This window comes from Bacillus sp. B25(2016b) (genome assembly GCF_001679765.1).
GTDB lineage: Bacteria > Bacillota > Bacilli > Bacillales > Bacillaceae_G > Bacillus_A > Bacillus_A thuringiensis_K.
Map to the genome: position 1 here is coordinate 2764788 of NZ_CP016285.1, position 57671 is coordinate 2822458.

Here is a 57671-nt window from a genome sequence, read left to right on the forward strand (position 1 = left end):
TTTCAATTTCATACACCAACTTTTCTTTTATATTCCTCCCTCTATGTACATTCTCGTTGTTAATTATCTATTCAAAAACATATCTAATTCTTTCGCTAACGACTGTACTGCTTTCTTTCTTAATACATATTTCCCGTCATGTATATCTACTAACTTCGCTACACGTAACAATTTCAAATGATGGTGTACAGTCGATTTACCGAGTTGCAGTCTTTCTGTAATTTCCTGCAATGTTCTTTCTTTTTCAAACAACATTTTTACAATGCGTAACCTTGCTTCATCCCCAAGCGCCTTATGTTTTTGAACTAAAAAATAATTCGGTTCATATAGATCTTCAGGATGGATGCTTTCGTTTGCAACTGGGTAATGAAATACTTTCGTATCTTCAATATCCGCCTCAATATTCCACGGTCTGTACGTCATTTGCGGGATAAGAAGTACATTATGAACACTTGGTTCTGGGATATAGTTCACACCGCCAGTCGCCCACTCGACGAACTCTTCCGGTTTCATCTTTTTATTCATCTCATTTTTCGCTTCATAGTCTCTTTGTAATATAGAAAGTATTTTCTCTTCCTCTTTCTGAATAACACTCTCATACCAACCTGTCATTACAGCGATTAAATGAGGTTTCAGCACTTGTACATCCACATTACATATAAAACGAATATACGTAGAGAAAAACTGATGATCCTGCGTTAGTTCCTCTAGTTCATGTATTGCAGTTACGTCTCCACTCGCTGCTAAATGTCTTTTCTTTTCATGCTTCTCGCCTAAAAACGGTAAACATATATATTTCAAATCTACTTCTGAAAGCGCATTGATTTTAGTATGAAACTGTGATATTTCCTGAAACTCCCCTTTATACAACAACTGAAGTAACGCTTTCCACGTATTATGTTCCTCTACAAACTGTAAGTGCTCTCTCATTTCTTCTGTTAATGATTTCTTAATTTCTTCCCATTCATTTTGACTCTTTTCAAGAGTATCAATTAACCGCTTATGAGTAATCGCAGCAATGCCAAGTGCACATTCGAAAAGTATCGAATATTTCACTTGAACGTTATAAGTTTCTCTCTTTCTACTCGTTATGTGATAGACCTCCATTTTTATCCCTCCTTGTTTGCTATATATTAATTCTATTTTTATCGAATTATACCTTCTATATTTTTAGAATTATATTACAACTTTAAAAATATTCTAATCAATGAGCAAATAGAAAAGATTTATACTCTTTTTTATTCTGACTCAATTAAAACCTTGATTATTAAAAATGAAAGTTTTTAATGCCTCTTTTATACATTGCATTTCCTTCTCTTGATCAGCTATAAAGAAGGTTTATTGAAGAGAAAAGAGAATTGATTTTATTAAGAAAAATGAATAGGAGGCTATACGAATGGGGAGAAAAGAAATGTTGCAAAATGGAGTTCAACAAGTTTTTTACGAAGAAGAATGGTACCCACCAATATCAGAAGCGTTAAAAAATCTTACTGCTGAACAAGCATGTTGGCAACCAGAAGGTGCTGCCAGTAATACGATTTGGGAAAATGTGAACCATTTATTAATCTTTAAAGAACGCCTACTTTCCCGCTTACATGAAGACAACACATTTGTTGCTCCACAAAATAATGATGAAACCTTTATCCAAGGTGAGCCTAATGATGATAACGCTTGGCAACAAACAGTAAAGCGAACGCTTCAAGTACATGATGCCTTACAATCTTCATTAACCTCCCTTCAAGAAGCAGAACTAGATCAACTAAGTCCTTCTCTACCAGTTTGGCAACAATATATGAATATCCTTTTGCATGATGCTTATCATACAGGACAAATTATACAGCTTCGGAAACTTCAAGGTTCATGGCCAACTCACCGTTCTTATTTATAAAGTGAAATTTTAATCAGCTCTTACCAATCGGGATTTTGCGGCAGCCCATCCCCACCTCACTTCTTTGCTTTCCCTGAATTTTGAGGTGGAAGTCTTACTGCCCGTTAATCCGAGATAAACGATGTTTAAAATCGCATACGTTTAATATCCAACAAAGCAATTGAAAATAGCTACTTGTTTTGTAATTACTGCGATTGCTCAAAATAAAGCAAATTAAAATACGTGAATCCCAAACATCATTTACCTTCTTCATAACTTCTGATCATAATCCAAATTTGGAAGAATAGAGGCTTTTTTATATACAAATAATAAGCCTCAAGGAGTTGTTGACATGTATTTCATATTGAATATGTTAGGGATTTTCGTTGTCATATTAATCGTTTTCTTATGTTCGCCTAATAAAAAACATATAAAATGGAGACCAATTGTAATTCTCATCCTATTGGAGCTTTTTATTACGTGGTTTATGTTAGGCACAAAGCTCGGCAGTATTATCATTAATAAAATTGCGTCATTTTTCAGTTGGCTACTAGCATGTGCGAATGAAGGTATTCGATTTGCATTTCCTTCAGCTATGGAAAGTCAGCACATTGATTTCTTCTTTAGTGCGTTACTTCCTATCATTTTTGTTATTACTTTTTTCGATATTCTTTCTTATTTCGGAATCTTAACTTGGATTATTGATAAAGTAGGTGCAGTTATTTCAAAGATTTCTCGTTTACCAAAGTTAGAAAGTTTCTTTTCGATTCAAATGATGTTTTTAGGAAACACCGAAGCACTTGCGGTTGTTCGTGATCAATTATCTGTTTTAAAAGAAAATCGATTATTAACTTTTGGAATTATGAGTATGAGTAGCGTTAGCGGATCCATTCTTGGTGCTTATTTATCAATGGTTCCAGCAACATATATTTTCAGCGCAATCCCATTAAACTGTATTAACGCATTAATTTTAGCCAATGTATTAAATCCTGTGGAAGTTTCGAAAGAAGAAGACGTTGTTTACACACCTTCAAAACATGAAAAAAAGGATTTCTTTTCTACTATTTCAAACAGTATGTTAGTTGGGATGAATATGGTTATCGTTATTTTAGCTATGGTAATTGGTTATGTAGCTTTAACAGCATGTTTAAATGGGATTTTAGGATTTTTTGTAACAGGGTTAACAATTCAAAAAATCTTCTCCATTATCTTTAGTCCTTTTGCATTTTTACTCGGTTTATCAGGCAGTGATGCTATGTATGTAGCTGAATTAATGGGGATCAAAATAACGACGAATGAATTTGTTGCAATGATGTATTTAAAATCAAACTTAAAGTCGCTACAACCACATACGATTGCGGTTGCAACAACATTTCTAGCTTCTTTTGCTAACTTTAGTACAGTAGGTATGATTTACGGAACTTACAATTCATTATTTGGCGGAGAAAAATCATCAGTCATCGGTAAAAATGTTTGGAAGCTTCTTGTTAGCGGAATGGCGGTTTCTTTATTAAGCGCTATGCTTGTTGGACTATTTGTATGGTAAACATTCTTTAAAACGAAAGACACCCAATCGAATTGAGTGTCTTCTATTTTTATTTTCGAATTTGACCATTTCCACGAATCACATATTTTGTAGAAGTTAATGCAGGAAGCCCCATTGGTCCCCTTACGTGTAGCTTTTGTGTACTGATGCCAATTTCTGCGCCGAATCCGAATTCAGATCCATCAGTAAAACGAGTTGACGCATTATGATACAGTGCAGCCGCATCTACAGCTGTGAAGAATTTGCTGACGTTTTCCTCGTTTTCTGAAATAATCGCTTCGGAATGCATAGATCCATACGTATTTATGTGATGAATCGCTTCTTCTATAGAAGAAACTACCTTCACTGCCAGCATGAGTGATAAAAATTCTGTACCCCAGTCTTCTTCTGAAGCAAGTACTATTGAAGAATCAATTACCAATGCTTTCTGATCACCACGTAACTCCACGCCGCTTTCCTTCAAAGTAGAAAACAACTCGCTACCATATCGCCGCGCCCACTTCTCATGAAGTACAATCGTTTCAATGGCATTACATACAGATGGACGCTGCGTTTTTGCATTTATAATAATATCAATTGCCATTTGTTTATTCGCTGTTTCATCAATGAAAATATGACAATTTCCTGCACCCGTTTCAAGTACTGGAACAGATGCTTCTCTCACTACCGTATCAATTAATTGTTTGCCACCTCTTGGAATAAGAACGTCTAAGTAATCATTCATTGTAAACAACTGCTTTGCGCTATCCCGTGTTGTGTCTTCTATGAGCTGTACACTTTCTGGAGGCAAGCTTGTTTGTTTAAGCGCCCGGTGAATAACGTCAACAATAGCTTTGTTAGAATTGATAGCAGAAGAACTACCACGTAATATAACTGCGTTTCCTGTCTTTAAACAAATTGTAGCAGCATCTACTGTTACATTTGGCCTTGCCTCATAAATCATACCAACAACACCAAGTGGTACACGCATCTCCTGAATAAATAGTCCATTTGGTCGCTCCCATTTGCTTACACATTCTCCAACAGGATCACGTAATTCAATTAATTGCTTAATTCCCTCTGCCATATCAATAATACGCTGTTCATTCAGCATTAGACGATCAAGGAGTGAATCAGAAAATCCTTTTGCCTTACCTTCTTCGATATCTCGTTTGTTTTCCTCTAAAATATAAGCTGCTTCTACTATTAACTGATCAGCAATGGCAGCAAGTGCTTCGTTTTTTTGACTTGTAGATTTTAGTACAAGTTCTCTAGCAATTTCTTTGGCTTTTTTTCCCTTTGCCAACACTTCATTCATTTTTGTTTCCTCCTTTTTAACATCACTATTCTTAAAGTGAAACCCAATAATCTCTATGAATGACTTCATAATTATGTCTTTCGCCTCTTGCTTGAATATGTTGGCTTTGCATACCTTTTATCTCTCTTAATTCCTCTGCGCCATATGTGCATTGTCCTTTTCCAATTACGCGCCCTTGTTGCGTCATTACTTCTACGACATCACCAACTTTGAAAAATCCTGACACATTTGTAACGCCGGCAGGAAGAAGACTCTTACCATGCTGAATGATAGCAATAGCTGCTCCGGCGTCTACTTCAATTTGTCCGCTAACGAGCGAATGCAACGCGATCCATTGCTTGTTCATCTTCATTTCTTTTTGAGGAGCATTTCCGATATATGTTCCATCACCTTTGCCCTTTAAAACATCTACAAATTTCTCTTGTCCACGTCCTGTTCCGATAAATACACTCACACCAAGAGAGAGTGCTGTCTTTGCAGCATCGATTTTTGATTTCATTCCGCCAGTCCCAAGTTTTGAGCCAGCATCTCCTGCAAGAGAAGCGATTTCTTCTGTAACTTCAGGAAGGAAATAATATTTTTTTGCATCCTCATTTTTCTGAGGATTTTTGTCATATAAACCGTTCACATCTGTAAAAATCATCAGCATATCCGCCGAAACAAGTCCGCTTACTAAAGCTGACAGCATATCATTATCACCGAACGTTAGCTCTTCTAAAGAAATGGAATCATTTTCATTAATGATTGGAAGAGCAGAACGGTTTAATAACTCTCCTAAAGTAGCGTAAGCGTTACTATATTGTTCTTTTCTAGAAAAGTCACTTCTCGTCAGCAATAATTGCGCAGTTACAATACCATATTTACGGAATTCCTCCGTGTACGCCTGCATTAACAAGCTTTGTCCGACAGCTGCAGCAGCCTGTTTTCCTTTAATTGTCACAGGTCTACTTGGATATCCTAGAGCAGAAAAACCTGCAGCAACGGCTCCAGATGTAATTAACAAAACTTCATGTCCTTCCTCTTTCAATCGAGCCAATGCGGCAACATGATCTGAAAGTTGTTCTTTAGAAATGCCTCCGTGACTATCTGCCAAGGAGCTGCTCCCAATCTTAACGACAACTCGTTGTTTTTTCACTTTTGTATCCCCCAAATCTAAAATCAAAGTTTTTTATACATTACACTTTTATTCATACAGCTTTCAGTCATTTCTATTCTCATTATTGCTGCACCTAGCCTATTCAAGAGCAAAATAAAAATGACCGCTTCGCCCTTAATAAAATAAAAAGGACGAAACGGTCATTGTTCCGCGGTACCACCTTAATTGATATACATAGATATCCACTTGGCGCCTATAACGCAGGCGAACGCCTAAACTTTCATTTAAGACTCAGGGATAGGTTCGATATATTCTATACGAGGAATCTTTCAGCCGGTGAATTCCACTCTCTTTCGCAAGAAGACATATGTACTATTTCCCTTCAACGATTTTCGGTTTAATTTTTTTATATTATGCGATATAGTTTGATTTGGTGTCAAGAGGTATTTTAAAAAATAAATAGAGCGACAAGTTCTTGTATGAAATGATTGCCCTACTGAATGGAAATACAAATTGATATAACTGCAACTCATATTCATAAACATAATACCTTACATTATAGTGTATATATTTACAGAATGTCGAATATAATTCATTTTTATCTTTTACTGTTGCAAAAAGGAATATATTCTCTTAGAATGTTTCTTTATATTGCATGGAGATGTTATTGTTATTTTAAGATAACAATTTCGAAATAATATAATTTATTAAAAAGGAGCAAGATTGAGTTATTATGGATAAACAAATTGGATTCATCGGATGCGGAAATATGGGAATGGCTATCATTGGCGGAATGCTAAACAAAAAGGTAGTGTCTGCAAATCATGTTATTTGTTCGGATTTAAACACTACGAATTTAAAACATGCTAACGAAAAATATGGGCTAACTACAACTACTGACAATAATGAGGTAGCTAAAAATGCTGATATTTTAATTTTATCAATTAAACCGGACCTATACGCAGCGGTCATTAACGAAATAAAAGAAGTCATCAAAAACGATGTTATCGTCGTAACGATCGCTGCCGGCAAAAGCATTAAAAGTACTGAAGAAGCTTTTGATAAAAAATTAAAAGTTGTAAGAGTAATGCCTAATACACCTGCTCTTGTTGGAGAAGGAATGTCTGCGTTATGCCCTAATGAAATGGTGACAGAAAAAGATTTAGAAGATGTGCTAAACATTTTCAATAGCTTTGGTCAAGCAGAGATTGTAAGTGAAAAATTAATGGATGTTGTTACATCAGTAAGCGGTTCTTCACCAGCATACGTATATATGATTATAGAGGCGATGGCAGATGCTGCTGTACTAGATGGTATGCCTAGAAATCAAGCATATAAATTCGCTGCTCAAGCTGTATTAGGGTCTGCAAAAATGGTACTAGAAACAGGAATACATCCAGGTGAATTGAAAGATATGGTTTGTTCTCCTGGCGGAACAACGATAGAAGCTGTAGCAACATTAGAGGAAAAAGGCTTACGCACAGCCATCATTTCAGCTATGCAGCGCTGTACGCAAAAGTCTATTGAACTGTCTAGCCAAACAAAAAAAATAAAACGATAAAAGAGATCATGTTAGCTATGAATTCATATGAATTTAACTAGAAATGCACTACATGATAAACGGCCAAATTCGAATATACTTGAGTTTGGCCGTTTTAGTTTTTAATTATATTAAAATAATTTTACTCATCACACTACTTTACTTGTGTAATTTTATTAGAAACTAATAATTTTTCAATGCATTTCGGTAACATGTCTAATAGCGTTTCAAATGCGTAATTTACATCTAAACGTTCTGTCCATTGATGGGCATCTTTTCCTACCGGCCCCATATTTAATACTGGAACGTCAAACTCTTCTAGTTCCTGAAGTGGAATCGAGTAACCTTTATCCCATAATGGCATATTGTCTACAAGTGAACTCATTGAATGTAGTGGATTCTGTAAGCCCACATAGCTCAAATCTGAAATTCCTCCAAAATAGTTTTGGTTTTCAAATGTAATGTTATGATTGTAATGTGCATACTTTTCCATTTCTGCAACTACTTCTTTAATTAATGGATCGTTGCGTGAACTTACAGCTGGATAATATGGTGGAGCAAAGAAAAGTACAATCATCGGCGCCTTTTCTTTACATAAAATAGCTAGTTTATCTACTAAATCAATTGTTACCGCACGATCATCTTTCTCTTCTCTATTTTTTATTATACTAGATTGAATATCATCTATTTTCGCTTGACCATGTTGTTCAATTGCATAAGCGATAAGCTCTTCGTACGTTAATACATTCACTTTCATATTAGGCGGTATAAACGGATTATATTTAGAAAAACGATATGCTTGCTTTTCATATTTCTCTTCTATTTTCTCTGCTATTTTCGTTACTTTTTGACGTAACAATGAAACGACATCTGTCATTGATTTTTCTAGTAAAAACAAATTAAATAATGTAACGGCACGATGCGGAATTTGTACAGAATAATCCTCCTTTAAGTCCCGTTGAAGTAAGTTAGTTGGCGGAGGACTCGCTTCCCCTTCTACAATATCACAAAGGTCCGTATTCAACTCTAATTCTGCTGTTATTAATGACGCCATATAACTACCATTTAAGCCCGCAAAAGGTTCACCTACATGTGTTTCTTTACCATAGCAAAGAATTCCAGGTAACACTTTACCAATAGAACCCGTGTAAATATACTTATTTTGGTCACCAGGATGTCTTGCAAACATAGGCTCTGAATTTAGGACTGTTTTATAATTTAAATCATGTTCTTTTGCTAACTCTAGTAATCTTGGAACAGCAGCCCTCATCCCCACCGAATTTACTTCTTCATCTGGAACAGCTAATAAAAGTACATTTCCATCAAATCTTCCTTCACAGGCTTGCTCAATCATTGCCATTTGTAACGTGAGGCCGCATTTCATGTCCATTGTTCCTCTACCAAATAGCCAATCTCCTTGTTCTATATCTTCACGTACATGGGCTGGTAGTTCATCTTTATGAGAATAAAACATAGACGTTAACTTTTTAGGGTTGAATGCATCCTCTTTCCATACTCCGTAATCTTGTACATCTACAACATCAAAGTGACTAACTAGAATTACGGTATTTTTTGTACAATCGCTTTTCTTTACGAGCGCTGTAACAAAATATCGTCCGTCCCCCGTCGGATTTTTTTGCAAATGTTGTGGGTTGTCTTTGAAGTACTGTAAATCAGATAATTGTTCCACAACAAAGTCTGGCAATATTACTTCAGCTTCTGTACCTGTAATACTAGGAATTTCAACTAGACTGCTTAATAATTGAATCAATTGTTCTTTTGATTGCCACTTTGACATATAAATCCCCCTATTTTTCCGCATTATGAAAATGAATTCCAGTATATGAATAAAAAATGACGACAGTTATCAAAATTATAGTTCTGATGTACTGCCGATTTTTATTGATATTTCATGAGCTGCTTGTTTTACCTTATTAATAAGAAAAGATAGTCGATCTTCATTAATACGATGACTAATTAACCCAACACTTAATGCTCCCACTACATTATGATTAAATCCAATAATTGGTGCAGCTACTGAAGCAGTTCCTTCTGTTTTTTCTCCATAACTGACAGCATATCCTTCGTTTCTTATTTGCTTTATTTGATCAAGAAGAATTCGCTTTTGTTCTGGTAAAGCAGGAAGTAGCTGCTCAACAATATATTCCATTTCATTCTGTTTCATATTGGCTAGCATCGTTTTATTTGCAGCACCAATTGAAAGAGGAATCTGTTCCCCTAAGTTATCAATAACTCGAATTTTTAAAGGGCTATCAATTCTTTCAATGATAATAGAATGTGTTCCATTTGGAATGTTCAAATACACACTTTCTTCCACTTCAGAGGCTAATCGCTTCATCACTTCTCTTGCCACAGATCTGTAGTCTACTTTCTCCAATTGACGTAATCCTATTTCCATCCACATGGGCCCGATTTTGTATTGTTTCGTTTCTGAAATTTGCGTAACTAACCCATGCTCGATTAGAGAATTAAGTAATCTATGTACTGTACTAACTGGGAGATGTGTTCTGTCCGCTATATCAGAAATAGCCCAATATTCTTTTTCATTAGTAGAATTTAATAACTTTATAATACTTATCGCTCGATCAATGGACTGTACCATAACTCACCCCAACTTGACTTGTAATATGTTAGTACGCTCAATTACCTATCAATTTAACAAATATTCAAAATGAAATCAATCAGTTTATTTAATTTTCTAAAAATAAATAAACATAACTCAATAATAATTTGAAAGCGCAAACAAAAAAATATTGACTTTTCTTTTTAATTATCTGAAAATTATAACAAGATTTCACATCACGGAATACATTCCACAATACAGAAAAACATCAAACTTTATTCTATCAACTACGAAAGTGAGGAAAACAATGACGCAAGTAAACAATACAAATAATGAATTAAAACGTACGATGAAAAGTAGACACTTATTCATGATTGCACTCGGTGGTGTGATTGGAACGGGGTTATTTAACGGATCTGGCTTTATTATCAGTCAAGCTGGGCCTGGTGGATCCGTACTTGCCTTTATGGCAGGTGGATTATTAATGTATTTCGTTATGCTATGTCTTGGTGAACTCGCTGTAGCCATGCCTGTTTCGGGCTCTTTCCAGGAATATGCCACTAAGTTCATCAATCCTGCAACTGGCTTTACAATCGGATGGTTGTATTGGTTAAGCTGGGCGAATACGACCGGTCTTGAATTTACAACTGCCGGCATTACAATGCAGCGCTGGTTTCCTGATATTCCTGTTTGGGTTTGGTGTTTAATATTTGGCGTTACGATTTTCACTATTAACGCATTATCTGCTCGTAGTTATGCAGAAACAGAATTTTGGTTTTCAAGTATAAAAGTATCTGCCATTATAGCTTTTATAATTCTTGGTGGCGCCGCTATGTTCGGTTTTATTGATTTAAAAGGCGACGAACCAGCTCCGCTATTTTCAAATTTCGTAAATCATGGTGGTTTATTCCCAAATGGACTTGCAGCTATTCTATTAACAATGGTTACAGTCAATTATTCCTTCCAAGGTACAGAGCTTGTCGGAATCGCAGCAGGTGAAAGTGAAGATCCAGCAAAAACTTTACCTCGTTCTATTAGAAATATTATATGGCGCACAATGTTTTTCTTCGTCTTAGCAATCTTTGTTCTTGTTGCTTTAATTCCTTGGGAAGAAGCAGGATTAACAAAAAGCCCGTTCGTTGCTGTTTTTGATAATCTCGGTATTCCATATGCAGCTGATATTATGAACTTTGTTATTCTTACTGCTGTTCTTTCTGTCGCAAACTCAGGACTATACGCTGCTACTCGAATGCTTTGGTCTTTATCAAAAAACGAAATGGCTCCAGCATTTTTAAAGAAATTATCATCACGTGGGATTCCTCTCAACGCTTTAATCATGACAATAGCTATTTCTGCTTTTTCTCTTTTGACAAGTGTAGTAGCTGCTGAAACTGTTTACTTGTGGCTCATTTCAATTTCCGGAGTCATAACAATTATTGTTTGGATGTCAATTTGTGTTTCTCAATTCTTTTTCCGTAAACATTATTTAGCAGACGGAGGAAGATTAGAAGACTTAAAATTTAAAACTCCACTTTATCCACTTGTACCAATTCTTGGTTTTGGATTGTATGGCATTATATTAATCAGTCTTATCTTTATCCCTGAACAACGACTTGGAATCTATTGCACTGTACCATTTATTATCTTTTGTTACACGTACTATCACTTTAAAGTTAAGAAAAGAATTGCTACTAACAGTCAAAGTGAAACTAAAATTAGCGAAACTTCGTAATATTGTACGATACAAAAAAGACCACACGTGGCGTTTCACTTCATGTGTGGTCTTTTTTCATTATTTTAATATGATTTCATCTGAATTTAATGAATATATCCCCTCTCCTACAAAAGTAGTAGAGGGTTCATTTAAACACTTACTACCTCAGTGGGATTTATCACATTCCAATTTCAATATAATAGTAAATAGGTATATCGGATATAGATGTACATTACTAGGCTTATACATATTTCAACTTTAGAATTACATTTACTATTCAATTGGTAGTTACCAATAAAGAGAGGAATGATCATAATAATACAGAACATATACGAAACTCATTTACATGTAAGAAATTTAGAAAAGGCAATAAATTTCTATCAAAACAAGCTAGGATTGACGTTAGCAAGAAAACTCTCCAAAAAAAGAGTGGCTTTCTTTTGGGTCGGAGAAAATAAACAACAAATGCTTGGACTATGGGAAGTAAATAATATCGAAGACTTTGAGCTGAGACATTTTGCTTTTGGTGTAAATTTAGAGTTTTTAATGACTTCTAAAGCGTGGTTAGAGGAACGTGGAATAGAAGTGATAGGAAGTCAAGGAAAAGGAAATCAAGAGCCAATTGTCCAAAGGTGGATGCCCGCTGCAAGTGTATACTTTCTATATTGTGATAGAAATAAATTAGAATTCATTTCTATGTTACATGACAATCCAGATGAATTAGAATATGCATCCTATTTAAGTGTATGGAATGCGAAACACCAAGAAAAATGAATGAAATTTCCGTTCAAGTCTTTTCTAATTTTTTAGATATAATGTTGTACGATCCCCCTTTTGCTATTAATTTTCGTCGGATTTATGAACAGTTATCGTAATGGAAAATTCATGATAACTCCACTTGTTAACATAATGCATTTACTGTCACTTTATATTTGTACTTACGTACGAGCAATTCCTAATCTGCTTCAATTACAATTTGAATTATGTAAATTTTCCTCTTATCTGGCATCTACTCTTTAAACACAAACTCCCCTTAAATCGAAAATGATTAAGGGGAGTTTTATATACGATGCAATTATAGTTCAGATTTCACTCGAACAGAAACATTATTTTTAATTATATTTTTGACATCTTTAAAGCTAACAAAATTGTTACTTTTCTCATCCCAAAGACGGAAACGTAGTGATTGTAAGCTTGTAGCAAGCGTAATCGTTGGTACATTTTTTAACGGAAGCGTATTATTGTGTGCCTCTTCTAGTTTATAGTTAGGTACTCTTGGACTTAAATGGTGAACATGATGGAATCCAATATTACCCGTTAGAAATTGCAAAATTTTAGGAAGCTTATAAAAAGAACTTCCTTCCACTGCCGCTTTCACATATTCCCAATCTTTATCCTCTTCAAAATAAGAATCCTCAAATGTGTGCTGTACGTAAAACAGCCAAATCCCTACTGAACCTGCTATTAAGAATATAGTACCATGTACTAACAGAAACGATTGCCACCCAATTGCCCAGCAAAGTATAGCTACTACAGCAACAATTATAATATTCGTCAAATAAGTATTCATACGTTCTTTCTGTCTTGCACCTTTTCGGTTAAATCTATTTTTAAGCAAGAAAACATAAATCGGACCTAATCCAAACATAACGAATGGATTGCGATATAAACGATATGCTAAACGAAGTCTAAATGGTGCTGCTACATATTCATCAACTGTAAGCGTCCAAATATCCCCTGTACCCCTCTTATCCAAATTACCACTTGTAGCGTGGTGAATAGAATGCTCATGCCCCCACTGATCAAATGGGAATAATGTTAAAACACCCATACACGTTCCAACTATTCTATTTGCACGTCGACTTTTAAAGAACGAATAATGGGTACAATCATGAAAAATAATGAAAATTCTTGTCATAAATCCAGCGGCTAACAGTGCTGGAACTAAAGTTAACCAATAAGAAACTGACAAACTTTTATAAGCAAGGTACCATAAAATAATAAATGGCACGATTGTGTTGATCAGTTGCCAAACACTTTTTTTAATCGTTGATTTTTCAAAAGGAGCAACTTGTTTTTTTAAATTTTTAGTATTTTCTAAGGTCATTGTTCTAATTCCTTTCCTTTTTGTTGCTAATTCATATTATAGCACACTATTAGTATCAGGTGTTAAAAGTAGCTATAATAAATATTTTATACTATGAAAATCTCTTTTTTCTTACTCATTACTTACAAATTTCTTACGTCCAAAATAGCTTCTATAATTGGACAGACGGAGCATTTTATGTATCAAAGAAACTTCGAATTTTTCCAATAAGTACATAAAAAACAGAGAGTTTTTTCACAAGAAGAAAAAAGCTGCAACCAGTCAGTTTCACCGACTTATCGCAGCTTCTCTTCTTTTTACCTTATTTTATCGATGAAGCCAAACTGCACCTGCAGACTTGTCTTCAGCTTGGCCTACGACTTCAAACTTCAGTCCTAGCTTCGGCAACTTACGTCCTGCATCAGGAATAACGCTGTTGATGTATTGCTTAGAATCATCAAATTTTGCCACTCCTGGTAATCCTTTATAATCAAAGATACCGCGTGTTGGTGAATTTACTTTCCATGCTGGCGTTTGATCAAATGAGAATGCCGCATCAGCAATTTGATAACGCGTACTGCTCTTCACAGTAGGTTGTCCATTTAATGTCCCTACAATTGCCTCTGGATGAGAATCTACTACTCCTAAGAACCCTTCACCTGGATGAACGCCTACCCAGTTATCTGTAAAGCTTTGATCCGCATACCATACAACCATTCCTGTATTAAATACTGGTCCACGTGCATGTTGTAACGCAGTGTCAGAACCAGCGTAATTTCTCCACTCTACATAGTAATTATGTTTTTTCTGTTCAAATCCGTTAGACACAGTAAAGCCTTTTAACGTCATTGCTGGCTGACCTTCTGCATCATCAGAGAAAACAACTTTTCCATCTACAGTTAATGCTGCATTATCTAACGCAAACCCTTTATAAGCTACTGCAATATCTGTTAAGTACTCAAATTGCAGTTTTACTTTTTTTCCTTTGAATTGGCTTAAATCGTATGATTTATCAACCCACTTACCATCAGTTGTATCCGCGCCGCCTTTTACATCTTTTTCGCCCATTCTATCAATGCGTGTCTTCGTTCCATCTTCTGCAATCGCATATACGTCAAGGAAATCATACTTCGCTTCAAGTTCGTAAAATGCCTTATAATCGAACTTAGCATCCTTTGCATTTGTTAAGTCAAATACTGGTGTCTCAAGTGTTGTATGAATGTCATTTCCTTTTGTACTGTAATAGAACTTCTTACCAAACGCTGATTCGATATTTTTTATATCTTTGTCCGGCAAGTTAACACGAACGATTCCAGGTCGTTTAGATTTTGTAGTGCTTTGATCTACATATGTCGCAACACCGATTCCTTTGCTAAGTTTGTCATAATCTACTTCAAGGATATTCGCCCAGTTCCCCTTCATATTCTTTTGGAAAAACTCTTTATTTTGTGGTGAGAAACTCGTTGGCTCTGTTCCTGCAATTTTTCCAGCCCAGCTACCACCACTCATAATAGACCATGACTCAACAGGTTCACCTTGTCCTGAGTACTTTGTATCATATTCATCTGGTAAACCTAAATCATGACCATACTCATGCGCAAACACACCAACTGCCCCGTCTTCAGGCTCGATTGTATAATCGTATGCAGCCATCTTTCCGCCCCAGTTCGAAACAGAAGATTTCGTGCCATCAATTGCATATGGTTTTGAACCTAGTTTTGAACGATGTGACCAAATCGCATCATCTTTCAATTTACCGCCGCCAGCTTCTTGACCAACGCCAGCATGTACAACCATTAAATGATCGATAATGCCATCTGGCTCATTTTTATTTCCATCACCATCTTGATCGTATTGATCAAATTGGTCATAGTCTGCTAAATTGATTCCTTTTGCTACCGCTGCTTTTAATGCTTCTTTCACAAAATCTTTTGGTCCTAAAGGCCCCTTGTTATCATGCCCAGTACCCGCATCAGCACCATAATCTGATGCTTTTCCTGGAACAGTAAGCCACTCTGTTACAGTCCCATCAACTGTATAGCTACCACCAGATTGTTCTTCATAATATTGCTTAAATGTGTTAATCTTCGATCCATCAAATAAAGTGAATGGTTCATCACCAAATAACATTTTTTGATAATGTTCACGATTAAAGTCCTTAGAATACATGTATCCTGGCTCTTGATCAATATTATTATGCTTAAAATCGCTAAATTCTACAAGTAAAACAAGTACTTTATCTTTTCGAACAGCTCCATTGTATTCTTCTTGCTTCGCTGATGTAGTAGGTACTTTTCCATTTAATTTCCCTGGATTCAATGCTGCACCTTGTCCAGCTACTGGGCCTACTTCAGGCTGCTGTGCCTGTTCATTTTCCTTCATTTTTGCATCTTTTACTTTTTTCATAAAATCAGAAGCTTCTTGTGTAAGACTATCTCCTGTTAAGATTTCTTTCCCAGGGTTTTCCCCTTTCTTTTTCTCAACATATTTTTCGACAGCCTTTGACGTCTCAGCTTGTGATGCAGATTGATCAATTACCCCCCGTTGTTTTAGCGCTTCTGCCAAACGCTCCTCCGGTATTAAGTGCTCATCTATTGGTAGAGATGATGTTGGTGTCTCAGCATAAGCTGCGTGACCTCCAAAAGCAAACGTACTACTTAGTACTGCTGCTGTTGTTAATACCGCTAATGGTTTTAATTTCTTTTTCAATGTATTTCCTCCCCAGTGTCTGCAAATTATCGTTTTTTGCCGATAACAACATAATATTCGTTATAATACGAATATTCAATCTTTTTCAACAAATAAAATGTTGAGAAATATTTTTTTATGCAGGGTGAAATACATAAGATATAAAAACAAACAGACCCTCCTATAAATAACAGTGAACTTTTATATGTTCTTAGTTACAATCAAAATCCAGTAAATCTGGGATTCATACTTTTTTAATAAAAATAAGAATTAAATATTTTCTATACTATTTAATCTATGGATTACCATATTACTCACTATTCTCATTATTACAAGCTAATAGTGGTTCGTACATCATTATAGCGTGATTCTCTGTTACATATTGATCTTCTATTAACTGTTTCTGTTGATTATATACTTTACGTTGAATCACATTATGTCGTATATAACCGCCCCAGTATGCAGGTTGAATTGAGTGTTCTTTCTCATACACTTCATATTGATAAAGTTGCGGATAGACTGTTCTCCATTCACCAACTAAATGTTCATCTGTCATATAAAGGTGAAGTTGATACGGTTGGTCCGTTTCATTTTTAATTTGTAAATCCAAATAGTTATAGGAACAAGTCGCCCCACTCCCAAACGGTTGAGTTCGCCTAGAGTCAGGAAAGACATCAAAGCTATGACGATATCGTTCTGTTACTGTCAGTGGTGTATGTAAAGTCATCCAATATATTAAATTCGAAAGCTGACAAAGACCTCCTCCAATACCTGTTTGAAAAGATCCGTAATGTAATACCATACCTTCTACATACCCTTTTTTCCTCGTTGGCTTACCTATTAAACGCCAGTAAGAAAATGTTTCTCCCGGTCTAATGACGATACCATTTAGTTTTTTAACAGCAATTTTCAAATTAACAACCTTATTCTGTTGATACCACATATCTACATCTTTGAGCTTACGAAGTAATATCGTTCGGTGCTGAATTGCTGTACAAGGTAGCTTTTCTTGTTGGAACCTTTTTGCATATGTTTTTCCATCTGCCAACCACTGAATGTACCTCTTTGTAGAGTAATACCACTTCCCTAGCATAATGCGATACTTAGACCGCTGTTTAGGACGTAAGTGCACTATATTCATTTTATTCCCTCTCTCTTTCTTCAAGTAAATTCTAATATATTTCTAATTCAATAAATTACAGTTTTCTTAGCTGCATAATAATTTCCGCAAAAAAATAATAAATTTACTCTAGTGGAGATTTTATTTTGATGATTGCTTTATAATTATATGAAACTGCGCTGCAATACGATAAATTGAAATAAACATATTATAAATATAACGGATAACCTTAAATAAAAAATAATGAACATTAAAGAAATTTTAAAGTATTAATATATTTTTCGTAAATATTAATTGATAACACATTAGACTTTACTATATGTATAACTTCTTATTCTACAAAATGAAATTTTTTAATGTAAGAAAAAATATAATTTCCCTTTAACATTTATACAAGTCTCATATGGAAAACTTTACAAAACAATTCGAACACTTATATTTAGAATAAACACAAAAAATTGCCACCAGTTAGCTTAACTGGTTGGCAATTTTTTAACGAGAATGCTTTACAAATAGTTGAATTGCTTCTTCTGGTACATAGCACTTTCCATTACTCTCTACAATAATACTTCTTAATTCATACCCTTTACCATTGATACGAATTATATTTTTGTTACCAAATAATTGTGCTTCTACTTTATTATGTTTTACTACGAGTAACGGGTTTGCTCCTTCGATTTTGTCGGCTGTTACAGTTGCACCGATTTTCTTAAAGGCTTGTTCACTCTCTAAAAATATTTTATTCGTTACTTCTTCTAAGTTAAAGCCCATCGCTTTCGCCATCGTCTTCGCAATGTCTGTATTTTGGATTAAGCCTTCTGGTTTTTGAGGTCCATAAGAATGTAAGAATACATCCTCACCTGTATGTCCTCCTGTCGTAAAGCCGATATTTGCACGATTAGCCAATAATGTAGTAAGAATTCGTCCTACATCCATTTTCTTTTTTGCCACTTTTAATTTTTCTTTTTCATCATGAGTTAGATTATCCAAACCGTATAGTTTAGCTACATCTTCTACATTTGATAAATCAGATTTCAGTTTATTTATAGTTCCTTCAAGTGTCATTTTCGCCTTTTTCAATGGATCAATGTATGCAGAAACCGGTGTAGTATTGTATCCTTTTGTCGTATTCCTATTCCCTATAGAGATGCCGCTGTTACCATGATCAGTTAAAGCGATGAGCATCGTATCCCCATCTTTCTTCGCAAATTGTAACGCCTTTGCTACCGCTTCATCAAATGCCAATACATCGCTAATAATCCCAATTGGATCATTAGCATGAGCTGCCCAATCTGGCTTACTACCTTCTACGAATAAAAAGAAGCCATCTTTATCTTTTGATAATGTTTGAATTGCTTTTTCTGTCATTTGAGAAAGTGTTGGTTGTTCTGGATTTGTTGCTATACGATCCATATCAAACGCAAGAGCATGATGTGAGAAAGAGCCCCAAATTTTATTAGATTTGGAGTTCAATAACGCATCTTTCGTTTCAACAAAATCGTACCCTTTGTCTTGAATCACCTTTACTAAATTTTCACCATCTTTTCGGATTCCATTACTTTTTATAGGTAGAAGCGCCGCTTTTCCCCCGCCTAATACGACATCTATATTTTGATATACTTGCTGCTTCGCAATTACGTCAAAATGTTTGCGATTGACATGGTGAGCGGAGAATCCGGCCGGAGTAGCATGCTGAATTTCAGATGTAGCAACAATGCCAGTTGCACGACCAGTACATTTTGCGCCTTCTAATACGTTTGCGACCGGCCATAACTTTTCTTCTTCTTTTATTGGCTGTAAGCTAGGCGAACTTACAATAGAAGGTAATACACCTACATATCCTGAATTCGATTTATTTCCAGTTGCTAAAGCTGTTGCTGCTGGCGCTGAGTCTGTAATAGCTGATTCCGCCGAAAACGTACGAACACCTCCTGTTACAATTTGATCTAACGTAAGCGGTGCCCCTTTATACCAGCGAGCCAATGTTGTCGCCGTTGAACTCGTTCCGTCCATAACCATCATAATTATATTTTTAGGCTGGTGTTCTACTTTTTTCACCTTAGCTTTGGCCGCATGATAATTCATCATACTTTCCGTACTTAATACGCTTACTATTATAGCTCCCACCAATAGTAACTTTTTCATCTTCACACCATAATTCAACATGATTGTTCCTCCATAAACTTTGCATTCATTTCAATACACCTTATTTCCTTTTCCATACCAAAACCTACATATGTTTTATTAGTTCCCAATTCTCATAAAGCTAACAATAGTTACTTTCTCTTTCTTTAATTAAATATTGATATGTATCATTTATCTTATAAAAAAGATTTAACATCCTTTTCATTAATTACTTATTTAACAATAAATCCTCAATTAAAAGAAATAAAAATTTATTGTTAAACAATAAATTTCATGTTAAATTAATAAGATATTAAATAAATGAGGTGCTTTTTATGAAACAAGGATCCACACTCTTTTTAAAGACCGTTGTAATTCTGATCGGAATCCCCGTTCTTGCTATGTGCATTTTTTTAGTCCCTAAAATAGGAAATTTTGCCGCAGAATTATATCCAGATATTGCATATATTAAATATCTTGTATTTATCAATTTATACGCAACAGCAATACCTTATTACTTCGCACTGTACCAAACATTTAAGCTTTTAAACTATATTGATAAAAATAACGCATTCTCAGAGCTATCTGTTCAAGCTTTAAAAAATATTAAGTACAGCGCATTGGCAATTAGTGTATTATATGTATTAGGTATGCCACTTTTCTATCTCGTGGCAGAGAGAGATGACGCCCCTGGCATTATTATTATCGGAATGATTATGATTTTTGCTTCAATGGTAATCGCGGTCTTTGCTGCCGTTCTCCAAAGACTATTAAAAGATGCTATAGATATAAAATCAGAAAATGATTTAACGGTCTGAGGTGAATAATATGGCAATTATTATTAATATTGATGTAATGTTAGCAAAAAGAAAAATGAGTGTAACAGAACTTTCGGAGAAGGTTGGAATTACAATGGCTAACCTTTCTATCTTGAAAAATGGAAAAGCAAAAGCAGTCCGTTTTTCAACTTTAGAAGCAATATGTAAAGCATTAGAATGCCAACCCGGGGATATTTTAGAATATCAACCTGAAGATACCGAATAAAAAGAGTCCTTCATACGAGAAGGACTCTTTTTATTACACATTACGGCGCAAAACTAATTTGACCAGTAAACAATAGGATAATTGCTATGATCCAAAATATAAAAAATGATGAGGACAGTATTAATGAAAGAATAGCAATTCCCTTCTTCTCTGTTCTTTTCGTCATTGTGATTATTGAAAGCATGATACCTACACCTGTCAGGGCAATTGTAATATAATCTCCAACTATATTACCTGCATTGGCTATCCTTGTTGGCGTTATAAAAACGAATAGAAAACACAAAATGCCGATGAGTAAAGATATATAGCTTATTATACTGTACTTCTTTGTAGGAACTATTTCAGTTTTCATACTAACCCCACCCCTTCTATATAGCTATGAGTCCATATTAACATGAATAACCATAATTTGGTTAAAACATAAAAAAGATAAAGTGGACGCTATCACTTTATCCTTCAGTTTATTTCTATCTAACAATTAACCTGGCTACTTCTTTAATAAAGATGGACGGACATTCTTTAACTCCTAGCAATTTTTATATACAGAAAATAAAATGAAATAGTTCTAAAAAATAAAGACTGTACCTTTAAAATGAAAGATACAGTCTTTATTCATAACTTTTTTTATAAAGAAAACTCTCTATCACTCACTACCTTAAAAAACTCCGAGTAATGTGATAAAGAATAATCCGCTACATCACAATTACCTTGAAACATACATGTTGAAATACCTAATTCTTTTGCAGGTAATAAATCTAATTCTCTATCTCCAATAGCTAAATCAATATTGTATTTTTTATGCAGATGATTATAAGCTAAAGAGTTCGGCTTTCGAGGAAACCCATCGTCAATTGTAACCATATCTACGAAGTATTTTTCCCAGCCGTAATATTTTAAAATGGCCATAACCCCTTTCCTATGTTTATGGGTCATAATCACATTTTTATCTGCAAATTTCAAAACCTCTTCGACACCTGCAAAAGGTTTCATATCTTTTGGCGTGAATTTTCCCTTCAAAACTTTAATCTTTTCTTCCTGCTCGCATGAAATATTATAATACTGAATTGCATGAGAGTATGATATTTTTAAGTTTTTGTATATTTCTTGTTTTTCTACTGAATCACCTAATATTTCAGAAAGCATCATTGTATATGCAGGGTACGTATCAAATAACGTCCCATCAAAATCCCATAAAATATTCATTCTATTCACCTTCTATTTTCAAATCATTGGATGACTAAATCCGCCCTATCCTTCGGCAATTCCATTTCTAAGTAATAATCCTCTGCTTTCCAATACCTATTTTCAAACTTTGAAAGGTTTTTCTGCGTTTTTTCACTCTCACGTAGAAACCTTGTCTCTCTTGGACAGTCCAAATAGACCATATAATGAAAGAAATCTCTCCATTCTTTTCGCTGCAAAAAAACTCCTTCAATAACAATTACGCCTACAATAGGAATCTGTACTTTTTTCATTTCACATGAGTCTGTTTCCTCTTGATAAAAAGGCAAAGTCAGTTTTGTCTCATGTTGTAACTTCTAAAAAAACTTCTGCCTCAAGTATGGAATATCCCACTGTAAACAATAATACTCATACCATTCTTCATATCCTGTATGATAGCGTTTATTACGCTCCACTATGTGATCATCAATATGAAAAATATGAAACGGGATGCCCTCTTGCTTCATATTTTCTTTTAAATTTGCTACGAATGTTGTTTTTCCAGATCGACTTAAACCATCTATCCCTAAAATAAAGCGGTTTTCTTTATGCTTCTTCATAACATTTATAAGCTCATTTGTACTCATTACTTCTTCCACTCTTCTTTTAATAAAGAATATAAAATGGTATCATGAGCGACACCATTTTGAATCATATGTTTTCGAAGTAATCCTTCTTCTTGAAATCCTGCTTTTATTAATAATTGTTGTGAAGCTTTATTTTCTACATATACAACCGCTGCGATTCTTATTAGTTGCAGTATTTCAAATCCGTAAGCTAAAATTGCTTGTAATGCTTCAGATGCATACCCCTGTCCCCAATATGTATCATCTAATTCATAACCAATTTCAGCTCGTCTATGATGATTGTTAATTAAATGAAATCCACACGTCCCAATTAATTGGCCCGTCCCTTTTTTCTCGATTCCCCAGCGAAATACACTTCCTTCTTCATAACAATTTTTAAACGTTTGAATCGTTGTTTTCGCTTGCTCAATATTTTCGAAAGAATCCATTCCGAAATAACGTATAACTGATTCTTTCGAAAAATATTCGAACATCATTTCTGCATCTAATAGTGTAAGTTCTCTTAATCGTAAACGTTCTGTTTCTAGTTTCGGAAATCCCATCTCTCTTTCTCCCTCTATTCTAATGAACTACAGATTTCAATATAATTTCCATCTGGATCAGCAATGTAGGCAATTGTTTGTCCCCACGGTTTCACAATTGGCTCCACTAAAATTTTAATACCTTGCTCTCTAAATTGCTCAATCGTTTCTTGTACATTCTCAACAACGAATCCTAATTCGAAATGAGAAGACTGTAATTCACCTTCTATAAGCGGTAGTCCTGTTAATTCTTTCACATCTTGCCGCGTATTCATCGCTAAAATGGTAGTTCCAGTATTAAATTCAATATATGTACCGTGCTCTGCTTTTATAGGTAACTGTAAAATATCTTTATAGAATTTTAAACATTCCTCAAACTTTTCTACATATAAAATGATGTACTTCATTTTCAAATCCATTTTACATCCCCCTTTATATCTACCCCTAAAATTTCGACAAAAGTCTCATAAAAACCTTGTTCTTTGTAGTAATGAGCAAAAAAAATGAGGCCGATTTCTCGGCCCCCCAGCTTATTGGCATAAAACAGGAGATTTGGTTTGGACATAACCAGTTCGTACTTTTATTATATTTTATTTTTTCTGAATTTTAAATACATTAAACACCTATTTATATTGAGAAAGTTTTTTGCTTGCATAAAATTAAAGAGTTTAAGAAATGATACAAATGGAGGTGTATACATATGGAACCAATGCTATGTCCAAGTTGTAAAACGAACCGTACTCGCTTTAATATTCTTGAGCAACAAGTAAAACCAGTCAAATTAAATCCACAAACTGGTCAAGTAGAAGAAGAATATACAAATGACACGATGAATGCTTTTCATATGGCCTATCAAGGACCTACTTATCGCGTCCAATGCGCTGTATGTGGGCTTGTTGAAAACCCAGAACAATTTATTAAACCTGCTCAAAATCAGTCTTTCTAATAAAAACATTATTATCCCTTATAGAAATAGATTTTTCTATAAGGGATTTTTCCGTTTAATAACTTAATTAAAAATGTGTTTCTTCCTTATTATATGTTAAACTTCGCACTCTTTTAGAAATGTTTACATAAGAGAGGTAAAACAAACAATAAAAAGATAACGCTTCCATCAATATTTCTACTATTAACTTGTCATATAGTCATCTTTTACTTTTGGATCTTCGATTGGGAGAAAATAACGACTCCTTACGATCTAACAATATGGATTGTTTCTACTATTTGTAGTCTTTTACTTTACTACCATTTTTAAAATCAAAAATCTAATAAATTAATATTAATTGCTAGTTCGTTATTGTTGATTATTTCTTCTTCATTTATGATTTTTTTTAGGTGTTGTTACTGATATTATCTTTGTAACTGTTAGTTCTATGAATTAAAAAGTTGGTCTTTTATTATATAAAAAAGAATGAACAAAATAAATATATATAGAAATTAGAGAAGTTGATTCCCATCAATATATATCTTCTCTAAGAATATCACTCTTTGTTAAAATATTTCCTTTTTTAACTTTTTAATCTTCCTAAATAAATTAATAAACGCATATAAATATATACAAACTAAAAACCCTACCATACCTTTATATAATCCTGATTCTGATACTCCAAGAAAACATAAGTAAAGCACTGGAATTAACATTACAAACATAATTGCAACGAACTGTATCAATTCAACAAGTTTTTGTATCTTCGTTTCTTTGTCTGAATAAATATCAGGTAACTCATTTTCCTCTTCTACTTCTTTACAAAAGTAATTCCACTTCGCAAAACTCGTTACATGTTTCCAACCACACATTTCATATATTTCGATATATTCTTTTTGTTTTTCTGTCGAATCTTTATACTCTAATCTAAAGTCTGCTTTATATACTACATCTTTTGGTTCAGTTTTCTTAAACGTATACATTACATTATACTTTTGTAAAGCCCATCCTTTTTGATGCATTTTTCTTAAAAAAGCTTCTTCTTTTTCCAAGCTCCATATCGCAAAAGGTTTGAATACCTTCTTTGTCTCCATTTCCCATTCACTCCCCTAATATACTATTTCCATTCCTTACAGATCTCTGCAATCTGTTATATTCTAGCTCTAACACTTCTCTCCCAAACGGCGTTAACTCATAGCACTTCTTTCTATCTGTAGAGGCAACTTCAACAATTAATTTTTCTTTAAGTAATTTCGTCGTATTCCCGTATAAAGTACCAGGACCGAGCTTTACTTCCCCATTTGTCATCTCTTCTACCATTTGCATAATTCCATATCCGTGCATTGGTTTCACTAGTGATAACAGTATGTAATATGTCCCCTCAGTTAACGGAATATATTTTTGCGCCTTCGCATTCATTATAACTACCTCCGATACATCGCCTTATGATATATCGACTTACGATACATCGTATATCGATATTATATAATCATATTCCAAAATATTCAAGATTAATTTAATAATTAAATATCCATTTCTTTGAATTAAAAAACCATACAAATTTTCTGAATAATTTGTTAAAATATAGAAATATTAGCTCTTTTATAATGAAAGGAATGGTACATATGATAAATAAATTGAAAGAAAACATCGGATCTGTGTTTGTTGGGAAAGAAAATGTTATTGATCTACTGCTCGTTTCACTTCTTGCTGATGGACATGCACTACTCGAAGACGTGCCTGGTACTGGGAAAACGTTACTGGCGAAAACCATTTCCAAAAGTATTGGTGGTAGTTTTTCTCGCGTTCAATTCACCCCTGATGTACTTCCAAGTGATGTAACAGGTATTGAATACTTCAACCCAAAAACAAGCGAATTCGAATTAAGAATTGGACCAGTTATGACAAACATTTTGCTAGCAGATGAAATTAACCGTGCAATGCCGAGAACGCAGTCGAGTTTGTTAGAAGCGATGGAAGAACGACAAGTGACGCTTGAGAAGCAGTCAACTCCTCTGCCGAAACCGTTCTTTGTTATTGCGACGCAAAACCCAATTGAATCACAAGGGACTTTCCCTCTTCCAGATGCACAGCTTGATCGCTTTTTAATGACGATTTCAATTGGTTATCCAACTCCTAAAGATGAGTTACAAATGATGCGACGTTTTCGGAACGATTTACCATTAGAAAGTGTCACATCTGTCATCTCATTAGAAGATATTTTAGAAGCTCAAAAACGAGTAAAAGAAATATTTGTTTCGGAACCGTTAGAACATTACATTATTAAACTTGCTCATGCTACAAGAAATCATGATTATATCGCTAACGGTGTAAGCCCACGTGCCACATTAGCTTTAGTACGTGCTGTTCAAGCTTTAGCCTTTTTACATGGGAGAGAATATTGCACACCAGAAGATATACAATTGTTAGTTCCTTCTGTTTGGAATCACCGTATCGTCTTATCAATGGAAGGTGCATTACGTACGACAAAAAATGATATTATGCAAAGTATTTTAAAAGAAGTTGATGTACCCGTGGAGATTGAGCAAGCATGAATGGACAGCGCGTTGTAACTGTACCTTTATTTTTTCAACTTCATATTATTCAACTAACCGTTCCAATCGCGTTACTTTTCACATTCTTTTTCCCGCAACGAATGCTTATGTTTCTCTTTTTCTTCTATTATATATTTGCGATTTTTATTTATAAATATGTCGCTTTCATAGAGAAGAAGTTTCAAATCATAAATGAGAAACAAACTACACGGCTTTTTCCTGAGGAATCTGGACAGTTTTTTATTCATTTAAAAAATGGAGCCAGCATACCGCTCGTTAATGGTGTTTGTTACTTTCATTTAAATTCGTCCCTTATACCGCATAAAGAGCAAGGCATTGAACAAATATCAAAAACGTTATTCTCTTTCCCATTTTCACAACCTGCACATTCGGCACAAAAATGGGATTTAACATTAACCGCTACGAAGCGTGGGGTGTTTCAAATTGAACAGTTTGAATGTGTATTAAAAGATCCATTTCATCTATTAACTGTACATTTACCTGTTTTTGATAAATTAAGGACTGAAATTATTGTGTATCCTTCTCCTAAAGAAGTAGCAGGTTTGCAAGAACTTCAGCAACTTTTAATCGGATCCAATCAAACGAATTTTTCTTTTTACAATGACGAAACATCTATTATAGGTGTAAAACGCTATGAACGTGAATCATTCCGTTCTATTCATTGGAAGGCATCTGCTAAAATGCAGGAATTACAAGCGAAGCAATATGAACCTGTAAAAAATTATAGTTGGACGATTTGTCTTTCTTTAGCTGCCGATCGTGGATTTGGTTGGAAAGATAATGTTGAAGATTTAATTTCATTCGCAACATACATTTGCCAATATGCAACGAAGCATCACATACCGTTTGAATTATTTATTAGTGTATTAGCAGAAGGTGGTGCATTACATTTATCGTTACATGAAGGGCAAACGCAATATGCAAAAGCTTTAGAAGAATTAGCCCGTATTTCAGATGATAGTACGTTACTTCCGAAACAAGGATTCCTTCATTATGTAACGAGAAAGAGAGAACGATCGTCTACAATGATATACATTGGTTTACAAAGAAATGAACTCCCTCTTCTCTCGCAGCCAACGTTTCTCATTACTAGTGAAGGGATGGTGGAATCGGTTGAAAACTTGGCTATATCACATTCATGATTTCATTCTACTCCTCCTGCTTTCATTATTAACAGAAAGAGATGAACTAATTAGTATTGCAATATTTTTAACAACAGGCTATATTGGAGTATTTCTTATTCATAAATTTATGCAGAAAAAAACAACAGGATTTGTAATACTTTTAGTTCTTCAAATCGTTCTTTTCTCTTTATTTTTACCTTTTTCTCTTTTTGGCACAATCATATTACCACTATTTTTCTTTATCGTACATGTGGTCGGACCTGGATATCCAGTTCAAAAATCTTTAGGTGGTATTGTATGGTTTGTCGTTTCAGTTATATTTTATGCACCCTTTCCACCGTTGTGGAAACTATTAATGTTAGCCTTGCATCTTATGATTACATTTTGGTTAACCGGGGCAAATCGCAAACAACAACTATTACGTTTTGCTTCTATCATTACGATTGGCTTAATGAGTATATTAATTGTTCAAATATTTCCTTTCATTCGACTTATTTTTGGTTTTATAACGGAAGTAGTCGCATTAGGCGTCGGCTATGCTTTAATGCCATTAATTAAAGCAGCGGAATTAAAAGATACTGAAGATGTTTGGGCAAATAAAGGACATCTCTTAAAACCAAAAATTGAAGACGGAAAAAAAATTCCTGATTTTGATCCAATACTCATAAATAGCGCTACAATAATAGTCTGTACAGCTATCGCTATTTACGTCGTTTGGAAAATAGTAAAAAAACGAAAACATTTAAGTTTACCAAATATGCACGTCTTCGAATCTACTATCATTACTGATAAAGAAGGAATGAGCCAAAATCGTTTTAAACGAAATAAACCGCCACATAACGAAATTCGGAAGGAAATTTTTAAGCTAGAGAGTAAGTTAACCTCTCCTTTAAATAGAAAACGGGGAGAAACTGTTGAAACTTGGCTAGAAAGAATAAACGATGAAGAAGATGTAAATATTCAAAGTGACATTATTATAGATGCTTATAATACTGTGCGGTATTCAAATGGTGCAAACACTGTACTTCTACATGAATTTAAGAAAGAGATTCATAAGCTTTATGCATATCAAAAAAATTTGAAGAAACGAAAGAAATAACGTAACAAAAAGACTCCTATATTCATAGGAGTCTTTTTATACTTCTACGTTGCTTTTTAAATGGAAGCATTCTTCCCTGCTTCAATTTCTAATGACTCTTCATGCCACCAAAGTGTTTCTTCAGGATCTTCTTTAGCAATTTGGTGTGCTTCTTTTTTCGTTTCTACTGTAGGATATGAACCTTTTAGCGCACGCCCTGAAGTCGTAACGAATAGTACACTAAATACAACTAATCCAATAATACTTACACCTGCTAAATAAAATGCCGGTGCAAGCGGGTTACCAGTTGCATGAACTAAGTATGAACATACAAGCGGTGTTGTTCCACCGAATATCGATACAGAAATATTAAATGAGATCGAAAGTGCTCGATAACGTACATCAGTGAAAAAGAGTGATGGTAATAATGAAGGTAATGTTCCTTCATATACACTTAAGAAGAAACCTAATACGAAAATACCTGCAAATATAGCTGCAATATGTCCGTTACCTATTAGTAAAAATGCTGGAATTGCAAATACAGTTAAACCAAGTAAACCAATTTGCACAACGCGTTTATTACCAATTTTATCACTTAATTTACCGAAATATAGTGCTAGTGGAATCATAAGTGCCATCGTAATAGAAATAATTAATAAGCCTGTTGTTTCTTCGACTTTAAGTACTTGAGTTAGATAAGAAGGAATATACGAAAGAATCATATAATTCGTAATATTAAAGAAGGCGACAATTACTGTGCTTAATAAGAAGTCTTTTTTGTGATACTTAATAATGTCCATAAATGAAAATTGTTCATTGTCTTCAGATTCCTCTTGTGCTTTTTCCATCTCTTCAAAGATTGGAGATTCATCTAGATGACGGCGTAAGTATAAACCGACCAAACCAATTGGTGCAGCTACTAAGAACGGAATACGCCATCCCCAGCTGAGCATTTGCTCATCTGTTAACAATAACGTCAAAATGGTAACAATTACCGATGCAGCAATGTAACCTGAGAGTGTTCCAATTTCAAGACCACTACCGAGTATACCACGCTTTTTATCTGGAGAAGATTCTGCGATATAAACCATTGCTCCTGAATATTCGCCGCCTGTAGAGAAGCCTTGAATCATTCGGGCAACTAAAAGTAGTATTGGTGCCCATACACCAATTTGTTCATAGGTTGGTAGTAATGCGATGAATAATGTAGAAAGTGCCATTAAAATAATAGTAGTACTTAACACGATTTTTCGGCCGTACTTATCTCCTATTCTACCAAAGAATACACCTCCGATTGGTCGAACGAGAAAGGCTGCTGCAAATGTACCGAATGTAAGTACAAGTTGCAATCCACTATTATCAACACCTGAGAAGAATAATTGACTTAAAATTACCGCTAAATACGCGTATAATCCGAAGTCAAACCACTCCATTGCGTTCCCTATACCAGTAGCAATTACTGCTTTCCTGGCTTGTTTAGGATTGACAATATTAACGTCTTGAGGTTCAAAATTTAAATCATTATTTTGTTGCATATAATAAAACAGCTCCTTTTTTAATTTAACTTCTTTAAGCACACCTTCTCTTATTGAATAAAATTAATTCGAAGCACTTAAGGGAAATCAACGTATCCTTGTCTGTTATTATTATTTCACATAATTAATTATTTGTCCAATTAAATGCTCTTTTTGTATAAATTTACACCCTATTTAACTTTTTATAAAATGAAGTTTAGGCTATATAATATATACCTTTACACTATAAATGAACCTTTCATTTATTTATATTTATAACGTTTCTATAATTGCTTCCTCTAACTTAGAAATCAGTAACTTTTACTAAAGACTTGCATATATTTAAAAAGTGAACTCATTGGCTCGAATTCTGTTTTATTACATTCAACTATAATATTATTGTAGTTTTAAAGGAGGCTGTTTTATGTTGGAAATAATCCTTTTACTTGCTACTGTTTCTTTTCTCTTAATTATTTCTGGATTTTTCATTACCTTAAAGCAATATAAAGAAATAAAAAATATAAAGACTATATTAACTACGAAAAAAGAAAATGAGAAAACTACATCCGAAAACTCAATCCCTATGCAATTAGACCTTAGCGTTCTCAATAATTTACTCGCTTCTGGAATAAATAAAGGTTCTAATTCAGGTAATGAAAATTCTAAATCTGATAAAACTAAATAGTCGTTACGTATATAATAAAATATACATCTCCTATTTTATCTAACCTTATTAATAACTACCTCTGATTAAAAAGGAGACTACTTATGTGTAAAAATCCGATTTCTATTATTATTCGTATACAGCATAACATAAGAGTTTTAACTGAAATTTTGAAAGCCTGTGAACAACTACAGCCTTTAGAAATCATCCTTACTATTAACGGATGTATCGATGATTCCATTGATATTGCACAATCTTACAATTGTAAAATTATCACGCTAGAAGAACCGACAGAATCAAATAATTGTTATGTAATTGGTGCCAAAAAAGCAAAGGGTAAGTACCTCTTATTTTTAGATGCAAATTACAATATCCACCCTTTCTTACTTAAACAATTTCTTCAACCATTACTAGATGAATCAGCTGACTTAGTATTAAACAATTTAGATGATTTTTTTTATCAAAAGCAAAAGCCAACTATAGAAATGATTTGGCAGCAAGTTACGAATCATTTTTTTCATCGTCCAGATTTACATGTTAACTCATTATTATTTCCTCCCTATGCAATAACAAAAGAAATTCTTGAAGCAATTACTCCAGAAAGTTTATTAAATCCGATATTAGCACAAATGAAAATTATTAAAAATAAATTTCGGATTAGCAATCATTTTAAAATTTCTATACCGCAAATTCCCTCCTTCCCCTCAAAACAACTCATTCGTTATCACCTAGAAGCAATTGAAAATTGGATAAATATATTACAAAATTCAAGAGGAAACTATACTGATAATAATCGAAGGCGAGATATTATTTTAGAACTTCAAAACGGCGAACAAAAAGCTATACCAAAAATAATTACAGGTAAAGAGTTTTATTCAAATACTTATGGAAATAAACAATTATCCATCATTATCCCTGTTCAAAATGAAGAAAAAACGATAGAATCTATCATTTTTGAGGTGCAGAAATTAAAACCTTTAGAAATCATCATTATTGTTAATGGATCAACAGATAAAACAGAGGAATTGGCGAAGAATTGCGGTGCAACAGTTATTACTTACAAAGAAGCACTCGGCATTGATACCGGACGTGCCGTTGGTGCATATTTTGCAAAAGGTGATATATTATTATTTATTGATGGTGATTTCTTAATTCCTAGTTCTGATTTATTACCATTTGTACAATCTGTTCAAAATGGAACCGATTTAGCTTTAAATAAATTAGAGGACTACTACATGTATCGTCTTCCTTATACTATCGTGACTGCATGTAAGTATGCTGTTAATTTAGCATGTAATCGAAAAGATTTAGGTATGGGATCCACAATTGCTGTCCCTCATGCTTTTAGTCGAAAATGCATTGATATAATTGGATTTGATTCACTTCTTTCACCAACCTTAAGTCAAGTTAAAACAATTTTAGCAGGCTTGCATATACAAAAAGCCCATTCTGTCGACGTTGACAAGATAAATCGAGTTCGACCCAAAAAACACTTCTCTGAGGAAGGCCACCTTTCATTAGCAACACAGCAAATCATTGGTGATCATATAGAGGCAATTTCTTACCTCCTCGAACAAAAAGGAGACACTGAATGCTCTTAATTGTATACCCTTACGAACAGATAATATATAAATTCAATTTAAATATATAGCAAAATAAAAAAGATGGTTTGTAACCATCTTTTTTATTTTTACATTAGTTCAAAAGAAAAGTAGAAAGTAGGCTTTTCATTTCTTGATTTTCTTAAGAAGTTTGAAAAGAGAGGCTTGTTAATGAAGATACAACACTTAAATCATCGTTTAGTGTAATTGAGAAACATGCAACTAATGGTAAAGTAATTACAATTGATCCACTAGGACTAATTACAATTGTAGGACTTGTCCCACATGCACCCCCACAATCCACTACAGCGTCAATTCCACTACCAGGGGTAATTGTAATTTTAAGACATACATCAAAACAAACATTATTCGTAGTACATGCCATAACTCTCCCTCCTTTCTCTTAACAATATATGCAGTTAGTTAAATTCGGACACGACTCTCTTACTAAATTTTATAAATTAGATGTTATTTTACTATTAGGTTCCAAGAAAATTAACGTTTTATTAAACTATCTAAATCAACTAAAAAACTCAAATCATCCTTTACTGAAATAGAAACACATGCAATAAACGGTATTACATTAAAATTAGATGAACATTCATCATTGCACCTTACGAATATTTCTGCCCCACCATTTGGATTGACTTTAGTTTCTAAACAAATATTAAAACAACTTTTATTGATGCAAGACAAGATATTTCCTCCTTTCTTATATCTAATATCAATTTATTCAGAAATAAAAATGTTGTTACAACTTTATTCACTCTTTACTTTCCATACATAAAATAAAAAAGATAAAAGCTCCTTCATATATATAAAGAAGCCTTTACCTTTTGGTTACTTGTTCATTTATTATCAGTCAGTGAAACATGCTCTTCACTTGTACCTAAGCTAAAAATAATAAAAATTTTTGATTTCAGTTTCATTACAATACTAAATATCGTTAAGTTGCATAAATGAAATGTTGAGGTTACTCATTCAATAGACAAATTTCCCTTTTAAAATAAATCTTTAAAACCCTTATTCTTCAATAAATACGAAAATCCTTCTAAATGATCCCCAGTAATTCTTAATACAGCTGGTGGATGTCCTATCGTGGCAAAATGCTCTTGTGGCCGAATACGATTAGGTTTCATTACATCTACAAAATGGACACATTCAACTTTATATCCTTCTAATATTGCCTTTACTTGCGCAACACACGCTGTGTGAAGTGTATCCCAGCCGATTCCCTCTAAACATTTTCTACTAATAGCATGGGGAACAGCAATTGTGGATCCCACTCCTAAATCTTTACGATTACAAGCAATATTCAACACATATTTATATAAATTTACAATATATAGAGGAAATCTAAGATTTAAATTTAAATCGTTTAAAGCCATATCAATCCCATTAGCAACAGCCTTTGTTAATGGGTGAAGATCTTTTGCTGGAATAGCAAAATCAGCATCAATAAAGAGAAGTATATCCCCTGTGGCTTCTTGTGCACCAATTGCCCGTCCTACATCGTGACCCAATGCTTCTTGATAAACAATTACTGTAGCTCCTAGTTGCTTAGCAATTGCTTCTGTTTGATCTGTTGATCCATTAATTACAACAATTATTTCTTTCGGTTCAATTTTTCTTGCCTCAAGAATAACTTCTTTAATCGTTGTTTCTTCATTTTGTGCTGGTATAATAATCGATAACTGTTTTCCATTATAAATAGAGGAATTCATTCCCCATCCTTTATGAAAAAGTGAATAATTCTTCTGTTTTTTTAGTTGCTCTATAATTTCTCTTTTTCTTCCTCCATCTGTATAGTTACCTCTACCATCTTTTCGTTGTAACCAACTCTCCAAAGCTTTTACGTTTTCTTTAATCTCACATACTTCTAATTTAGTTAATTCATTTTTATAGAAAGAGGTTTTGTTTGTGGGTATATTATTCAAGGAGGTGTTAGTGATAGCTGACGAGGATTGTAGTCGCCACCCTTTCTCAATAAAAGTTATTTGAGATAGAACGGGATTTTGCAAAGTGTCATATCCAATGTCCTCAATTGCTTTTTTTCTAATGGCATATGGCATAGATAACACCGAATCATATTTTAAATCCATGCGCCCCAATACATCGTTTACTATTTTTCTATACACCATAGCAATACTTGGCCATTCTACTCTCATCTTTTCAAAACATACGGAGTCTATGTTATTTAAGATTACATCCTGTTCCTTTTTTAGTAGCGGTTCTATAAATCGTTCTAATTCTACCGAAAAAATAACATCTTCTCCATTTAAAAATAAGACCACATCACCATTGGCGACTTTTGCCCCATGAACTGGTGCTTTCCATTTACTTTTCTCCTCAATCACAACAACGTTACTTTCAACAAATGTTGATATAGATTGTATCGCACTCATTCTATCATCAGATACAATAATAATTTCTAGTGGTTTTATATGCTGCACTTTATTTAAAATTTGATTCAATTTTGATTTATCTTCTCCTAAAACTATAACGACTGATAGGTCCACTTCTTTTTGTTCTTCTTTTACAGTCTGATTAGGTTTTACTTTTTTTATATATTCAATTGTTTCACTCTTACCTACAGCTGCATGCCCTGCTTTTTTATCAAAATATAAGTCAATTATAATTTGATTTACTTCCGTGTCTTTATCAAGTTGCTCTAATTCAGAAATAAATGGTAGCAAATGATTTTGCACATCAAATTCACACGCGAAATTTTGCAAAAAATAAATGTTCGGCACATATTTAATGTGATTAAAAAATTTCACAACATTAATTCTTTCACCAAATTTCTCCTCAACTTCTTCTCTTGATAAACCTGGATAAGATAAATCGAAAACTAAATTTACCGGTACAGGTATCCACTTTATTAAATTTGTTTGAGGATTATTAATGAAAGCTGTGGAACCTTTAACGAATCCAGCTAAAATTAAAGACATAAATCCTCCTCCAGAACTTCCATAAAACAAGACATTTTTTGAATCAACTTTTAACTTTATAAATAATATTTCTAGAATATTAGCTATATCTTGTAAATAAAATCTATTTAACTCTCCCTGTCCCCAACCTAAAGATAATTTTCCAAGATATAAAGTAGGATCATTATAATATATAACAGTATCTTCAAATTCATTCATCCAAGAATGTCGATGAAAAATAGGTGGACCAATTGGTTGTTCTTGAAACCCACCTGCTCCGGATCCAAAAACAATTGTGTTAGAAGCATTGGGCTTAATACGAATTAAAAATTCATACGTTACTTTATCCCAATTAACCTTGAGTATAAATGGCTCCGTAGTTTGAAAATCCATTTGCCATAATTGTTCATATGAAATGTTAATTATTTTATACTGGTCTAACAGTTTAATCACCCTTTCCATCCATTTCGAGTTGTTCTATCAAGTAAGAGAGAGCTTCAACATGATCACCAATTATTCTTAATACTGCTGGAGGATGTCCATTTTGACTTACATTCTCCTTTAAACGAATTCTATTCGGTTTTACAACATCAACATAATGAACACATTCTACCCTATATCCTTGTAATATAGCTTTTACTTGTGCAAGACTAGGGCATAGTAAAGTTTCCCACCCTATTGCATCTAAACATGATCTACTCATTGCATGTGGAATAGCTACTAATGATCCATTACTTAATTCTGGGCGATCATATGCTAAATTAAGCATATATTTTACAATATCAACAATATAAAAAGGCGGATTGAGCATTGGGTTCAAATCATTTAACGCTATGTCTATGCCATCTGAAACTGCTTTTGTAAAGTGATGTAAATCACTTCCTGAAACACTAAAATCACCATCAATAAATAAAAGAATATCTCCTGTAGCTTCAAGCGCTCCAATAGCACGTCCAACATTATGACCGAGTCGTTCGTTATATTTAATAATAGTAGCACCAAGTCTTTTAGCGATATTGGCCGTTTGATCTATCGAACCATTTACAACGACAATTATTTCTAGTGGTTCTATTTTTCTCGCCTCAAGTATTACTTGTTCTATAGTTTCCTCTTCATTTTGCACCGGTATAATGACAGAAAGTTGCTTCCCATCATAAATTGAAGAATGCATTCCCCACCCTTGATGATAGGAAGGGTATCGCTTACATTCACCTAGTTTTTGAACAATATCTCTTCTTTTTCCTGCATCAGTAAACCCTACTCTTTTTCCCTTTTTCTCTATCCATTTAGAAATACCGATTAAATATTTTCCCAATTTCTCCTTTTCATTTTCTGACAATTCTTTTTTAACTAAATACCCTTCCTCTTCTAACGTTTCATCTCTAGATAACGTTTTTATTGCATATTGATCGTTAATCCGCCATCCTTGATCCACTATGTTCATATGAGCTAGAACGATATTTTTCATATAATCAAAGCCGATATTTACTACTACTTCCTTCGCAAGTGCATATGGTAATGAAAGTATTGAATTGCTTTTTAAATCTGGTCGACTTAAAATTTCATTTAACATTTTTCTCCATACAATATCCATATTTGGACATTTACCAACTTCTACAAATTTATCTATTTTGTTTAATACTACATCAGCCTGATTTGTAACAACTGGTTCAATAAATTTCTTCATCTCATTTGTAGATATTGAAAAATTACTATCTACAAATAACAAAACATCTCCTTTTGCTGCCTTTACAGAAGCTTCATACCCCTCATAATACGTACTATATTTATCCATCAAAACAATATGGCATTTATGTTTCTTTGCTATTTCATACAAATTTCTTCTATCGTTAGGAACTAAAATTATAATTTCAAGAGGATTTAGCTTCCATATAGATTGAATTGACTCTTCTAATATTTGCTCTCTTTCACTATACAAAATAATAACCGTTAACGATTTCATTACACGCCCCCTTTACACATCATGTGACATAAAGTGAAACTTTAATCAGTGGGGGTTTTCTTCATCCCCCACTGATTATTAGCCCTCACCAATCGGACTTTAATGGGCAGCCCGACCCCCACCTAAATTCTTTGCTTTCACTAAATTTTGAGGTGGGGTCTTACCGCCCATTAAAGCGGGATAAAATATTAAGTATTACCATTTCCTATGAATTTGCTACTTTATTAACATATTCAAAAGTGAATTATACTGTGTAAAAACAATCGTCTATTTTTGAAAATATAAGTTCTACACTCGTTCCCTTCCTCTTATCATTATTTGTTACAACTCTCACCATAAAAAACAAAAAAAGTCCTAATTTCTTTAGGACTTTTTTAAATAAATTTATCAATATTATTAATTTTATATACTACCTTTTTCCATGTTATACCGTGATCTTTTGTAGTAAATATTTCTTTTTTATTACACGCCCAACCTTTACGCCGATTAAAAAAATGTAAACAAAATACATTTTTCAACAATGGATTACTTGATACCTTTATCCATTTTGCTCCTTTTTTTATTATTTGATATACACTTCCATGTTCACTATTTATAACCCAGCCATAATAGGAACTAAAAAAAGAAACAGCCGCTTTACTAGTATTTATTGTTTTATTTGAAATATGCCACGAATTCCCCTTATCAAATGAGTAATTCATTAAAAATACATCATTATTCATTTTAGTTGGTATTACTAACAAGTTATTTTTATAGATTGCTTTATAAGCCATAGAAGTCTCATTATTACTTCCTTCAAGACTTGGAATATCTTTTATAGGCTGCCAATTTACCCCGCCATCTATTGTTTTAAATACCGCTGATGTTTCATATTGTTTGTGCAATGAAATAAATCCAACTAACTCGTTTATAAATGTTATTCCTGAAATACTATCACTAATACTTATATTTTTAATTACTTTCCATACTCTCCCTTTCGTTTTCATGTAGTATAAATTATGTTCAAATTTATTTGATGCAAGCTTTCTAGACAATACAATCCATATACTATCCATATTGGTGGCATGCAATTGTACTTGAACATCAGTCGATTTCTCCCACTCTTCTTCAATTGGTAATATAAACTCACTCCATCTTTCCCCTCTATTAACTGTATAAAATATAGCGGGCAATAAATCATCATTCGTTTTTGTTAAACCATATGCCCAAGAGCTTCGAGCATTTATTGGATATCCAAATAATATAATTGAATTTAGAGGATTAACAACTTCCCATTCTACTCCTCCGTTTCGAGTATATAAGATAGCTTGCTTTTTATTTGTATATTGAATACCAGCCCACCCAAATCTATCAGTTCGCATTTGTAAAGAAGTAAATTGAATATCATTATTTTCCAATATATCACCTCATTCTTATCATATATATATTCGTATGCTATTATTTTCAAAACGTTCTATCATTAGTTGTTAGTACCACTCGTTTTATCTACTATCTTTACACATTTACTTTCTCTTTTCCTCACCAACCAAATATCAATAAATAATGTATCAAATCTAATAAAGTTCCTTTTATTTTTTCATTCTCATTTCATAACGACTGTATTTCACAAAATTCTACTATAAAAAATGCACCCCAATTGTAAAACTATTTCTAACAATTAGAGTGCACTTTATATAAAATATAGCTTTAATTTTTAAGCACTTACTACAGCAGCAACTTTATCTAAACAAATAATAAACTGATTAATAAATGCGTCAATTTCCTCTTTCGTAATAATATACGGCGGAAGTAATCGAATAATATTCCCTTGTGTTACATCGACTAACATTCCTTTATTCATTAGCTCAATCTGTAATTTCTTCACATTTTCATACGTATCATTCAGACTAATTCCAAACATCATGCCAGCATGACGTACTTCCTGAATATAATAAGAATTTTCTTTCTGAATTTCTTGTAATTTAGCATTTAAATATAGTGACGTTTCATACGCTTCGTGCATTAAACCATCTTCAATCAATGTGTTTAATACCGTTAACCCTAAAGCCGTTCCCATTGATGAATGAGCAAACGTTGTTCCATGATCTCCAGGTGCAAATACATCACATAGCTTTTCACCTACAATAATTCCTCCTAGCGGTATCCCGCCTCCTGCACCTTTACCAATTTGAATAATGTCCGGTGTAATATTAAAATTTTGATAAGCAAATAGTTTTCCCGTTCTACCCATACCACTTTGAACTTCATCAACGACAAGAAGTACATTATATTTTTCACATAAATATTGAATACCATGTAAATATTCACTTGATAAAGGATAAATCCCCCCACTTCCTAAAACAGGCTCTAGCATAATCGCAATTGGGTTCTCTTTAATAATGGTCTCTTCTAATTGGTCTATATTTTCGCGCTCTACTTCATATACAGGAATAGATGTTTTAGGGAAATTTTGATATACCTTTTCTTGTCTCGTAAAATGTAGTGCCCCTAACGTCCTCCCGTGAAAACTATCTTTTAACACAACTACTCCATCACGTTCTTCATTCGCAATAGTTCTATATTTATCAATTAATTTTAATGTCGTTTCTGTCGCTTCCGTACCAGAGTTTGTAAAAAAGACTTTTCCGCTTTTTAAAGTACACGCTACTAATTTCTTTGCATACTCAATTGCAACTGGGTTTAAGAAATGAAACGGTAAATGCAACGATTTCGCAACTTGCTCCATTGTCGTTTGTACAATTTTAGGATGATTGTATCCTAATACATTTACTCCTACGCCAGAAAATAAATCTAAATACTCTTTACCATCTACATCATATAGATTACATCCTTCTCCTCTTTCCATTGCAACCTCTGTACGACAATATGTAGACACCATATATTCTTTATCTAATTGAAACCAATCCGACATGTTAAATTCCTCCTAGTTATTTTTCCTTTTTTAACGTTCATTCTCTATATAATCGTTTATAAATTAAGTTTTAAGATTGAAATTTTAATAGTGGTTTTCTTCCACATTTTTATTAAAACGTGTGCTTTCTCTTCCCGATATTCATTTTTCCATAATTTCTTCTATTTCAACAGGTCCACTACATATGTGTTTTTTTCATCTAGCGGTATGTTACTGCTTTGAACTTTGCATGTCATACATAATTGGGACTATAAAATCATATTTAGTAACAATCGACGAAAAAATTTGGAGGCTATATCGATGAATGAAAAACATGATAAATATAAAAAAGATTTATTAGATGAAGACTTTAATAAACATCGAGAACTTACTGAACCAGCTAAATTCCACTCTCAAACAGTTGGTTTACGTGGCCCCGTACTAGAACAAGATAGTGTACTGCATGAGTCATTACAACAATTTATTCATGAAAAAATTTTAGAAAGGCCTGTTCATGTAAAAGGATTTGGTGCGTTCGGTTATTTTCAAACGATATATTCGATGTCTGAACATACTAAATTAAGTTTTTTACAAAATTCTAATGAGAAAGTTCCTGTTATGGTTCGATTTTCGTTAGCTGTTAGTACGAAAGGAACACCGGATACTGCTAGAAATGTACGCGGTTTTTCTACAAAATTTTATTCAAAAGAAGGAATTTTTGACCTTTTATGTAATCACATTCCTGTTTTTTCTGTTCGTGATCCAATGCGTTTCCCTGAAACGATTCAAGCATTATTGCCTTCACCTAAAAATAACTTAATAGACCCGAATAGATTTTGGAGTTTTGTCGCTAAAGCACCTGAATCGATTCATTTTGTTGTCCGTTTATACTCTAATAATGGTACGACCAAAAGTCTTCGCCACATTCCAGGACATAGTGTTAATACATATGTATGGAGAAATGCGGAAGGTAATCGAAAGTATGTAAAGTATCATTGGTACCCATTTGAAGGTGTACAGTACATTACTAGTAAAGAAGCAATTAAATTAGCTGCTGAAAATCCTGATTATAGCGGGAAAGATTTATATGATGCTATTAAAAATGGTAAACCAGTGGAGTATGGTTTATACGTCCAGCTCATGGATCCGAAAGATGAAGCGCACCTATCTTATGATCCTTTAGATGACACAAAAGTATGGGATGAACAGACGTATCCTCTCATACCAGTCGGGAAAATGGTATTAAATAAAAATCCTGAAAATTTTATGGAACAAGTAGAAAAGGTCGCATTCTCTCCTTCTAATTTACTGGATGGTGCAGAACTATCAGATGATAAAATGCTGCAAGGGCGCGCTAACATTTACAGTGATTCACAAAGAAGAAGAATTGGTCCAGAATTTCGCAAATTAACGATTAACCAGCAGCAAGATTGGACACCTGCTAATCAAATTACAACCGGTGAAGGAAGGTACGTTGAAGGTAAACTTGAAAGAACTTCTATAACGAAACAGGATGACTTTACGCAGGCTGGTGAATTTTATACGAAGTTACAGCCGATAGAAAAAGAACATCTCGCTGAAAACTTAGCTAGTGATTTAAAAGTTATATCCGATGATATCAGAAAGGTCGTTTTAGGGTATTTTCATAAAGTGTCTGCTGATTTAGCTGCAAAGATTGAGAGTGCGTTGCAAAAGATTTAAGCATATAAAAAACGTCATTTTAATGTTTAAAATAACGTTTTTTATAGAAAAATTACTAATAAAATTTATTGTCTCGTTTATAAATTATTAAAGATAGATTCTCCTGTAAGATTTTCGTTATTTCATTTTATATTATGATACTCATTTTTCTTTTTCATATAATCTTTTTCACATTGCAACGGCTTGAATTTCACTTTTTTCCCTTTCTTCTTTGTCGTTTTTATAACGAGCCATTCCCCTTTTTCAACGTCTAGTTTTAGGCGTTTCATTACATTGATATTATCTTTTTCTTTATAAAGTAAAAATGCTTCTTGCGCCCTCACAAATAGGCTGGGCTGTTCGCTAAATCCACCACTATCATAAATTTTAGTTAGCGAAGTATAATAAGAATCATTTTCCTTTCCACCATACATCAAATGAGCAGCCTCCAGATCTCTTTTACTTACTTCCCAAAAACTATGTTCATCAATATTTAAATTAAATGTGGATTTAATGTCCTGTATTATATTCTTCACATACTTTTCATCTCTAACTTTTCTTTCTTCGAGACAATCCGAAGATAACTCTGGTGCATCTGATTGGGAATGTACAACGTGTTGTATCGATACACACAGAATAAATACGCTTAAAATGTAAAATATTTTTTTCATATTTACATATCACCTCAAATGATTTAGATACTATATCATTTGAGGCTTACAACATTCTTATGCTAATAATAGGAAAGATCCTATAAAATAAAATTTTTATAGGATCTTTCCTTTTAATATTGCTTTATCAAATTCACGGGTGAGGCAACTACCTTACTACTTTTCACATCATATAATCCTATAGGTGTTACTCGTACAAAAGGCAAGTGCGTCGCAGAAAAGAATAAAATTGTAAATGCTGGATCATCATACGCGTAGCCACGCTCTTGTAGTAATTTCACCATCTGTTTCTCTTCCTGTATTAATTCTCTCATTTTTAAATTAGACATAATCCCGAGCAATGGTAATGCTATTTCGTGTAACACTTCATTGTTTTCTGCTATGACCATTCCACCACCGAGCTCTTTTACTCTACGAAAAGCTGTAAGCATATCTTCTTTTCTTTTTCCTATAAGAATGATGTCACTTGTACCAGAATAAGAGCTAGCAAGCCCACCTAGTTCTTTTGCAAAACCTTTCACAGCTGTATTCACTTGCCAACCGCCATCACGAGCAATCATCATAAGGAAACATTCATCATGATCTGTGGACAATTCATCACAGTCTATATTGATTTCACTAGTGTATGGTTTTGTAATAACGTTATTTAATAAGTGTATCCCCGTTTTATTAGAGAAAATCATATCCTCTTTTTCTATTGACCAATCTAGTGATAATGGAGTTACTTTATGTTTACTCCAGTCTATATGTAATGCCTCATGTGTATTTACACCGTCACGCTTCACCCATTTCCCCTTTGCAATTACACTTATTGGAACCGGGTTTTCTTTACTTTCCAAAATATTAATATTAGCAATTCTACCTGTCGCAATTGAACCATGTAGATGTTCCATATTGTAATAACGAGCGATATTATAGCTTGCCATATGATAAGCATCTATTATTGGCACTCCTTGTTTTATCGCGGTAGCTATCATTACATTTGTCATTCCATTTTCATAGAACGAAGGATGTGAACCGTCTGTCGTAAGAATAAATCTATCAAACTGCTTTACTCCTAATTCCAGCAATTCTTTCAGTAACACTTCTAAATCTGGACGGATTGAAGAATTTCTTAGGGAAACCGTGTAACCTTGCATAAGACGAGCAAAAGCTTCCTGTCCTGTCATCGCCTCATGATCACAATCTGTACCTAACAGTTTTAACTTTGCTAAAGTCGTTTCAGATGCTCCTGGAAAATGTCCTTCTACTTTTTTATGTAATCGTTTCGTTTCCTGCACCCAATGTAACATTTCATCATCGCCATGTAATAACTTTGGCCACGCTGTTAGCTCACCGCCTTGAAGAACTGCTTTATGCTTTAGCCACTCTATTATTTCTTCACGATTAAATAAAGATTCCCCGTTTTGCAATTCAGTCTGTCCATCAAAACGACACCACCAATACATACTTGCTGGAATCTTTTCAAATTCATCTAATAAACAAAATGCTTCTTCACGTTGTAATGTGAAAAATAAAGTTAAATTATCATTAATAAAAGTAGTCGTCCCAAATTGCATCGCATAATTCGCTAACGTTTCTGGATTATATAATTGATACGGATGTGCATGCGGTTCTATGTAACCGGGTACGACATACTTTCCTTCACAATCAATGACTTCGCATCCTTGTAGTTGCACTGGTAGTTTTTCTCCTACATAAATAATGCGATCATCATAGATCCAAATATGTGCTTGCATCCACTCGCGTATATAGGAATTTAAATAAGTTGCATTTTTCAATAAAATGTGTGGACTTCTTGTGCCGTCTATTACTTCAACATGTTCTCTTAATTGCTTGTTACTCCATCTAAACTGATTTTCTCCCAATGAATTTCACTCCACATCTAGTTACATTATTTATTAAAATAAAAATAATTAACAAACTAAAGTATTATCCATTCATAACTCCCCTGTATAACCCCTATCCCCTTCATTATATGGAATGATTGTAAAAATAACAATTTTCAGAATCAAAAACACACCTCTTTGCTCAACAATAAAAAAGGATGTCGTGTAACTGACATCCTTTTTATTGTTGAATTACACTTGATGTCATACTAGGAATGCTAATACTGTCCTTTACAACAGAATGCTATTCGCTTTCTTTTCATCTATTTCTTAAATTCAATTTGCATCATTTTATTAAACTGCGGAACAATATCGATCCCACCTATAGAGTTAACACTGATAGCCAATGTATGTTTGCCTCCAATTACTCCCCCAGCAAAAGTTGTAAATCCAGGAATTCCTCCTCCATGCCCCCAAACTGAAACACCGTTTGGAAGTTTAGTCTCATAGATTCCAAGACCGTATGCGTCACCAACCCCTTTTCCTTCTATAGGAACTGTAGTAAGCATTTCTTTTAGCTCGCGTTCCTTCAGTAACTTACCACCGAGTAAAGATGAAAAGAACTTATTTAAATCATCCGCATTAGAAATCATATCTCCAGCTGCATTAGCTAAACTCGGATTATAATAAGTAATATCTTTCAACTCGCCTGTTCCTTCCATTTTCACATATCCACGAGCATGATTCTTTCCTGGGATGACGGGTGAATTTCCTGGTAAAAACGTATTTGATAGGTCCAAAGGTTCAATAATTCGCTTTTCGATTTCTTCCGCATAACTATTTCCAGTTATTTTTTCAATAAGCATTCCTAGTATTACGTATCCTGTGTTTGAATACAACCAGTCTTTACCCGGTGAGAAATCTGGAGGCAGCGAAAGGCCTATTTTCACTATTTCTTCTGCTGTATACGTTCTTTTCGAATTCATTATGTCCGCGTCTTTTGACTTTAAGTATTCAGCGATACCACTCGTATGATTCAAAAGTTGTCGTATCGTAATTTGATTACCATCATACCCACTTCCTTGCACGAGACCCGGTAGCCACTTTTCAATTGGATCGTCAAGTTGTAAGCGATTTTCTCCTACTAATTGAAGAATAGTCGTGGCAGTAAACGACTTCGTCACACTACCAATCCGAAAGCGATAATCCGAATTCACCGGTTTCTTTGTACTTAAGTCCGCCACGCCAGCAGTAAAACTACTAGTTTTTCCGTTATTAGACGCCTTAGCTAATATTCCTACAGCACCAAGCTGTACTGTTTCCTGCATTACTTGTTTCCAGCCATTACGATTCTTTTGATCATGTACTTGTGACGAACTAGAAATATTTTGAGTTGACTCTGCAGTCACAGTAAAACCAGGTGTGAATAGAGCAGTACCCGCTAATAAAACTGCAAAACTTGCTAACTTAATTGAATTACATTTTTTCATAAGGCTTTCTCTCCTCCATTAATATCGGATTGATTCAAGCTATACTTTCATCCTATATGATAAATCTCTCTTTTTTCTTATCCATTCCTTACGAAATACTTACTTTCAAAATTTGGCGACCAGATGAGAAAAAATTATGTATGGAAATAAAAAAAGAACGTGTTTTCATTTATAAACACGTTCTTTTAAGCACTCTATTAACTTTTACCATCCTGCACTAGCGTTCATACCATTTCCTATAATAGTAAGAAGTAGTGGCCACAGTACTGGTACTAACGTAAGAAATAGATTAAACAGTATAAGTATTCTATATCTTCCAGGAATATTATAATTTTTACGATTAACAAATAATACAAAAACTAACAATATTATGGTCGTTACAAACAAAAGTAACACTAACAACCAATACCAAACCATTAAACTGAGACTCCATGGCTGTAATAGCTCGTGTACAATACCAAAGGTGATTCCCAATACTGCAAAACTAAAGGTAGTAATTGTTGCTTTGATAAACAATTTACTCGTTTTTTTATCGTATGTATACTTACAATATAAATCTATTATCGTGTATAAAGATAAAAATGCTATTAATACACCTATCCAAGACAATAACCAGTCTCCGCCTCCTCTAACTACCATAAACAGAAACCAACACATCCCTGCTGCAGAAAAAATAAAGGAAAGGAGTATGTTTTTCAATACCGGTTTCATTCTGTTTTCACACCCTTACAAAAATTTAAAAATAAATAATAATTTCTTATTTACATGCTACTAGTAATTGTTTTATCTCTTTTTCATTCTATATTGATGTAGTGAAGATAACTCCACAAAAAATGTAACGAGCAATACTCTATTAAGACAACCCATTTCCATTAGTGTTGATATAAAAAAGTAAGTATACATTACCATATAATTAAATATAAGTAAATAAAATTAATTATATGGTAATTTTATTTACTTATATTAATGTCACCCTTTACCGTCTCGCTCTATCCATCGTACAGTCTTCTCTACATCTAAATCCGTATACGTCTTTTCACCATAACGAACAGACTCATATATCGAAATAATATCTCTCGTTCTACAAATTCTCGTTAACCATTGTTGCATCGTTTCATAAGACCTTCTTTGTTCGTGAAATGGTAATGTTCTTTCCCATTCAACTAACGTTTTCCTTATCGTATCTTTAGGTAACGGCTGTTCAAACTGATGCTTCACTTTCTTGTTCTTTTCGATTCTATCCGTATTTTCCTTTGTTATCGATTGTTTATCCTGTTCTATTTCTGATTTTGTTACCTTTTTCCTCATTAATTTATAAAAAGCATATAGAATAACTAATGCAATAATTACATAAAAAACGACACTAATCCATGCATTTGAAAGAACAGAAAACACATCAGTCCATGAATTTTTTCGTACAAAAAGTGGAATTTCCCTATATATTTTTGTTCTTGTATCTACAACTCCTATTTCTTCATCTATAATTCTTTCAGGTTCATCAAACTGTGCGTCTACACTAGTAAAATCATAATTTCTTTCCGATATTGTCTCCGTCTTACTAGAAAAAAGCCCATTTACTATGTCTTGTACATGCACAACACCTTGTGATAACGTTATCGCACTAACCGTAAAGAAAAGTAGTATTAATACTCTAACACTCCACAACTTTACTTTCACATGTCTCTCTTTATTAGCCATGACATAAACCCCTTCTTATTCTTTAATTACGACCCATTTATTCGTTCTACTGTATTTCCTTGGGGAAGTACCAAGAATTAAAGGAACCGCATCTAATTCCTTTCGCCGAAATCCAGCTGTGTAAAAATAAGAAGAAGTTATAGGTGTATCTTGATCCGATATTGAGGCAAGTACCTTTAATACATTTTGCAAATGTTTCCGGTTATCTCCATTTTTTATATGTAGCAAACCATTATCTTTCACACTATTAATCCATACTTCAAACGAACAGTTTTGCATAAGAAGTTGTTTACATATGCCTGCTGTTAATTCAATTAATTCTTCTATATCATTTCGCAATGAAACGCCACTTTTATTTTGCAAATTGAGATAAATCGCATATTTATCTGATTGTGTTCGCTCGTACTTTTTCGCAGTTATCGTCCCTGTTTTCGCCGTTGCACTCCAGTGGATGGAACGAAAATCTTCATTTTCATAAGACTTTACTCCCATTACTTTCGTTTCATCATATAAGGGTGAAGACATCGCTTTTCGAAATCCTCGTGACCATTCTTGTAATTCAGGAACTTGTATTTTCGGAACAGCTGGTAAGACTAAATAAGAGGGCGTATCAACTTGTTTATATGTTATATGGTTCGTTATAAATCCAAAGAGATCAGTAATAACAATTTCAACTTCTTCCCATTTCGCGATGCCTCTTTTTAACGCTACAGCTTGCAAATCAAATGAAACTGACTCCCTTCCTTTTAAATTAAAATTCATATAATAATTTGAACCTGTACTATGATTTTTGTTTATTTCATCATGATTCCAAGTTAGCTTATTTTCACATTTAAATCGAAATACGATATTAAGAATAGGAAATATCGACTTGTTTGAAATTTTCATTTTGCACATATTCGTTTCACCTATAAAAACGTTCGAATTCCCTTGACTGTATTCCCATTCAACACGAGATACTTTACGTATATATACATGCATAGCACCTATTAAAATTACATATAAAAATACGAGAGATAAAAACAGTAGATTACTTGAAAATACACTTAAAATAACGGCTACAACTGACATAACCCCCATTACGAAAGGCTCCGCTAAAGGTGTATACACAAGCTGTTGATTCATCGTACATTCTCCACTGGCACACTAATCGTATGAAGAATTTCTTTCATAATTTGTTCTTTCGTCGTTTTCATCTCTCCCTCAATCGTTAACGTTAAACGATGAGCACAAACGGATGCAGCGAGCGTCTTAATATCATCTGGCGTACAGTAATCTCTTTCATTTAATATTGCCCGTGCTTGAATTGCTCTCATAAATGCCAACGTTCCCCGAGGGCTTACACCAATTTCAATTAACTCATGGTTACGAGTTGCTTCAATAATTTCAAGGAGATAATCTTGCACATCATTCCCTACTAACACTTCTCTTGCACGCTTTTGCATCGTAATAATTTCTTCACTTGAAATAATAGAATGTAACGTTTCTAATGGATCATTCATTTGAAACCGATTCATCATTTCCTTTTCAGCTTCTCTCGTAGGATAACCTTGGCGTATTGTGAGTAAAAACCGGTCTAACTGAGCATCTGGTAACGGAAATGTGCCGGCTGATTCGAGTGGATTTTGCGTTGCTATAACTAAAAAAGGTTCTGGTAATGAATGTGTCTGTTTCGCAATTGTAACAGTACGCTCTTCCATAACCTCAAGTAACGAAGATTGTGTTCTCGGTACAGCTCGATTAATTTCATCCACTAATACGATATTTGCAAAAATAGGACCTAACCTCGTTTTAAAATCCGATTCCTTCACATCAAAATATTCAAGACCAATAACATCTCCAGGCAAAGTATCCGCTGTAAATTGTATTCTTTGAAATTTAGCGTCCACACTTTTAGCCAAGCTTTTCGCTAACGTTGTTTTTCCTGTCCCAGGTACATCTTCTAATAAAATATGCCCCCTTGCTATAAGAGCTATAGCTGCCAGTTCAATCGATTCATCTTTTCCTATAATAACTTTCGAAATATTATTAGTAATCTTCTTTAATGTACTCATATAGTATCTACCACCTTTAAATTATCTAAAAATTAAGAATATATTTTTTCCAAATTATAACATGTAATTCGAAGATGAAATAGAGTGAAAATGAATCTTTTATTTTTTCTTCATTGCACGCAAAAAAGCACCTATTGTCGTATATTGACAATAAGGTGCTTAACTCAATCCAACAGCCTTCTTTCCCTCTAATTTTTAGTAACAATACATCCTTTTTTCTGCCACGCATGCATTGTTTTGAATTAACTAGTAAAATGCATTCTAATATTACATATAATAAAAACCATTTCGATTTGTTCGTTATAGAACTTCCTCTACATCGACACTCTCTATCTTCACTTCATACATATTTGGGATGCTTGCTTCTTTTGGTACCCATGCATAATAATTTTGATCATTCTCTAAAATAAATTGAATTAACTTTGTTTCTGATCCATTCCAGAAATTTTTAAGATTATCGATGTACTCCTCTAAATCTTCTTTATAGTCCAATTGTAATATATAATCTCTTACCGTCAGGGCAAACACAATTAAACTTCCTAATAGATTTTTTTGCTCATTTTCTTCTTCATACTCTTGTGGTAAGAACCACACTTGACCTATTCCTATTGTTTTTTTGTATTTCTCATAAAAACTACTATCATCCATATTCTTATAATCATGTATTAATTCATTGACCAACGAATGCCATTTTGGCGGAATAATATTTTCCAATGCAGGATTATGTTCAATTCCTTCTACTATTTCTTCAATTTCTTCTGTCTCATCTTCATAGTGATATTCACTTAGGTCTATATGCTTAAATTTCATTTCATTTTTATAATGTGCCAAATCATATGGATAATGATTATTATCTTTTAAACTTGTATCATCAAGTTCGAGTATCTTTACTATTGCAGCTGTCTCAAAGCTCCAATACCCTACATATCCAGGTTCTTTATGCGCATTTTTCCATTCATAATCATAATGGCCTTTAAACCATTCTTTCTCCATGTACGTTTGTAATCTTTTAGATGCTTCTTTTTTATCTGTTTGTGCAAGTTCTATAATCTCTCTCGTTTTTGCATATGGATTTTCTTTATAATATCTGTTCGTCATTTTTGTGTATCCGATATCACTAGCGCATAAGAGGAAATCGATTACTGCATCGTTCATATTTTCTTTCTCAACTAGCTTAGCTAAACTTACAAGATTCTTTTTCTCCGTCTCTAATAAAATCCCTAGAGATATCATCCAAATTAGATTTAAATATCCAACTTCATTTTCCCCTATATGCCTCAAATCAATAAGAGCGTTGTCAAAATCTCCTTCTATTGTATGGATAGCTTCTCCTAGGGAATATTTTGCAATAATATCCTCTAACTCATAATTAAAATTTAATAGATACCTTCCTTCTATAAGACTTTTATTATCTTTAGCCTTTCTTTGAATACCATTCCTTTCATCTTCTTCAAAACTTTTAATCTCCTCTCTATTTTCCTCAATAAACTCTTTATTATATTCTATTCCTTCTCTACATTTTTCTTCTATACATAAAGGATCTCTCATACTATTCAATTCCTCCTAGTGCCTTAAATTATGGCCATTCTCCAATTATGTCTCCCTTTGCATCTATTCTAAATGTTTTCACATTTCCACTACTATCAACCTTTGATAACACTCTCTCAACTTCCTGATCTTGTAATGCTTTCGTAATCTTTGATGCTAATTTTGCATCTCCATCAACGGCCTTCAATATTCTACTTTTTCGGGTCTTCGCACCACTCAACCAACCATCTGACATTTGTCGTCCATCTTTAGTTTTCCCCAATTGTGAACTACCAAACTTAGCTTCATCAATAACATATTTGATCTTTGATTCTGCATTTGCATTTTCGTATAATCCATCAATCCCTTTTACTATTTTATCATTTATGCCTGATGGTGTACTTTTTCCGACTGGCTTTAAATCAAATCCAGCTTCTTTTAAACTTTGATTATTCAATAAATTGTCACTAGATTTTATTTCACCATAATTACCTTTTTGCTTATTTGTAGCTGTTTTTGCATCAAAATTGTCTACATTTGTATTTTTGTTACTGCTAGGTTTACCCTTACCACCATCTTTAGACTTCGCAAACTTATAATAAGCTTCTATCAATTCACCTTGAGGTATTTTGGTTACAACAGTTCCACCAACACTAGAGAATGCATAGGAAGCCTCTTTCTTAAATGATTGTAACATTTCAAGCGTAGGCTTCAATTCTTTTGCTAGTTTTACTGCATTAGCAAATGTACTTAATCCACTTGATGCTTTTGCTCCTTTTGTGATATGGCCTACTTTATTTAGTCCCCTATCGCCTAATATTGTGGTAGCTATTTGTGTTAATCCATAGGTAGTCAATTCTGTACGACTCTCTGCATCTCCCTCTATCATATCTCGTTTTATTTTATTTGAAAATGCATGCCACATATTTTTTGCAGTTTCATCCAAATGGAAAAGTGCATAGGCTACATTAATAAAAGTTCCTATGTCCATATTACTTAAAGCTATTGCGGACTCGATTTCATCACCAACAGCTTTCCCCGATCCTCTTTGAATAGCTTCCCACATCTTTTTCGCTGTTTCAAACGTGCTAACTATACCGTCTGCCGCATCGTCCCAAGCATTTCTAACCGGAGATTTCTTCTCAATTATGTTATTTGTTTCTATATCTTTAATTGACTGATCATTTTTTCGAGCTGTTTCTTCTATAATCCCCTGAATCGAACTCACCCAATCCATATTCAACCCTTGTGTACTAAACGTACCACTCACAGGACTAAATCCTTTCCCACTTTGCACTTCAGCGAGTCCGGCTGTGATGCTAGCTGCTAATTGGAGAGCGGTGCTGTAGTTGTTGCTGGATGAATGATTGAATTCATATAAATGCTCTAGTTTTTCTTCCAGTTTTTTTCTCATTGCACCTAATACCGTTACAATTGCACCTACTCCGGGCATTGGTGTAAGTACTTCTATTGCTTCTATACTTGTAATCGATTGATTAATTCCCCTTATTTGTTCTCTTATTTCTTGTTCAATCACATCTGTCGAAGCAACTTTCGCTTGGAACTCATTTGGAAATGCTTCATTTTGGCGAATTAATTCTTCACATAAGCATATGATTCCTTGCGCTAATGGCCGAAATGTTTGGACAAGGTAGGCTTTTGCACTACTGTATGTTTGTCCTTGTAATACTGTGTCTATCGCAAAGGCATCAATAGATTGAATGGCTTGTTCCATACTTTGAATCGTAGCATTACATATAGCGTTCATACTTTGAGTTTGACTTTGTACTTCTCCCAAATACATGTTTAAACTCATGTATTGGCCTCCCTTTGTAGTTGCTGCTGTTCATAGGAAAGGTTGTTTTCTTTCTCACTGAGATGCCGTTTTTCTTTAAGCAACGTCTCTTTTTCGTTTTCTAATTCGAATGTAAGTTTTCTTTCATACTGCCCGATCTCTTGCCGCATATTCGTAAAAAAGTGAAATGCTTCTTTGTCACCATACCAAGTTTCTAGTATTCGGTTAAATAAACGATTACTTCTATTTTTCCATTCATGAAAACTAGCCTCAGCTCGTTCTTGATTTTGCAGCGCGATTCGGTTTTCATTTTGTTCTTCAAATATAATTCGTAATTTTTGATTACATTGATTGATTCTCGTTTCAATTCCTTGACTCATCTTTTCTCCCTACCTTTTCCCCTTTACGTAGGTTGTTACATTATTGAAAAGTCTTTTGAAGTCCTGTATCCATTTTCTCAAATTCATTTGCTACGGAATGGATATTATCAATTGTTTGTTGAAAAGCAGTACAAAATTGTTTCGTGATCTGTAAATTTTGTTGATTTGCTTCTTGTGCTTGGAAGTTCACAGATAGTGTAGTACGCGTTGCCTTATTTATAGAGCGACTAGTAGCACTTTGCATTCTATCTGAAGCAGTTCTCATTTTCGTTGCAAATTGTGTTGCCGTATGCAAATTACTTTGAAATTCTCCCATTACTTACTCCCCTCTACCTTTTATTTACAAGAAAATTATAACACGGAAAAATATCCCAATAAACCGAATGTTCGAATTTAACATACAATTCACCACAGTTACTGAGGATACGAGCAACGCTTATCTATCAACATAACTGAGTCCAAGATGGATTCTACTTATACAAAAAAGATGACTTCAGCCATATGCTAAAGTCATCTTTTTCTACCTTATTATTTTACTAATTCTCCATTATAAGCTTTTATATTAAGCGGAGCAGTTAAAAATTGTGCTGCTTTACTAACGAAAGATGTGAAGTGTTCACTCGTATTATGGCTCGCAACTGCTGCTTCATCTTTCCATACTTCTACCATCGTATAAACACTTTCTTTTTCTGTATCTTTATATAAGTCATAAGATACATTTCCACTTTCTTCTCTTGAACCATGAATGAGTGGCTGAATTTCTTCTAAAAATGCTTGTTGTTTCGCTGGATCTACTTGAAATATTGCGTGAATAATAATCATGGTGCTTCCCCTCTCATCTTTCACTTATTGAAGTTCTTTTATAAAATTATTTCCATTCTGCAACTTTTTTAATTGGAAGACGTACTGATTGGTAACCACTGTCTGCAGCTTTCCCGATTGAAATTAACATAACTGGTACGTAGCGTTCTTTATCTAGTCCAAATGCTTCTGCAATTTGGTCTTTTTCAAATCCACCAATTGGACAAGTATCATAACCGTGCGCACGAGCTGCTAGCATAAATTGCATTGCTACAAGACCACCGTCAATTAATACCGTATCTTTCATTACTTCTGGTGTAACCATTGAGAAGTAAGCTGAAAGTTTTTTCATTTGGTCTTCTTTTACTTCTGCTGGCATTAAACCACGCTCTACTGCTGTACCGTAAATTTCTTCTGCGTTATCAAAGTTGTTTAAATCACCAAATAAAGCAATCATTGCTGAAGATGTTTCTACTTGAGATTGATTGAATTTCGCAAGTGGCGCAAGTGTTGCTTTCGCTTCATCACTTTCAATCACTACGAATCTCCATGGTTGCATGTTTACTGAAGATGGTGCAAGTGTTGCTTCTGTAAGAATTTCTGTCATTTCTTCTTTGCTAATTTTCACTGAAGGGTCGTACTTACGAATTGAACGACGTCCTGTTAAAATTTCGTTAAAATCATTTGTTTTTACTGAGTTAGTCATAGTTGTATTCTCCCTTTTTTATAATTCTTTTATATTTTCTTGAATGTGATTTAACATATTTAAAAGATTATCGCGTTCTTCCTCACTTAATCCTTTAAATGCAGATGCTGCAAAACGTTCTTTTTCCTCTTGAAACGCTTGAATTTTATTTCGTCCCTCTTCAGTAAGAGAAACTAACGTAATTCTGTTATCTTCTGGATTTTTACGTCTTACAATCATTTCATTGGCCTCAAGCTGCTTTAAATGCCTTGTTATCGCAGCATTATCAATATTCACTTCTTGCTGAAGTGCTTTTTGACTAATTTCACCTACTTCAAATAATTGAAGTATAAGCTCTAATCGAGACTGGCTCATACCCGTACACCCTTCAAATTTCGAACTTACTTCTTTATTTAGAAAGTGTAATTTATATAAAATAATCGCTTCTTTTGAGCATGAACTTGTCAAATTAACCCTCCTTTACAATCAAAATAAAAACATTTGATGTATCAATAGTTGATATGTCAATTAATATAATCTATATCGATTTAGAATGCAAGCATTTTGTTTTTATTTTATTTTTTCCAAATTAAGGCGCTTTGTAGCGTTACAAATAATGTTAATTGCACTATAATAATACTAATTTAAAGAACTGGAGAGTGATTGATAATGCGGCAATACACAAATAGAAATGAGGAATTGAAAATGGAAAATGAAATGAGGATATTCACAAATGACAACAATAAATATAGGGATTGTTGCGCACGTAGACGCTGGCAAGACGAGTTTGACTGAGCGTATTCTTTATGAAACGAATGTGATTAAAGAAATTGGCCGAGTAGATAGTGGTAATACACAAACTGACTCAATGGAATTAGAAAGACAACGCGGAATTACGATTAAAGCATCTGTCGTTTCTTTCTTTATTGATGATGTAAAAGTAAATGTCATTGATACACCTGGACACGCTGATTTTATCGCTGAAGTGGAGCGATCATTCCGCGTTCTAGACGATGCGATTTTAGTTATCTCTGCCGTTGAAGGTGTGCAAGCACAAACAAAAATTTTAATGCGAACATTACAGAAACTAAACATACCGACTATTTTATTCGTTAATAAAATTGATCGTAGTGGCGCAAACACTGAAAAAGTTATGAAACAAATAAAAGAGGTTCTTTCAAATGAAGCATTCCCCTTCTATTCTGTTCTAAACGTAGGAACGAAAGGAGCCCAGATTATTGCATACAAATCATATGACGATTGTACGGAACTGTTAGCGCCATATAATGAATCGTTACTTGCGTCATATGTAAATGATGAAATCGTACCGGACGTATTATTAAGAGAAGAACTCGAAAAACAAATACAGCAAGCAAGTGTGTACCCAATCTTTTTCGGTTCAGCCATGACAGGTATAGGTGTAACTGAACTGCTCGAAAATATTTCAACCTTATTTCCAGCTAATAAGTCGGCAGAAAACGAAACATTATCCGGTGTTGTGTTTAAAATTGAACGTGAACCTTCTGGAGAAAAGATTGCTTATGTAAGAGTTTTTTCTGGTCGTTTACACGTAAGAAAATATGTTGATATACAGCGCGGAGACGTTCTGGGGCATAAAGAAAAGGTTAAGAAAATATGTCTATTTCATAACGGGAATGTTGTTCAAGCTTCTATCGTTCCTAGCGGAGAATTTTGCAAAGTGTGAGGACTGAATGATATTAAAATTGGTGATATTATTGGTGAACGTACGGATTATATAAAAGATATTCACTTTGCCGAACCACAAATGGAAGCTTCCATTGATGCAGTATCAAAAGAAAGAATTCATGATTTATACGCTGCACTTATGGAGCTATGTGAAGAAGATCCACTTATTAAAGTGTGGAAAGATGATGTTCATAATGAACTATATATTCGCCTTTTCGGTGAAGTACAGAAAGAAGTAATTGAAACGACTCTTTTTGAAAAATATAATTTGCAGGTTACTTTTTCAAATACGCGAGTTGTATGTATTGAAAAGCCAATTGGCATTGGGAATTCCGTTGAAGTCATGGGTGAAAAAGCCAATCCATTTTACGCAACAGTCGGATTCAAAGTTGAACGTGGTGAACTTAATTGCGGCATAACATATAAATTAGGTGTTGAGCTCCGCTCACTACCTTTAGCATTCCATAAAGCGATTGAAGATACAGTATTTCAAACGTTAAAGCAAGGTTTATACGGATGGGAAGTTACGGACATTTCTGTCACGTTAACGCATACAGGTTATGCTAGTCCTGTTACAACAGCGAGTGACTTTAGAAACTTAACGCCGCTCGTTTTAATGGATGCTTTAAAGCAAGCTGAAACACATGTATATGAACCAATAAACGAGTTTGAATTAACTGTACCGGAGCACGCAATTAGTACCGCGATGTATAAGCTCGCTGCTATTCCAGCGACTTTTGCAGAACCTATATTCAATAATGATTCCTACCAGTTAACAGGATCATTACCTGTTGCAAAAACAGAGAATTTTAAACGAATGCTACATTCATTTACAGAAGGAGACGGCATATTTACAACGAAGCCAGCTGGTTTCACAAAGCTTATGGCTCCCTTCCCTACTCGAAAACGTGTTGATTATAATCCGCTGAACCGTAAGGATTATTTACTTCATGTTTTGAAGGCTTATTAAAGTAAAAGAGGTGCAATTCGCACCTCTTTTGCATGTATTAATAGGTTAGTTTGTCCTAACAACTTCTTTAAGTTCTCCTATTAT

At 33.9% G+C, this 57671-nt stretch carries 51 protein-coding genes, 3 pseudogenes and 1 other annotated feature (1 of these 55 only partly in view); of the genes and pseudogenes, 16 read left to right on the top strand and 38 right to left on the bottom strand.

Annotation, left to right across the window (positions count from 1 at the left end):
* Nucleotides 1–63: 63 nt before the first annotated feature.
* Complete coding sequence (locus tag BAQ53_RS14155) at nucleotides 64–1107, bottom strand: ArsR/SmtB family transcription factor (RefSeq protein ID WP_208905522.1); 1044 nt, start codon at nucleotides 1105–1107, stop codon at nucleotides 64–66.
* 289 nt (nucleotides 1108–1396) lie between these two features.
* Here BAQ53_RS14155 and BAQ53_RS14160 point away from each other — a divergent pair, with 289 nt between their 5' ends.
* Both BAQ53_RS14160 and BAQ53_RS14165 read left to right on the top strand, forming a co-directional pair.
* On the top strand, nucleotides 1397–1888 hold the full coding sequence (locus tag BAQ53_RS14160; RefSeq protein WP_208905529.1) for a DinB family protein: 492 nt from the start codon (nucleotides 1397–1399) through the stop codon (nucleotides 1886–1888).
* A 331-nt stretch (nucleotides 1889–2219) separates the two neighbouring features.
* A complete protein-coding gene (locus BAQ53_RS14165; RefSeq protein WP_208905531.1) occupies nucleotides 2220–3413 on the top strand; it encodes a NupC/NupG family nucleoside CNT transporter in 1194 nt (397 codons plus the stop codon).
* A 49-nt stretch (nucleotides 3414–3462) separates the two neighbouring features.
* Here BAQ53_RS14165 and BAQ53_RS14170 read toward each other — a convergent pair whose 3' ends face one another.
* Complete coding sequence (locus BAQ53_RS14170) at nucleotides 3463–4710, bottom strand: glutamate-5-semialdehyde dehydrogenase (protein ID WP_208905539.1); 1248 nt, start codon at nucleotides 4708–4710, stop codon at nucleotides 3463–3465.
* Between the two features lie 31 nt (nucleotides 4711–4741).
* Entirely contained in the window at nucleotides 4742–5845 is a 1104-nt protein-coding gene (proB, locus tag BAQ53_RS14175; RefSeq protein ID WP_208905541.1) for a glutamate 5-kinase, read from the bottom strand.
* 145 nt (nucleotides 5846–5990) lie between these two features.
* Nucleotides 5991–6201, bottom strand: a binding site (T-box leader).
* 338 nt (nucleotides 6202–6539) lie between these two features.
* Between proB and proC the strand changes: the two genes are divergently transcribed.
* Nucleotides 6540–7367 carry a pyrroline-5-carboxylate reductase gene (gene proC / locus BAQ53_RS14180; RefSeq protein WP_208905548.1) on the top strand — a complete coding sequence of 276 codons (828 nt, stop codon included), beginning with the start codon at nucleotides 6540–6542 and terminating at the stop codon, nucleotides 7365–7367.
* A gap of 133 nt (nucleotides 7368–7500) precedes the next feature.
* On the opposite strand, the gene BAQ53_RS14185 is transcribed toward proC, so the two are convergent.
* Nucleotides 7501–9144: a M20/M25/M40 family metallo-hydrolase gene (locus BAQ53_RS14185; protein ID WP_244161460.1), complete on the bottom strand. Its 1644-nt coding sequence runs from the start codon at nucleotides 9142–9144 to the stop codon at nucleotides 7501–7503.
* Between the two features lie 75 nt (nucleotides 9145–9219).
* The gene (locus BAQ53_RS14190; RefSeq protein ID WP_208905552.1) at nucleotides 9220–9969 is read right to left on the bottom strand and encodes an IclR family transcriptional regulator; all 750 of its coding nucleotides are present in this window, start codon (nucleotides 9967–9969) and stop codon (nucleotides 9220–9222) included.
* 268 nt (nucleotides 9970–10237) lie between these two features.
* Here BAQ53_RS14190 and BAQ53_RS14195 point away from each other — a divergent pair, with 268 nt between their 5' ends.
* Nucleotides 10238–11662, top strand: coding sequence for an amino acid permease (locus BAQ53_RS14195; RefSeq protein WP_208905554.1), 1425 nt, complete (start codon nucleotides 10238–10240; stop codon nucleotides 11660–11662).
* 297 nt (nucleotides 11663–11959) lie between these two features.
* Nucleotides 11960–12418 carry a VOC family protein gene (locus tag BAQ53_RS14200; RefSeq protein ID WP_208906952.1) on the top strand — a complete coding sequence of 153 codons (459 nt, stop codon included), beginning with the start codon at nucleotides 11960–11962 and terminating at the stop codon, nucleotides 12416–12418.
* Between the two features lie 301 nt (nucleotides 12419–12719).
* On the opposite strand, the gene desA is transcribed toward BAQ53_RS14200, so the two are convergent.
* The 4 genes from desA to BAQ53_RS14220 form a co-directional block, all read right to left on the bottom strand.
* Nucleotides 12720–13751 (bottom strand): Delta(5) desaturase DesA, encoded by a 1032-nt coding sequence (gene desA, locus BAQ53_RS14205; protein ID WP_000171504.1) that lies wholly within the window; start codon nucleotides 13749–13751, stop codon nucleotides 12720–12722.
* Between the two features lie 306 nt (nucleotides 13752–14057).
* Nucleotides 14058–16439, bottom strand: a complete 2382-nt coding sequence (locus BAQ53_RS14210) for an immune inhibitor A domain-containing protein (RefSeq protein WP_000727915.1) — start codon at nucleotides 16437–16439, stop codon at nucleotides 14058–14060.
* 289 nt (nucleotides 16440–16728) lie between these two features.
* Nucleotides 16729–17559 carry a VanW family protein gene (locus BAQ53_RS14215; protein ID WP_001028242.1) on the bottom strand — a complete coding sequence of 277 codons (831 nt, stop codon included), beginning with the start codon at nucleotides 17557–17559 and terminating at the stop codon, nucleotides 16729–16731.
* A gap of 471 nt (nucleotides 17560–18030) precedes the next feature.
* Entirely contained in the window at nucleotides 18031–19704 is a 1674-nt protein-coding gene (locus tag BAQ53_RS14220) for an alkaline phosphatase (RefSeq protein WP_208905556.1), read from the bottom strand.
* A gap of 293 nt (nucleotides 19705–19997) precedes the next feature.
* Between BAQ53_RS14220 and BAQ53_RS14225 the strand changes: the two genes are divergently transcribed.
* Together BAQ53_RS14225 and BAQ53_RS14230 are read left to right on the top strand one after the other, a co-directional pair.
* Nucleotides 19998–20480 carry a DUF2975 domain-containing protein gene (locus BAQ53_RS14225; protein ID WP_000809118.1) on the top strand — a complete coding sequence of 161 codons (483 nt, stop codon included), beginning with the start codon at nucleotides 19998–20000 and terminating at the stop codon, nucleotides 20478–20480.
* Between the two features lie 10 nt (nucleotides 20481–20490).
* The gene (locus BAQ53_RS14230; RefSeq protein WP_000974619.1) at nucleotides 20491–20706 is read left to right on the top strand and encodes a helix-turn-helix domain-containing protein; all 216 of its coding nucleotides are present in this window, start codon (nucleotides 20491–20493) and stop codon (nucleotides 20704–20706) included.
* Between the two features lie 40 nt (nucleotides 20707–20746).
* On the opposite strand, the gene BAQ53_RS14235 is transcribed toward BAQ53_RS14230, so the two are convergent.
* The 5 genes and pseudogenes from BAQ53_RS14235 to BAQ53_RS14255 all read right to left on the bottom strand — a co-directional run bounded on the left by BAQ53_RS14235 (nucleotide 20747) and on the right by BAQ53_RS14255 (nucleotide 23454).
* Nucleotides 20747–21058: a hypothetical protein gene (locus BAQ53_RS14235; RefSeq protein WP_000845564.1), complete on the bottom strand. Its 312-nt coding sequence runs from the start codon at nucleotides 21056–21058 to the stop codon at nucleotides 20747–20749.
* Between the two features lie 272 nt (nucleotides 21059–21330).
* Nucleotides 21331–21909: an HAD-IA family hydrolase gene (locus BAQ53_RS14240; protein WP_046945998.1), complete on the bottom strand. Its 579-nt coding sequence runs from the start codon at nucleotides 21907–21909 to the stop codon at nucleotides 21331–21333.
* Between the two features lie 23 nt (nucleotides 21910–21932).
* Nucleotides 21933–22514, bottom strand: a pseudogene (locus BAQ53_RS14245) (kinase).
* Nucleotides 22514–23056 (bottom strand): GNAT family N-acetyltransferase, encoded by a 543-nt coding sequence (locus tag BAQ53_RS14250; RefSeq protein ID WP_208905558.1) that lies wholly within the window; start codon nucleotides 23054–23056, stop codon nucleotides 22514–22516. Before BAQ53_RS14250 ends, BAQ53_RS14245 begins: the two are co-directional and overlap by 1 nt.
* 14 nt (nucleotides 23057–23070) lie before the next feature.
* Nucleotides 23071–23454: a VOC family protein gene (locus BAQ53_RS14255; protein ID WP_208905560.1), complete on the bottom strand. Its 384-nt coding sequence runs from the start codon at nucleotides 23452–23454 to the stop codon at nucleotides 23071–23073.
* Nucleotides 23455–23735: 281 nt separating this feature from the next.
* Between BAQ53_RS14255 and BAQ53_RS14260 the strand changes: the two genes are divergently transcribed.
* Together BAQ53_RS14260 and BAQ53_RS26255 are read left to right on the top strand one after the other, a co-directional pair.
* Nucleotides 23736–23981 (top strand): hypothetical protein, encoded by a 246-nt coding sequence (locus BAQ53_RS14260; protein WP_000433605.1) that lies wholly within the window; start codon nucleotides 23736–23738, stop codon nucleotides 23979–23981.
* 156 nt (nucleotides 23982–24137) lie between these two features.
* Nucleotides 24138–24417 (top strand): annotated as a pseudogene (locus BAQ53_RS26255) (hypothetical protein).
* Nucleotides 24418–24526: 109 nt separating this feature from the next.
* Here BAQ53_RS26255 and BAQ53_RS14265 read toward each other — a convergent pair.
* Entirely contained in the window at nucleotides 24527–25054 is a 528-nt protein-coding gene (locus tag BAQ53_RS14265) for a DUF2812 domain-containing protein (protein WP_000448427.1), read from the bottom strand.
* Between the two features lie 7 nt (nucleotides 25055–25061).
* Nucleotides 25062–25379, bottom strand: coding sequence for a PadR family transcriptional regulator (locus BAQ53_RS14270; protein ID WP_000991894.1), 318 nt, complete (start codon nucleotides 25377–25379; stop codon nucleotides 25062–25064).
* A 206-nt stretch (nucleotides 25380–25585) separates the two neighbouring features.
* Between BAQ53_RS14270 and BAQ53_RS14275 the strand changes: the two genes are divergently transcribed.
* From BAQ53_RS14275 to BAQ53_RS14285, 3 genes are read left to right on the top strand one after another with little or no spacing between them, the layout of a single operon-like run.
* Nucleotides 25586–26515, top strand: coding sequence for an AAA family ATPase (locus BAQ53_RS14275; RefSeq protein ID WP_089149470.1), 930 nt, complete (start codon nucleotides 25586–25588; stop codon nucleotides 26513–26515).
* A complete protein-coding gene (locus BAQ53_RS14280; protein WP_208905562.1) occupies nucleotides 26512–27678 on the top strand; it encodes a DUF58 domain-containing protein in 1167 nt (388 codons plus the stop codon). Before BAQ53_RS14275 ends, BAQ53_RS14280 begins: the two co-directional genes overlap by 4 nt.
* On the top strand, nucleotides 27650–28759 hold the full coding sequence (locus BAQ53_RS14285) for a DUF4018 domain-containing protein (protein ID WP_000860494.1): 1110 nt from the start codon (nucleotides 27650–27652) through the stop codon (nucleotides 28757–28759). The genes BAQ53_RS14280 and BAQ53_RS14285 overlap by 29 nt, the downstream gene beginning before the upstream one ends.
* A gap of 56 nt (nucleotides 28760–28815) precedes the next feature.
* Here the strand turns inward: BAQ53_RS14285 and BAQ53_RS14290 are convergent, their stop codons facing one another.
* A complete protein-coding gene (locus tag BAQ53_RS14290; RefSeq protein ID WP_001186931.1) occupies nucleotides 28816–30273 on the bottom strand; it encodes an MFS transporter in 1458 nt (485 codons plus the stop codon).
* Between the two features lie 403 nt (nucleotides 30274–30676).
* Between BAQ53_RS14290 and BAQ53_RS14295 the strand changes: the two genes are divergently transcribed.
* Both BAQ53_RS14295 and BAQ53_RS14300 read left to right on the top strand, forming a co-directional pair.
* The gene (locus BAQ53_RS14295) at nucleotides 30677–30937 is read left to right on the top strand and encodes a hypothetical protein (RefSeq protein ID WP_000889744.1); all 261 of its coding nucleotides are present in this window, start codon (nucleotides 30677–30679) and stop codon (nucleotides 30935–30937) included.
* Between the two features lie 83 nt (nucleotides 30938–31020).
* On the top strand, nucleotides 31021–32517 hold the full coding sequence (locus tag BAQ53_RS14300; RefSeq protein WP_199697126.1) for a glycosyltransferase family 2 protein: 1497 nt from the start codon (nucleotides 31021–31023) through the stop codon (nucleotides 32515–32517).
* A 142-nt stretch (nucleotides 32518–32659) separates the two neighbouring features.
* On the opposite strand, the gene BAQ53_RS14305 is transcribed toward BAQ53_RS14300, so the two are convergent.
* From BAQ53_RS14305 to BAQ53_RS14325, 6 genes are all read right to left on the bottom strand, one after another.
* A complete protein-coding gene (locus tag BAQ53_RS14305) occupies nucleotides 32660–32902 on the bottom strand; it encodes a hypothetical protein (protein WP_000752466.1) in 243 nt (80 codons plus the stop codon).
* Between the two features lie 110 nt (nucleotides 32903–33012).
* The gene (locus tag BAQ53_RS26260) at nucleotides 33013–33213 is read right to left on the bottom strand and encodes a hypothetical protein (protein ID WP_001277651.1); all 201 of its coding nucleotides are present in this window, start codon (nucleotides 33211–33213) and stop codon (nucleotides 33013–33015) included.
* A 305-nt stretch (nucleotides 33214–33518) separates the two neighbouring features.
* A complete protein-coding gene (locus BAQ53_RS14310; protein WP_116777461.1) occupies nucleotides 33519–35840 on the bottom strand; it encodes a glycosyltransferase in 2322 nt (773 codons plus the stop codon).
* A gap of 52 nt (nucleotides 35841–35892) precedes the next feature.
* Nucleotides 35893–37410 carry a glycosyltransferase family 2 protein gene (locus tag BAQ53_RS14315; RefSeq protein WP_208905564.1) on the bottom strand — a complete coding sequence of 506 codons (1518 nt, stop codon included), beginning with the start codon at nucleotides 37408–37410 and terminating at the stop codon, nucleotides 35893–35895.
* Nucleotides 37411–37784: 374 nt separating this feature from the next.
* Nucleotides 37785–38807, bottom strand: a complete 1023-nt coding sequence (locus tag BAQ53_RS14320) for a hypothetical protein (protein ID WP_208905566.1) — start codon at nucleotides 38805–38807, stop codon at nucleotides 37785–37787.
* Between the two features lie 296 nt (nucleotides 38808–39103).
* Nucleotides 39104–40321, bottom strand: coding sequence for an aspartate aminotransferase family protein (locus tag BAQ53_RS14325; protein ID WP_208905568.1), 1218 nt, complete (start codon nucleotides 40319–40321; stop codon nucleotides 39104–39106).
* A 300-nt stretch (nucleotides 40322–40621) separates the two neighbouring features.
* On the opposite strand from BAQ53_RS14325, the gene BAQ53_RS14330 reads away from it, so the two are divergent.
* The gene (locus BAQ53_RS14330) at nucleotides 40622–42001 is read left to right on the top strand and encodes a catalase (protein ID WP_001003074.1); all 1380 of its coding nucleotides are present in this window, start codon (nucleotides 40622–40624) and stop codon (nucleotides 41999–42001) included.
* 122 nt (nucleotides 42002–42123) lie between these two features.
* Here the strand turns inward: BAQ53_RS14330 and BAQ53_RS14335 are convergent, their stop codons facing one another.
* From BAQ53_RS14335 to BAQ53_RS14400, 14 genes are all read right to left on the bottom strand, one after another.
* Nucleotides 42124–42651 carry a hypothetical protein gene (locus tag BAQ53_RS14335; RefSeq protein ID WP_000719379.1) on the bottom strand — a complete coding sequence of 176 codons (528 nt, stop codon included), beginning with the start codon at nucleotides 42649–42651 and terminating at the stop codon, nucleotides 42124–42126.
* A gap of 113 nt (nucleotides 42652–42764) precedes the next feature.
* The gene (locus tag BAQ53_RS14340) at nucleotides 42765–44519 is read right to left on the bottom strand and encodes an adenine deaminase C-terminal domain-containing protein (protein WP_208905570.1); all 1755 of its coding nucleotides are present in this window, start codon (nucleotides 44517–44519) and stop codon (nucleotides 42765–42767) included.
* Nucleotides 44520–44803: 284 nt separating this feature from the next.
* Nucleotides 44804–45970 (bottom strand): serine hydrolase domain-containing protein, encoded by a 1167-nt coding sequence (locus BAQ53_RS14345; protein ID WP_046946005.1) that lies wholly within the window; start codon nucleotides 45968–45970, stop codon nucleotides 44804–44806.
* A gap of 204 nt (nucleotides 45971–46174) precedes the next feature.
* Nucleotides 46175–46681, bottom strand: a complete 507-nt coding sequence (locus BAQ53_RS14350; protein WP_208905572.1) for a DUF3902 family protein — start codon at nucleotides 46679–46681, stop codon at nucleotides 46175–46177.
* Nucleotides 46682–46939: 258 nt separating this feature from the next.
* Nucleotides 46940–47668 carry a signal peptidase II gene (locus BAQ53_RS14355; protein WP_208905574.1) on the bottom strand — a complete coding sequence of 243 codons (729 nt, stop codon included), beginning with the start codon at nucleotides 47666–47668 and terminating at the stop codon, nucleotides 46940–46942.
* Between the two features lie 15 nt (nucleotides 47669–47683).
* Nucleotides 47684–48793, bottom strand: a complete 1110-nt coding sequence (locus BAQ53_RS14360) for a DUF58 domain-containing protein (RefSeq protein ID WP_001075945.1) — start codon at nucleotides 48791–48793, stop codon at nucleotides 47684–47686.
* The gene (locus BAQ53_RS14365) at nucleotides 48790–49722 is read right to left on the bottom strand and encodes an AAA family ATPase (RefSeq protein WP_000105661.1); all 933 of its coding nucleotides are present in this window, start codon (nucleotides 49720–49722) and stop codon (nucleotides 48790–48792) included. Before BAQ53_RS14365 ends, BAQ53_RS14360 begins: the two co-directional genes overlap by 4 nt.
* Nucleotides 49723–50022: 300 nt before the next feature.
* A complete protein-coding gene (locus tag BAQ53_RS14370) occupies nucleotides 50023–51270 on the bottom strand; it encodes a PoNi-like cognate immunity protein (protein ID WP_208905576.1) in 1248 nt (415 codons plus the stop codon).
* Between the two features lie 28 nt (nucleotides 51271–51298).
* Entirely contained in the window at nucleotides 51299–53065 is a 1767-nt protein-coding gene (locus tag BAQ53_RS14375) for a T7SS effector LXG polymorphic toxin (RefSeq protein WP_208905584.1), read from the bottom strand.
* Nucleotides 53062–53424, bottom strand: coding sequence for a DUF3958 family protein (locus BAQ53_RS14380; RefSeq protein WP_000077521.1), 363 nt, complete (start codon nucleotides 53422–53424; stop codon nucleotides 53062–53064). Before BAQ53_RS14380 ends, BAQ53_RS14375 begins: the two co-directional genes overlap by 4 nt.
* A 40-nt stretch (nucleotides 53425–53464) precedes the next feature.
* A complete protein-coding gene (locus BAQ53_RS14385; protein ID WP_061884319.1) occupies nucleotides 53465–53740 on the bottom strand; it encodes a TIGR04197 family type VII secretion effector in 276 nt (91 codons plus the stop codon).
* Between the two features lie 212 nt (nucleotides 53741–53952).
* Nucleotides 53953–54246, bottom strand: coding sequence for a putative quinol monooxygenase (locus tag BAQ53_RS14390; RefSeq protein ID WP_000583805.1), 294 nt, complete (start codon nucleotides 54244–54246; stop codon nucleotides 53953–53955).
* A gap of 46 nt (nucleotides 54247–54292) precedes the next feature.
* On the bottom strand, nucleotides 54293–54931 hold the full coding sequence (locus BAQ53_RS14395; RefSeq protein WP_208905586.1) for a nitroreductase family protein: 639 nt from the start codon (nucleotides 54929–54931) through the stop codon (nucleotides 54293–54295).
* Between the two features lie 18 nt (nucleotides 54932–54949).
* Nucleotides 54950–55378, bottom strand: a complete 429-nt coding sequence (locus tag BAQ53_RS14400) for a MarR family winged helix-turn-helix transcriptional regulator (protein WP_000204164.1) — start codon at nucleotides 55376–55378, stop codon at nucleotides 54950–54952.
* Nucleotides 55379–55643: 265 nt separating this feature from the next.
* On the opposite strand from BAQ53_RS14400, the pseudogene BAQ53_RS26265 reads away from it, so the two are divergent.
* A pseudogene (locus tag BAQ53_RS26265) lies at nucleotides 55644–57587 on the top strand (GTP-binding protein).
* 45 nt (nucleotides 57588–57632) lie between these two features.
* Here BAQ53_RS26265 and BAQ53_RS14415 read toward each other — a convergent pair.
* Nucleotides 57633–57671, bottom strand: partial view of an alpha/beta family hydrolase gene (locus BAQ53_RS14415; protein ID WP_208905596.1) — the 3' portion only. 627 nt of this gene lie beyond the right edge of the window; the window shows 39 of its 666 coding nt (coding positions 628–666); the start codon falls outside the window, past its right edge — the gene reads right to left on this strand; the stop codon is at nucleotides 57633–57635.

What these genes read in the sequence shown, in the direction of transcription:
- BAQ53_RS14265 (WP_000448427.1), bottom strand. Translation starts at nt 25,054, where the DNA reads ATGGAGACAAAGAAGGTATTCAAACCTTTTGCGATATGGAGCTTGGAA.
- BAQ53_RS14295 (WP_000889744.1), top strand. Translation starts at nt 30,677, where the DNA reads ATGTTGGAAATAATCCTTTTACTTGCTACTGTTTCTTTTCTCTTAATT.
- BAQ53_RS14155 (WP_208905522.1), bottom strand. Translation starts at nt 1,107, where the DNA reads ATGGAGGTCTATCACATAACGAGTAGAAAGAGAGAAACTTATAACGTT.
- BAQ53_RS14355 (WP_208905574.1), bottom strand. Translation starts at nt 47,668, where the DNA reads ATGGCTAATAAAGAGAGACATGTGAAAGTAAAGTTGTGGAGTGTTAGA.
- BAQ53_RS14335 (WP_000719379.1), bottom strand. Translation starts at nt 42,651, where the DNA reads ATGAAAAAAATATTTTACATTTTAAGCGTATTTATTCTGTGTGTATCG.
- BAQ53_RS14290 (WP_001186931.1), bottom strand. Translation starts at nt 30,273, where the DNA reads ATGCAACAAAATAATGATTTAAATTTTGAACCTCAAGACGTTAATATT.
- BAQ53_RS14300 (WP_199697126.1), top strand. Translation starts at nt 31,021, where the DNA reads ATGTGTAAAAATCCGATTTCTATTATTATTCGTATACAGCATAACATA.
- BAQ53_RS14240 (WP_046945998.1), bottom strand. Translation starts at nt 21,909, where the DNA reads ATGAATATTTTATGGGATTTTGATGGGACGTTATTTGATACGTACCCT.
- BAQ53_RS14345 (WP_046946005.1), bottom strand. Translation starts at nt 45,970, where the DNA reads ATGAAAAAATGTAATTCAATTAAGTTAGCAAGTTTTGCAGTTTTATTA.
- BAQ53_RS14395 (WP_208905586.1), bottom strand. Translation starts at nt 54,931, where the DNA reads ATGACTAACTCAGTAAAAACAAATGATTTTAACGAAATTTTAACAGGA.
- BAQ53_RS14165 (WP_208905531.1), top strand. Translation starts at nt 2,220, where the DNA reads ATGTATTTCATATTGAATATGTTAGGGATTTTCGTTGTCATATTAATC.
- BAQ53_RS14185 (WP_244161460.1), bottom strand. Translation starts at nt 9,144, where the DNA reads ATGTCAAAGTGGCAATCAAAAGAACAATTGATTCAATTATTAAGCAGT.
- BAQ53_RS14370 (WP_208905576.1), bottom strand. Translation starts at nt 51,270, where the DNA reads ATGAGAGATCCTTTATGTATAGAAGAAAAATGTAGAGAAGGAATAGAA.
- BAQ53_RS14235 (WP_000845564.1), bottom strand. Translation starts at nt 21,058, where the DNA reads ATGAAAACTGAAATAGTTCCTACAAAGAAGTACAGTATAATAAGCTAT.
- BAQ53_RS14280 (WP_208905562.1), top strand. Translation starts at nt 26,512, where the DNA reads ATGAATGGACAGCGCGTTGTAACTGTACCTTTATTTTTTCAACTTCAT.
- BAQ53_RS14275 (WP_089149470.1), top strand. Translation starts at nt 25,586, where the DNA reads ATGATAAATAAATTGAAAGAAAACATCGGATCTGTGTTTGTTGGGAAA.
- BAQ53_RS14380 (WP_000077521.1), bottom strand. Translation starts at nt 53,424, where the DNA reads ATGAGTCAAGGAATTGAAACGAGAATCAATCAATGTAATCAAAAATTA.
- BAQ53_RS14385 (WP_061884319.1), bottom strand. Translation starts at nt 53,740, where the DNA reads ATGGGAGAATTTCAAAGTAATTTGCATACGGCAACACAATTTGCAACG.
- BAQ53_RS14330 (WP_001003074.1), top strand. Translation starts at nt 40,622, where the DNA reads ATGAATGAAAAACATGATAAATATAAAAAAGATTTATTAGATGAAGAC.
- BAQ53_RS14310 (WP_116777461.1), bottom strand. Translation starts at nt 35,840, where the DNA reads ATGGATTTTCAAACTACGGAGCCATTTATACTCAAGGTTAATTGGGAT.
- BAQ53_RS14375 (WP_208905584.1), bottom strand. Translation starts at nt 53,065, where the DNA reads ATGAGTTTAAACATGTATTTGGGAGAAGTACAAAGTCAAACTCAAAGT.
- BAQ53_RS14190 (WP_208905552.1), bottom strand. Translation starts at nt 9,969, where the DNA reads ATGGTACAGTCCATTGATCGAGCGATAAGTATTATAAAGTTATTAAAT.
- BAQ53_RS14170 (WP_208905539.1), bottom strand. Translation starts at nt 4,710, where the DNA reads ATGAATGAAGTGTTGGCAAAGGGAAAAAAAGCCAAAGAAATTGCTAGA.
- BAQ53_RS14220 (WP_208905556.1), bottom strand. Translation starts at nt 19,704, where the DNA reads ATGTTGAATTATGGTGTGAAGATGAAAAAGTTACTATTGGTGGGAGCT.
- BAQ53_RS14160 (WP_208905529.1), top strand. Translation starts at nt 1,397, where the DNA reads ATGGGGAGAAAAGAAATGTTGCAAAATGGAGTTCAACAAGTTTTTTAC.
- BAQ53_RS14255 (WP_208905560.1), bottom strand. Translation starts at nt 23,454, where the DNA reads ATGGATTTGAAAATGAAGTACATCATTTTATATGTAGAAAAGTTTGAG.
- BAQ53_RS14230 (WP_000974619.1), top strand. Translation starts at nt 20,491, where the DNA reads ATGGCAATTATTATTAATATTGATGTAATGTTAGCAAAAAGAAAAATG.
- BAQ53_RS14225 (WP_000809118.1), top strand. Translation starts at nt 19,998, where the DNA reads ATGAAACAAGGATCCACACTCTTTTTAAAGACCGTTGTAATTCTGATC.
- proC (WP_208905548.1), top strand. Translation starts at nt 6,540, where the DNA reads ATGGATAAACAAATTGGATTCATCGGATGCGGAAATATGGGAATGGCT.
- BAQ53_RS14270 (WP_000991894.1), bottom strand. Translation starts at nt 25,379, where the DNA reads ATGAATGCGAAGGCGCAAAAATATATTCCGTTAACTGAGGGGACATAT.
- BAQ53_RS14360 (WP_001075945.1), bottom strand. Translation starts at nt 48,793, where the DNA reads ATGAATCAACAGCTTGTGTATACACCTTTAGCGGAGCCTTTCGTAATG.
- BAQ53_RS14365 (WP_000105661.1), bottom strand. Translation starts at nt 49,722, where the DNA reads ATGAGTACATTAAAGAAGATTACTAATAATATTTCGAAAGTTATTATA.
- BAQ53_RS14350 (WP_208905572.1), bottom strand. Translation starts at nt 46,681, where the DNA reads ATGAAACCGGTATTGAAAAACATACTCCTTTCCTTTATTTTTTCTGCA.
- BAQ53_RS14195 (WP_208905554.1), top strand. Translation starts at nt 10,238, where the DNA reads ATGACGCAAGTAAACAATACAAATAATGAATTAAAACGTACGATGAAA.
- BAQ53_RS14325 (WP_208905568.1), bottom strand. Translation starts at nt 40,321, where the DNA reads ATGTCGGATTGGTTTCAATTAGATAAAGAATATATGGTGTCTACATAT.
- BAQ53_RS14315 (WP_208905564.1), bottom strand. Translation starts at nt 37,410, where the DNA reads ATGAAATCGTTAACGGTTATTATTTTGTATAGTGAAAGAGAGCAAATA.
- BAQ53_RS14250 (WP_208905558.1), bottom strand. Translation starts at nt 23,056, where the DNA reads ATGGGATTTCCGAAACTAGAAACAGAACGTTTACGATTAAGAGAACTT.
- BAQ53_RS14260 (WP_000433605.1), top strand. Translation starts at nt 23,736, where the DNA reads ATGGAACCAATGCTATGTCCAAGTTGTAAAACGAACCGTACTCGCTTT.
- desA (WP_000171504.1), bottom strand. Translation starts at nt 13,751, where the DNA reads ATGACCTTAGAAAATACTAAAAATTTAAAAAAACAAGTTGCTCCTTTT.
- BAQ53_RS14390 (WP_000583805.1), bottom strand. Translation starts at nt 54,246, where the DNA reads ATGATTATTATTCACGCAATATTTCAAGTAGATCCAGCGAAACAACAA.
- BAQ53_RS14305 (WP_000752466.1), bottom strand. Translation starts at nt 32,902, where the DNA reads ATGGCATGTACTACGAATAATGTTTGTTTTGATGTATGTCTTAAAATT.
- BAQ53_RS14215 (WP_001028242.1), bottom strand. Translation starts at nt 17,559, where the DNA reads ATGAATATAGTGCACTTACGTCCTAAACAGCGGTCTAAGTATCGCATT.